We start from the raw sequence: 57671 nt of genomic DNA on the forward strand, positions 1-57671 counted from the left end.
AAAATTTAATTTTTATGTTTTGTAATCAGCAAAGTTCTTCTTTGCAGCCGATTTTCGGACTGCTGCTGCTCCGAAACCCTTTTACATAAAGACTAATGCGGTGCATACGGAAATTCCAATCCTTCGTAATAGCTTAATGTATGATCGGGTTTTTCATATTTCGCGGGAATAGGTTTTCTGGAAAAAGTTTGAAAGTACAACAAACAGGCATTGCGCCACCATACGGCTTCCTGCTCCTGAATGGCCAGCAGTTGTTTTATCTGGCTGAACCGCTCAGCATCGATGTAGTTCTTCATTCCTTCCCAGCGGTGTTGCATCCAGCGTACGGAATCAACGCCACTGTAATATTTATCGCACATGGTTTCCCACAGGGTTTTGCCGGAATGCACCCTATAATCCCAGGGAACGTGATGAAACCATAAGAGAAATGTTTCCGGACAGGTAGCCATATTTTCAAATTGCTGCTGCACAGCCGGCTGGTATTGCGCCAGGGCATTGCTGCCGGCAGCAGTACGATCGAAGCCAATTCCTATAGAGTCGGCTTTATGAAAATAGACCGGGTTCCAGTCGGCACGGGGTGCCTTGTTGTACCAGGGAGCGGGCCCGTAATGATGGCTATAACCCATGATGTGGTGCAGGCCAAGCGGTGTCATATAATTTACCTGAATTTCCCTCGATGCCAGCATGAGCTGTTGTACGGTATCGACAAAAGCCTGTTTATTGGTAAAGGTTTGTCTGATCCATTCATTGGCAATCTGGGCCGAAGTTAACGTATTGTCCCAGGCCAGCCGGCCCAGGGTGTACCAGTTGGCCTGTCCAAAAGGATGTCCCGTCCAGTTGATATCGCTGCCGATATTCGATACGCCAGCCATACCAGTGAGGGTATGGCCATCGGTTGTACCATCTACTATTTGTGCTACGGTGCTGTTGTTTTTGGCATGGGTATCGGCATCCAGCACTTCTTTAAACAGGGGAGCCAGATACACCAGGTGGGTGGCAAAGCCCAGGTATTCCTGCGTGAGCTGGTATTCCATCATCAACGGGGTTTGCGGCATTGCGCCAAACAGCGGGTGAAAGGGCTCACGTGGTTGAAAATCTATGGGGCCATTCTTTACCTGTACCAATACATTTTTTCTGAACTGGCCATCGAGTGGTTTAAAATCATTGTACGCCTGTTTGAACCTGTCTTCAGGTGTTTCATTGCTGTACACAAATGCACGCCACATAACAATACCGCCGTGTGGGGCTACGGCATCGGCGAGCATATTGGCGCCATCGGCATGGGTTCGCTGGTAATTCTGCGGACCCGGTTGTCCTTCGGAATTGGCTTTAACCAAAAAACCGCCAAAGTCAGGGATGTGTTTATAGATCTCGTCGGTTTTATCTTTCCACCATTTTCTTACTTCTTCATTTAAGGGATCGGCTGTTTTTAATTTACCGATCTCAACCGGTGCACTAAAGCGGGCGGTGAGGTATATTTTTATATTGTAGGGCCTGAATGCATTGGCCAGTGCAGCTACCTTTTGCAACCATTCTTCCGTTAACAGGATGGCATTGGCGTTTACATTGGTGATCGCGGCCCCGTTGATTCCGATGGAAGCATTCGCCCGGGCATAATCGATATACCGCTGGTCTATGTAACCCGGCAAACGTTGCCAGTCCCAGATGGAACCACCGGCATAACCACGTTCTACCGTGCGGTTCAGGTTATCCCAATGATTCAGTAAACGGAGTTTTATTTTAGGTACACTGGTTATCGACAACTGTTGTATGGATTGTTGGGTTTGCAGCAATCGTAAAAAATGAAAAGCACCGTATAGAATGCCGGCTTCTTTATTGGCGGTGATAAGCGTCACATTTTTCCCTTCGTGTTTCACCGTACGGATAATAAAGCCTTCCTCACCGAGGCGCGCCAGTGCTGTATCACCTACCAGCTTGCGGATAAAGGGTAAATGTGAGCGTAACCCCAACAGAATGGTGCCATTGGTGACAGTCGTTTGCAGTGATATCTTTTTGCCCAGTAAACCTGACAAACCGGTTTGCAATTCCTGATGGGCTGCTATTAGCCTGGCGTCATCAGACGGGCAACTGATGCTGGTGATCTGTTGCCGGTATTGTTGTAATAAAGCGGGGTTGTCGATGGTGTTGTATCGTAACCACAAGCGATACCCATCCTCTGCGGATACATGGGTACATAAGAGAATTACGAATAAAAATAAAACCAGTTTTTTCATATAGATGCCAGTTCTTAGTTCGTAGTTCCGGGTTCTTTGTTGCGATGGGTGTACGGCTTATAGCTTATGGCTTACAGCTGTATTCTATTCGCTGTCGGACGTTGTTTTTAATGACGATGCTCTGACGATCAGTTCTGACCGTAATAAAATGGTATTGGTAGCATCGATGCTGTTCACGCCATTTAAATGATTGATCAAACTGGCAGCGGCCATTTCCCCCATTTTATAACCGGGGTAATTAATGGTAGTTAAATTAGGTTCCACTACGGTTGATACGGGGTCGTTGTTAAACCCTACAAAAGCAATGTCTTGCGGAATACGGATGCCTGCTTTTTTCAACGCTACCATACAACCAACGGCACAATTATCGTTTGCGGCAAAAACGGCATCGGGCAACGGGTTCATTTGCAGAATAGCAGCTGCCGCCTGGGCGCCTGCTTCCTGACTGAGGTTATTGATCAGTATATATTTTTCATCGAAAGGTATATGGTGATCGGCCAGTGCCTGTTTGTAACCCGCCAGCCTGTCTACATACACATTACGTTTGGGCGGTGCGGTAATATGTACAATGTGTTTACAACCCTGGGCTATCAAATGGCTGGTAGATTCGTAGGCGCCTTTTCGGTTATCGATCAGTACGCTGGTGCCATCGGGATGATCGGCCACACGGTCGAAGAATATAATTGGAACATCCTTTTTAACAAATTGGTCGAAATGAGCGAGGTCATCGGTTTCGTAAGCGAGAGAAACCAGCAGGCCATCCACGCGGTTATTGAACATGGTTTTGGCGCTGTCGACCTCTTTCCCTGCCGATTCAGACGACTGACTTATAAGAAGCGTATACCCTTCGTTATTGACCACACTTTCAATACCGGCGATCACTGTGCTCATGAAATAACTATTGAGCCGCGGTACGATTACCCCTATGGTATAGGTCCGCTGCTCCCGAAGGTTGCGGGCGAAATGGTTATACCGGTAGCCCATTTCTTCGGCGAGGTCGAAGATCTTCTTCTTGGTTTTTTTACTTACGACGGGGTCATCTTTGAGGGCCCTGCTTACCGTAGCTATTGAGACATTTAACTTCCGGGCAAGGTCGTAAATTGTTACTTCTTTGGGTTTTGCCATACAATCGCTTACATATATGATAGTAAAGGTAAAATAAAATTATTTTTAAAAAAACAATGTAATCGGTTACATTGATTCATTTTTCTGGCTAAATTAGTGTCGCGAATTGCTTATCAATTGATTGCCATGTTGATAAAAACCTTAGAATACCGGGCAGAATGCCTGAAAATAATGTCACCGTAAAGATGGAAAGTTCGACAGGATGTTGCAATGGAATGGGTTTGCGCATCCGTCGGGCTTTTCTTTTTGAAAGGGAGTAGGCAGTAGGGGTAGAAGGCAGAGGGCCCTCCTACGCCAGGGCTTCGGCGGGCGAAGCAGAAAAACTCCGACGCGGCGCTCCTGCTCCGTCGGCTGGCGAACAAAGAACTCAATAACCTAAGAACTTAATAACAAAGAACCAAGCGACTATGTACCGATTGCTTTCCTTATGTATGCTGAGTCTGCTAAGTATAGCTGTATTGGCTCAGGTTAAACTTCCGCGTCTTATCAGCGATAATATGGTGTTACAGCGGGATACCAAACTAACTATTTGGGGGTGGGCGGCTGTTGGGGAGAAAGTAACCATTCATTTTATTGATAAAACTTATACTGGTACCACCGGTGCCGATAGCACATGGTCGGTATCCCTGCCTGCGCTTAAAGCTGGCGGACCGTACGAGATGGAGATAACCGGTTCAAACCAACTGGTAATAAAGAATATTTTAGTAGGCGATGTATGGGTTTGCTCGGGCCAGTCGAATATGGAGTTGCCTATGGAGCGGGTAAAAGAAAAGTATCCTGCCGTAATTGCCAATTCCGCCAATCCGGCCATCAGGCAATTCAATGTAGCTACTACCTATGATTTTCAAAAAGCACGAAAAGATTATGAATCGGGCAGTTGGCAACTGGCCAATCCACAGACTGTTTTACAATTCACAGCGGTAGGTTATTTCTTCGCAAAAACTTTATATGAAAAATACCAGGTGCCTATTGGTTTAATAAAAGCCAGTGTAGGCGGCTCACCGGCAGAAGCCTGGCTAACAGAGGGTGCCCTCAAAGCATTTCCGCAACACCTGGAAACAGCACTGCTATACAAGCAACCAGGTTTTATTGACAGTATTCGCAACCGGGATCAGCAGATCCGGAATAACTGGTATCAAACCATCTGGCAACAGGATAAAGGGTTACATGATACCAGTCCCTGGTACGATCCCGGTGTGAATACCGCCAACTGGAAAACCATGCCGGTGCCCGGCTTTTGGGATGAACATGGATTGAAAGGCGTGAACGGCGTGGTATGGTTTAGAAAAGAGATTGAAGTGCCGGCTTCCATGACCGGTAAGCCAGCCAAATTATTGTTGGGTAGGATCGTTGACCAGGATTCCGTTTTTGTTAATGGCCGTTTTGCCGGCACCATTGGTTATCAATACCCTCCCCGCCGGTATGAGTTACCTGCCGGCTTATTGCAACCAGGCAAAAACACCATTGTAGTGCGCGTGATCAACAATGCAGGCCGTGGTGGGTTCATAACCGATAAACCCTATAAATTAACAGTAGGTGAAGAAACCATTGACCTGAAGGGCGACTGGCAATTTGCATTGGGTACCACCGCACCACCGCTGCCTTTGGCTACGTTCTTTCAATATATGCCAACAGGTTTATACAAGGCCATGGTGTCACCTATGTTACCTTATCGTATAAAAGGCGTTATCTGGTACCAGGGTGAATCCAACGCAGGCCGGGCGGTTGAATACCGCACCTTATTTCCGGCAGTAATAAATACCTGGCGGAAACAATGGCAGGAAGGCAATTTCCCCTTCCTGTTTGTGCAACTGGCCAATTATATGGAAACAAAAGACCAACCCGGTGAAAGCGACTGGGCCATGACAAGAGAAGCCCAGCTGAAGACTTTATCTTTGCCTAACACCGGCATGGCTGTGATCACCGATATCGGCGAATGGAATGATATCCATCCGCTGAATAAAGAGGATGTGGGCAAGCGGCTGGCGCTGTGGGCAGAGAAACAGGCCTATGGCGATCAGCAGGTAGTCTATTCAGGTCCGTTATACAAAGGGATGAAAGTACAGGGCAATAAAATTACCTTGCAGTTTACCAGTACTGGTAGTGGACTGATGGCCAAAGGTGATAAGGAACTGAAATACTTTGCCATCGCCGGTGCCGATAAAAAGTTTGTATGGGCCAATGCCACCATAGAAGGGAATAACGTAATAGTTTGGAGCGACCAGGTGCCGCAACCAGTTGCCGTTCGATATGCCTGGGCCGATAATCCGGCGGGCGCGAATTTGTATAATAAAGAAGGGCTGCCGGCGTCACCGTTTAGAACGGACAATTGGTAAGAAATTACTCACTTTAATATTCAATATTTCTATAATGGAGTATACAATGCGTTGGTTCGGGCCAAATGATCCCGTTCCATTACAACATATCAGACAGGCAGGATGTACCGGCGTAGTAACGGCCTTACATCATATTCCCGTGGGCGATGTTTGGACTATAGACGAGATCAACAAAAGGAAGGGCCTGATTGAAGCCGCTGGTATGACCTGGACGGTCATTGAGAGTTTACCGGTTCATGAAGACATCAAAAAGCAAACCGGTAATTACCAGCAATACATCGAGAACTATAAGGAAAGTCTGCGTAATGTAGCCGCCTGTGGCCTGCAGGTGATCACTTATAATTTTATGCCCATACTCGATTGGGTGCGGACCGACATCGATTATGAAATGCCCGATGGCAGCAAAGCCCTGTTCTTTGAACGATTGGCTTTTATTGCCTTTGATGTGTTTATGCTGGAACGGCCCGGGGCAGAAAAAGAATATACAAAGGAAGAACTCAGCGACGCGGGAAAGTACCTCGACACTATAACGCCTCAGAAAAAAGAAACCTTATACCGCAATGCATTACTGGGATTGCCCGGCAGCAATGAACCGTTTACCAAGGAGCAGGTGCTGGCTGCATTAACAACCTATCACCACATAGATGCCCGGCAATTGAAAGCCCATTTGTTTTACTTCCTGCAACAGGTGGTACCGGTGGCAGAAGCAGGTGGGTTGAAAATGGCTATTCATCCGGATGATCCGCCGTACCCGGTATTGGGTTTGCCGCGTATTATGAGCACCGAACAGGATGTAAAAGACTTGTTGCAGGCAGTGCCATCCATCGCAAACGGGTTGTGTTTTTGCACGGGTTCGTTTGGGGTACGGCCAGACAATGACCTTCCGGGTATGGTACAACGCTATGGCGATCATATTCATTTTATACACCTGCGCGCCACAAAAAGAGACGGGGCAGGTAACTTTTTTGAAGCCGATCACCTCACCGGTGATGTAGACATGTATGCAGTAATAAAAGAGCTGGTACTGGTTATGCAAAAAAGAAAAGTAAACTTACCCATGCGGCCAGATCATGGTCACCAGATGCTGGATGACCTGAAGAAAACGACCTATCCTGGTTACAGCGCTATTGGTCGTTTACGGGGACTGGCGGAATTAAGAGGATTGGAGTTAGGAATAGTCCGTAGTTTAAAATAAGTTCTTAGGTTATTAGGTTCGTAGGTTATTAGGTTTTTGAGTCATAGCCGCGAGGTTAAACTCAATAACTCAATAACTTATTCCTTCATACCCCCATTCTTAAACAGGTAATAAGCACTTTGATAAGCTGCAATAGCTTTGTTGCTTAACGCCGGGTCATTTTTTATCGGGCGCTGTTCATCTGTTTTGGCATTCCATTTAGTGGTAGTGATTTGCTGTTGCGGGCTGGCGATCACCAGGCTGTCGCGTTGCAGATAACCCAGCTTTTGATAAGTAGCCACATAGGCCCGGGGCTGAAAGGTTGGCAATAACACATTCTTTCCATACCAGTCAGATTCATATTGCCAGTTCAGCAAGCCAAACAAAGTAGCGAACAGATCGATCTGAGAACATTGTTGATCGATGACTGGCGGTGTATTGCTTTTCAAATTGGAAATGATACAGGGAATATGATATTTTGAAACATTGATCTCATTTTTACCGGCGCTGCTGGCACAATGGTCGGCCACAAAAATGATCACCGTATTGTTGAACCAGGGTTTTGTACGTACTTTTTTCAGGAATTCCCCAATGGCATAATCGGTATACTTAACAGCACCATCCCGGCCTGTACCGGAAGGGATATCGATCTTTTTATCGGGATAGGTAAAAGGACGGTGATTGCTGGTGGTCATCACAAAATCAAAAAAAGGCTGTTGTTTGGCATAACGGGCATCCGCTTCGCTTATAACTGCATCATAGAGATCTTCGTCACAAATACCCCAGGCATTGGCAAAATGAATATTTTTATCATCGATGATATTCCGGGCGCCCGTGAAATGATCACCAGGTGAAAACCTGCCGCCTTTATCGGTTATATCAAATCCATTATTGCCAAAGAAATTGTTCATGTTATCGAAATACCCGTCGCCGCCATAAAAGAATGACCGGGTATAACCGGCTTTTTTGAAGATACTTCCCACGGTAAACAAACCCTGGTTATCGTTCCGGCGAACAATACTATTACCGGGTGTAGGCGGAACACATAACGTCAATGCCTCCATGCCACGAACGGTACGGGTACCCGTTGAATACATATTGGTGAACAGGATGCTGGAATCTGCCAGTGCATCCAATACCGGTGTAAGGTGTTGGGTGTTCCCAAAATGACCCATGAAATCGGCGCTGAAACTTTCAATAGTTACCAGTATTACATTCGGTTTTTGTGCCATCCCGGCATTGTTGATCTGCCGCCGGATGGTAAACCCATTCCCGGTGAATGACGCATCAGCCTCCTGTAAATCGGACCGGACTATAGAAAATGCGGTAGCTTCCGGTTCTTTTGCATAAAAGTCATAATAGTTCAATTCGTTGTTCCTGAAAGCGGAAAAGAAAGAGTAGATACCAGCTTTCGATAATTCATTCTGATACCGGTTATGCTTTCCATCGGCCCAGGAATTAGGTATAAACAAAACGCCCAGCAGTGCCCCTGTCAATATGGTGGCAGTAAATAAAAGCCGCGTTGCAAAAGAGGTGTCGGATTTAAAGCTCTGTTGAAAGGCCCTTCTTTTATAAAAGATAAAAAGAACCAGAGCTGTCAGCAACAGCATGCCACCGATAAGCCAGGGCAGGGGGTACGACTGGTTGATATTATTGATCACCTCAAAGGTGTATACCAGGTAGTCGACTGCGATAAAATTGAACCGGCTTTCAAATTCATCCCAAAATGCGAATTCGGCAAAGAACGAAAACATGATGATCAACACGGTGAGAAAAAAACCGGCATAGGTTATTACCTTATTAGCATAAGAAGTATTCCAGCGTTGGGGCAATACCAGTAAATACACTGCATATACGACGCTAAAACAAAGCGCTACTATGGTATCAAAGAGGAGGCCCTGGGCGTAAATACGCAAACAGGTCAGTAAGCCGGGATCGGCTTTCTGAAAAGACCAGGCTAATAAAACAGTTCTTGTAATAAAAGAGATGATCAGGAAGAACAGTATGAACTGGAATAGGACAGAATATCGGGATTTTGAGACCATAGGAAGTTAAAAAGATGTAAATGAACTGCCTGATTTTGTAGGAATTTTGAAGTCCTGCAAAGTTTTACCTGAATTTCTTCAGTTTTGGTATATTACTTTGCATAAATTACCAATATGAAAGTCCTGATCATTGAGGATGAGCCATCGTTGAACAAAGCCATGGTAGATTACCTGCATCACCAGCAGTATCTCTGCGAGTCTGTCAGTAACTTTCACGATGCCCTGGAAAAGACGGAGGTGTATCAGTATGACTGTATTGTACTGGATATTATGCTGCCCGGTGGTAATGGGCTGGAATTGCTGCGTCAACTAAAAGCCAATCAGAAAAGCGATGGCGTTATCATTATCTCTGCCCGCAATGAGCTGGATGATAAATTAACGGGCTTACAGCTCGGGGCAGATGATTACCTCACCAAACCATTTCACTTACCGGAATTAAGCGCCCGGATAGCTGCCATCATCCGCCGCAAAAATTTACAGGGGAGTACCAGTATCCGATTTGAAGAAATACAGATAGACGTACAGGCGAAAACCGTAAAGGTGCTGGATACGGAGATAAATCTTACACGTAAGGAGTATGAACTGTTGTTATATTTTCTGGTGAACAAGAACCGGGTATTGTCAAAAGACGCCATTGCCAGTCACCTGTGGGGTGATGATGCGGACCTGGCAGAGAACCTTGATTTCATTTACACCCATGTAAAGAACCTGCGCAAAAAGTTATTACAGTATGGAGCCGGTGATTATATACACAGTGTATATGGGATGGGGTATAAATTTTCCATTAAATGAAACTTTTTAGCCGATATAATCGCATCAATATAGCTGCATCCATCATTGTATTTGTTGTAGGCAGTATAGTCTTTTATTTTGTTTTACGCGCTGTATTGCTCAAGCAGCTGGACGAGTCCCTGCATACGGAACAAACGGAAATAATCTCCTATGTGGAAATGCACAATAAACTGCCAGAGGTTGTGAATGCTTATAACCAGCAGATCACCTATGCAATTTCCAATGAATTGCTTATCGGAACGAAGTATCATAGTAAAAAAGCACATGGGGAGAAAAAAGGTGAAATGGAATGGATGCGAAAACTGGTATTTGGCATTACGGTGGCCAATAAAAATTACCGGGTAACGGTAACCAAATCGCAAGTAGAAACGGAAGACCTTTTACAAATGGTGATCCTGGTAGGAGCCGGCATGATTGCCCTGATCCTGCTGGCGGGTTATGTTATCAACCGCATAGTGATAAAGCGCCTGTGGAAACCTTTTTATAAAACTGTAGAGGAAGTAGAGCAATACCAGCTGGCCAAACAACAGGCGCTGCAATTGCCTGTTAGTGGCGTTAGCGAATTTGATCTGCTGAACCAACGACTGACCAACATGACGGAACGGGCGCAACAGGATTATCAGGTAGTGAAAGAGTTCAGCGCCAATGCTGCTCATGAAATGCAAACCCCGTTGGCCGTGATCAGGTCACATACAGAAGCATTGATGCAGGACGAACAGGTATTGCAGCAGCATAATAAATCCATTCAAACCATAGAACAGTCCGTTAACCGGTTAACCCGCCTGAACCAGGACCTGTTATTACTGGCGCGCATCGAAAATGGACAGTTCCCGCTGCAGGAGAAGATCGATCTGGATAAAATAATTCAACAAAAAGCAGATGAACTGGCAGAACTGCTTTCCTCAAAAAAGATCACCCTGCAAACGAAACTAATGCCGGTGCAAATAGATTGTAACCCGCACCTCGCAGAAGTTATCGTGAACAACCTGTTGAACAATGCGCTGCGGTATAATAAAGAAGGGGGGATCATTAATATAGAACTGACACCCCGGCAATTAGTCATTTCCAATACTTCGCTTTTGCCAGCCCTGGAGAAGAACAAAGTCAGTCAGCGCTTTTATCGCCACCCCGATACCAAAGCCGATGGAAATGGGCTTGGCCTTTCTATCGTAAAGCAGGTATGCGCGGTAACGGATTATACGTTACATTATGATTACCAACAGGGTTTACATATCTTTTTGATTTCTTTGTAATGCTTCAAATTGCTGACAGAATCAGGCAATAGGTTGCATCCGGTATTAACTGCTTTGTTTTAAAATTAGCGCATGAAAAACTGGATGTTGATCATTGTATGCCTGGTATGCACATGGACTGCTTCTGCCCAGGAAATTTTTCGGGTAACTGTAAAAGATAAAACCACCGCAGCGGTATTGCCTGGTGTATCGGTTACACCAACCGGTGGCAAAGGGGTTATTACCAATGACAGTGGCCAGGCAGTGATCATCGATCTGGCAGCAGGCAAACACAGCTTTCAGTTTTCTTCAGTAGGGTATGAACCCACATCGCTCACTGTTACTTTACCCGATACCAGCTGGCATGAAGTACTGTTAACAGCTACTCACAAAGAAATGGAAGAAGTAACTGTACTGGCCAGTACCCGTAATAACCAGCGGATGGAAAATTCACCCCTAAAAGTGGAAGTGCTGGGAAAGGAAGAGATGGACGAAGAAAATACCATTAAACCCGGAAACATAGCCAGTATACTGGGGGATGTAAGTGGTATACAAATTCAACAATCATCTGCCGTATCGGGTAATTCGAATGTGCGTATACAGGGGTTGGACGGTCGATATACACAGATCTTACGCGATGGGATGCCGCTTTTTGATGGTTTCAGTGGCGGCTTTGGTATTATGCAGATACCACCACTCGATCTGAAACAGGTGGAACTGATCAAAGGATCTGCTTCCACATTATACGGCGGCGGCGCTATTGGCGGGTTGATCAACCTGATCTCTAAACGGCCCGGCTATGAACAGGAAGGGCTCTTTACGCTTAACCAAAGCACCTTAAGAGAAAGTAATTTCAATACGTATATAGCAAAAAGAAATAAGAAAGTAGGGTATAACTTTTTCGGTGGCATAACCCGTCAGGGAGCAGTTGATGTCAACGATGATAATTTTTCCGACGTGCCTAAAACAGATGCAGTGGTAGTACATCCCCGCTTCTTTTTTTATCCTGATAGCAAAACAACCATTGCGCTGGGTTATACCGGTACTTTTGAAACCCGCAATGGCGGTGATATGCAGGTGATAAAAGAAAAAGGGGATGCCCTGCATCAATTCTTTGAAAAAAACAAAACAGCCCGGCATACGGGTGATCTGCTGGTTGATCGTACAATAGGTAATGGCAACAGGCTGGAGCTAAAAGCCAGTACCACTTCTTTTGACCGGGAGATCATTACCAACGTTCATCATTTTAAAGGGAACCAGTTAAATTATTTTACCGAGGCTTCTATTCTTATTCCCCGGTCTAAGTATAGTTTTGTGGGCGGTATAAATGTTACCGGAGACCGCTTTAAAGTATTACCCTCCGATCCCGTGGCGCTGACGGATTTTAATAATAATACTGTAGGTGCATTTGCACAGGCGACTGTTAATTTACCCGTCAATACCATTCTGGAAGCAGGACTTCGGGCTGATCATCACAACAATTATGGCAACTTTGTTTTACCACGGGTAGCATTGTTTCACCGGTTCAATGAAGAATGGGCTACACGGCTGGGTGTAGGCATGGGTTATAAAACACCCAACCCACTGGCTGTGCAAACAGTTGATTACCCCATTCAGGATATACAACCGTTGCCACCCGGTATACAGGCCGAAAAATCGATAGGCTACAACGCGGAAGTCAATTATAAAAAAGAGTTTGGGGAAGAACGTTCGATATTCATTAACCATGCTTTCTTTTTAACCAGGATCAACAATCCCGTCATTGCAACAGAAGAAGCATTGGGACCGGTATCGTTTAACAATGCCGGCAGCCATATCCTAACGCGCGGGTTTGATACCTATGTACAATTAAAGTTGGCAGCGTGGGAGTTGTATGCGGGATATACTTACACGGTGGCAGAAAGAAAATATTTACAAGACAACCAGTTTATGCCCCTCACGCCGCGTAACCGCATGGCATTTGTAGTGGTATACGAAATAGAGAACGCGTGGCGGTTTGGGCTGGAAGGATCCTATACCGGTACCCAATACCGTGATGGGGATACGAAAACGCCCGATTATTTGTTTATGGCGCTTATGATGGAAAAGAAGTTTGGCAAAACGGTTAGTATAGTACTGAATTGTGAGAACCTGCTCGATTACCGGCAAAGCAAACACGAAGCATTGTATACAGGCCCCATCTCCGATCCAACGTTTAAACCTTTATGGGCGCCCATCGATGGGCGCGTAGCGAATTTATCTGTTCGCTGGAATTGGGGACATAAATAACATACCAGTAGTATACTTCAAAATCGCTTCAGATTTCAGTAGTTAATTCAGTAACAACAGGTATGTTGGATGGCATAATATTTTAATGTATTTCCGGGAAAGGTCAACATACATATTGGATGTGGGTTAGAAAAAAATGTCTTTCAACATGGGAAAGAAGCTACGATATGGTATTTTCTGGCTAATGCTATTACCCTTTACTGCATTGGCCCAGAACGATACATTACCAAAGAAACTGGATAGTTTAAATCAATTGCCACCTGAGGTAAAAAGAGGCAATAAGGACAGTATCAGGCGGGAATTCTACAATCAGAAAACAAAGATCACTTTCCCTGTTTACTTTACTTTATTGGGCGATGACATCAAACAACAGGTTACTGCGCCATTTCATGCAAAACCACGCGACTGGTTTAGAACAGCTGCCGTAGTTGGCTTAACCGCAGGCGTATTGTTGTTAGATAAACCCATTAGCCGAACGGCAGTAAGGTGGCGTGGTGAAAGCCCCACATTGGTGAACACCAGTAAATACGTTACACGATTTGGCGGCCCCTATGAAGTGTATACGCTGGCTGCTCTCGGCACTTATGGCTGGCTGTTTAAAAACGAAAAGATAAAGACGACTACCTTGCTGGCAACGCAAGCTTATATTTCTTCGGCGTTGATCTTTGAAGCACTTAAGTTTTTATCGGGAAGACAACGGCCTTATAATTACAATCCTGAAATAAACTCCAATAAAACATTATGGCATGGCCCGTTTTATCAATTTAAAAAAGACGCGAACGGTAACAAACCGGACAATTATTCCTACACTTCATTTCCATCGGGACATACTACGCTGGCTTTTGCTGCCGCAACCGTATTTGCCATGGAATACAGCGACCGGCCTGCGATTAAAATTCTCTCTTACGGTGCCGCCTCTGTCATTGGCCTGAGCCGTATTACCGAAAACAAACACTGGGCCTCTGATGTACTCATAGGCGGGATCCTCGGTCACCTCATTGGCCGGCAGGTGGTGAATAATTATCACCGGTATGCCAAGCTGAAATCGGAACAGGCTGCGAAAAAGAAGAATACTTTGTCGTTTGCTCCGGGCTATCAATTTGGCCGCGTGTTACCTGGGTTTGTTTATACTTTTAATTAATGTGATCTCTATACTTTTTATATAATGATTGCGCTACCTGCAAAGGCTGACCCATAGGAACTGTGGGAAACTCATTTTGCCTGTTTACCCATTGCCATTCCCAGTTGCGAATATTTTCCTCAAATTGTTTCAGATCGGGTGTTGAACCGGTACGTAAAGATTGTTGCAATAAGGTAAAGAATTGTTGCCAGCGTGGTTTGTAAAAATCATTCAGCAACCCGCTCCATTGACGGTTTGAATATTCATGTAAAGGACTGTTGGCTCCGCCCCAAAGCGTGATCAGATCACGGGCGTTCTGTTCGTATAAGGCTTTTTCAGCAGGGGTGGTACCGTTGCTGCGGGCAGTAGACAACCAGGGCCCCAGCATAAAATCTTTACGGGTAGCCAACAACCCGTCCATATCACTGATCAATTGTAAAAAAGCATTGCTGTATTTGTTGAAAGCTGCACTGTCTTTTTCTTTAAATGCAGTTACCCATTTTTTTTGTAACGGTGCGGCATAGTTGGCGAGTGCCTGTCGGGTAACATCAACCACATCGTACTGGAATCCATCCGTGTTGACGCCTTTGTTGGCAGCCTGTATAAACAGGTCCCAGGCAGGTAACAGGTCGTTGGGAGCGTAGTTGAGTTTAGTGCGTGTCCAAACGGTGGTGGAATCAAATGTGGGCCGGCCGGTGATGATCGATTCGGCGCCATCACGGATAAGCGCACCATTATACACTGTTCGTCTCAATATTTGCCAGGCGTTTACCAGCTCTTTATTGTTGGTACGATAGCGGTTCAATACATATTGTGGTATCCAGTCATCCAGCTCAACCGGGGTTGTTTGCCAGGTATGCTGGGTCATCAGTTCATACATCACGGGATTTTGTTCAATGGCTTCCATGGTTAACCCAATGCCCCACAATTTGCCCGATGCCTTATCGTTGAGAGCCTGGGCCGGGCCGGCTGCTACGCCATCCATGCGGCCAAACAGGTTTACGTTGCCGCCAAAATTGTGCAGCATATTCCAGATCCAGGGTTTTCCATAAAAGGCATCGGTGCGTTTCCAAACCGGTTCAATCTCTGCAGCCAGATCGAGCAGGATCATTTTATTGTCCGGTACTGCTTTCAACAACGCTTCAATCTGTGGTGCTTTCCAGAATTTACGGTCACTATAAAACAACCAGCCCTGCATTACCCAGGTGGCGGCTGTATCGGCTTGTTTCATGCCTTCATATATACGCGCGCTTAATGCTGAAAGAAAGGCCGGGTCATCAGACGGTGGTTCATTTTCATTAAAAGTATCTGCCGAATACAGGTGATCGGTCCCAAACAAAGTGGTTTGTTTTTGCAGAAAGCGTTTCCCGATTTCTGCAAACAAAGGGTCCTGCGAATCGAGTATGTAGGTGTCGGCAAAACCATTTGTCCAGTTGGTGGCTTTTAATTTGGCGTTTGGGTATTTCTTTTTGAACGCAGGCGGAACGTGTCCGGTAAAGGCAGGCAGTACGGGTTTCATCCCCAGTTCTCTTTCGCGTTGCAGTATTTTTTCCTGCAGGGCTTTATGGCTTTTCATCCAGTTCAGTGGAAGGGGACCGCCCCAGGCATCGAGATTCCCCATCCAGAACCAGCCAAAATAAGCCGGCCCGCAAAAGAAGTCTTTCAACTCCTCATCGGTAAAGCCCATTTCTTTATACACTTCATACCAGGTGTATTCTTCGCCCGTAATGGCCAGCGGCATATTGATGCCATGCAGGGCCATCCAGTCAATTTCTTTTTGCCAGCGCTCCCAGTCCCACCAGCTCATGCTGTAATTGAAGGTGCAATAGTTAAGGTAATAGCGATAGGTATAGGGAGTAGCCTTGTGTACTTTTTTTGTAACTACTGGCAGGGTGGCCGGGAGCTGCAAATTGGTGCCATTCCAGGTGATCTGGCAATGACAATACTCCGTAAGATAATGGTACAGGGCGCAGGCAATGGATGTGCCGTTATTGCCACGCAGCACAATGTTTTTACCACGGCTTTCCACTTCAAATACATCTTTGTCGTTTTCAGCGGGAATGTCTTCTACGATAAACAGGGAGGCATAACGCGGAACCACCCGTTTAATTAAGCCGGCGGAAGCCTTTGTGTTTAACTGGGCAGCAATGGTTAATGGCAGTAAAGTGGCCAGGAACAGTATAAGGCGGGCTGTTCGAACTATTCGTATTTTTTTTACCATAAGTTAGTAACTGGTTGGTATACCAATGGGTTACGCAAACAAGATAAAACCAATTTTTTATTTTCAGGCAATATGTCCCTCATATAGTCACGAAACCCTTTTCGTAAAAAAGGCATAACAGGAAAAACCGTGTTTATACCCTTCTTAATAAGACCGGGATTTTATAAATTAGGTATAACAAAACTCATTATTGGGAATTGTGAACGGACACAAAAGAAGTAGGAGGTAAGAAATAGGAAGTAGGAGGTAAGAGATAAGAGGTATGAAATCCCCCTATTTTTCATTTCTCCTACTTCTTACTTCATACGTCCTGCTTCCTGCTTCTGCCAGTTCATTCGTCATTCTCACCAATTTATCGCACTCCCTCTTTTTTAAACTTTTTGGTAGATATACGTTTGCTGTAATTAATGCTACTTATATGTTGTATAAATTACCGTTACTGGTTTGTTTGATGAGTATTGCCTATACCGCAAAATGCCAATCTGCTTTTGATATTTTTAAATATGTTGATCAATTGCCTCCGGTGACCGGCAATGTCAATGAAGCCTGGCAGCAATGTTATCCAAAAGGAAAGCACACGCCTTACCAGCAATATGAAGCCGTGCTGGATGCGCAGATCAATGCCCTTGCCGATAGATCGAATCACCAGAGTCTGTTGCTGTCCATGTTATCTGGCCGGTACGAAATGGAGGGAAGAAGGGTTGATTTCACCAAAATAGTTATAGCCGAAGACCCGGAGTTGAAGAAAAAACAGACAGAGCAGAGCCGGGTATTTTTTAATATAGTTGATGATTACGGCAGGTTGACGTCAGGGATCGACTCTATTCGCAAACTGGAGGAAGACTATGGCGTACAGGCGGAAAAAATGCTGAGGATATATCAACAGGCGGTGCCGGTGTTTGTGAAGAAACTCAGGTTGTTTATAAAAGAAATGAATGACCTGATGAATAAGAAAGGGTATAATACTGTTTTAGATAACCAGGTTCAAACACATAAATATTACGTCCAGTTACTGGAAGTAAGAGGCTTGCTGTTAGACAGGATCAGACATGCGAACAGGCTAATTGGTAGTTCTGTTGGGTATGTAGCTTTGATGCAGGCGGAAAGTATGAAGTAAGATAAGACCTGTCAGGATCACTTTGGCCTCCTGAATGTTCGGACGCTTGAGGTGAACCTTACAGGTCTTACTTCAACAATATTAATGTTGCAAATGATAACGCATTCTGCTTTCCAGCTTATCTAAATTTTTATCTTTCATTACAGTAAAAGAAAATTTCTTACCTGTTTTTGAAGCGGCCCGTACCACTGCATCGATTACTTCGTTGATCGATGATTTATCCTTGCTTTTAAATTCCACGTTACCACCTTCCGCCTTAGGCCCGGCTGCTACAAGTGATTCCTGCTGCATTTCCATATATAAATTGTTGTAATCGATCGGACTCGCACTATGTAATTCAACGCGGGCAGTGAATGTGTTCATATATAGACTATTTAATGGTTTGAAATAAATGAATTGTCTGATTCCCTTTTGTTAATGGGTGATTATGATATTATTAATAATCACCATGATAAGCTAACCCAATTTATTTAAACTGCATGGTTTTGTTTAATGGCCTCTACTATTAAAAAAGCGTGCCAATGTATTGCAATGGGGATATAATAACATTGTACTTACAATTGTTAATGACTGAGAACATTAGGTGCAATGTCTTCAACAACTTCATCGCCCACTTCTGGTCCATTAGCTGCCAGCTCACTTCCTTCTTTCTTCGATTTGAAAATAGGCCATAAGAATTGTGCATACCATTCTTCCTGTTTATAATGTTTCAACCCATACGATTGCGGATATTGCCGGGTAATGATGCCGGTTTTAAAGATCACGTCCCACAAAAAGAACATATTGCCAAAATTTCCTTTGTAATGACCGATGCCATCATCATTGCTGTCGGCATGGTGCGCATGATGGGTAGCAGGCGTGGATATTAACCGCTCCAGTACCCAGCCGATTGGTTTTAACCATCTGTAGGTATAAAAAGGTTTGTCCCACGGAATGCTGGAATGTGCCCCGGTAGTGATCAATGATTTTATACCTGTGACAAACAGGGCTGCATACCCAAGACCTAAATAAGTGAGTGAAGTAGTTAAATAGATCTGCGAAAAGAAAATAGTATAGATCACGTTTTGCCGGCTGGCCATGGCCATACCCATGTAAGGCGCCGAGTGATGGGTACGATGAAAACGCCAAAGGAAAGGCAACTGATGATGCAGCCGGTGGTACCAGTATTGGGTGAGGTCGTCTGCAATGGCAATGATGAAAAAGCCCCAGCCAAAAGGGATCCATGCAAAAGCATCTTTACCGCCGGGTAAAAGAATGGGTAATACTTTCAACCCAAAGTAAGCAATGAGCGGACGAATGATAAACTTAGGCGCAATAAAGCAAATGATGTCCAGTACGCGTTCGTTCTTTGTCCATTTGTTTTCATATAAGCCTACTGCAAATTCTATAACACCAAGCACCACCATAATTACCGGCAGTCCCCAGGTACTGAGGTTTTTAAAGATCGCTTCCAGGAAATGCGGCGCTTTAAAAGGCAATGCAGCCGGGCCGTGTTGTTCCCAGGGCCGGGAACCGGTTGCATAAAAAGTAAGGAACATCAATACAACAGGCAGCGCATAGATAAATAAGCTGACCACCGCATCGCGGGTTATTTTTTGTGGTAAAGCAGGAGCTGATTTCATGGTATAATAGTTTTATTATCGGTTAATGATAAGAAGATTAGCCAGCCAGAGACCACCGGCAATAATAGCCAGCGGTATTAAAAAGACCAGGATACCAACGGCGATCTTTTTTGATAAAATAATTAAATCGGTTATTGTCATAGCGATTAGTTTATGGTTTTGAAAGATGTTCTACGATAACTTTATTCAGCTGACCGGTAAATACAAACGGTGATTTGTAAACCGGTGCTACCGGTGAACCATTGTCTTTGCCAACATCAAGCCCTTCATCGTAGGGCATAATGGTGGCATCGGACTTGGTAATGGAACGTTCGGCTACTTTCACCTCATTGATGTATAAAGCTTCGGTACCGGCTGCATCAGTAAGGTTTTTAGCGGGTGAGTAAGAAAGATCGTAGCGTAAAATGGCTTTGCCGGTGGGTAGTGGCCGGGTCGATTCCAGGTACACCAGTTTGCCATTGTTGTTATGGGCTACTTTTAATTTCCCTTCCTGTACAAAAAAGCTAAAACCGGTGAAGCGGCCGCCAACTGCGAGCAACACGCCTTCATTGTTAGTGGTAAGGTCTACATCAGCTTTAATACTGAATGAATGCTGATACAAGGCAGGGGCTGATCGGGCCGGCAGCTGCGCAACACCAGGGTACAGCGTGGCTTGCCGCCTTACATCAAACGGGCCTTTGGTAAGTTTTTCAATGCTGCGTACGGTAGTGTCGCCGAGCAGCGGATAAATATTGTATTTCTGTGCTTCTGATTCAAACAGCGCTTGTAACTCTTTTAGTTTGCCCGGGTTGGTAACGGCCAGGTCTTTCTGTTCATTAAAATCATCGGTGAGGTTATACAACTCCCATTTGTCATTGGCGAAGGAGGTGCCGTTGCGATGATACACTTCTGCTTTCCAGCCATCGTTGTAAATGGCCCGGCTGCCGCTGATTTCAAAATACTGTACATGATGTTGACCAGCGGCTTGTGAATTAGGGATCGTGTAAGCCAGGCTAACTCCTTCCAACGGTTCCTGTTTGTAACCATTGATCACAGCAGGTACCGTAAGATGGGCAATATCAATAGCAGTGGGCGTAACGCTGTTGATGTGTGAGTACTGGGTACGGATGCCTCTTTCCTTAATGCCGTTGGGATAGAAAAGGATCAGCGGATTACGCGTACCGCCTTCACTATTGGCATCCTGTTTTAAATAACGGAAAGGTGTATTGGCTGCCTGCGCCCAGCCATTAGGATAATTAGGACCACTTTTGGCGCTGCCTATTTCATCGTACAGTTTTTCGATCTCCTGAATACGGTCCTCATATTTCTGTGTAAACAGGCTGCCGTCGATGTACTCGTTAATACCAATTGCATGACCCGTTAACCCGCCTTCCTTACTGGCGCCATTGTCGCCAATGATCAAGACTACCAGGGTATTATTAAGCTGGTTAATGGTCTTGAGGTAATTGATGAGGCGGCCGATTTCATAATCGGTATGGGTTAGAAAACCGGCATAGGCTTCCATAAAACGGGCAAACACTTTCTTTTCAATGGCTGAAAGCGAGTCCCATGGTTTTATGCCGGTATTGCGAACAGGTAATGTAGTACTGGCTGGAACAATGCCCAGTTTTTTTTGACGCGCCAGTACTTCTTCCCGATACTTATCCCAACCGGCATCAAAACGGCCTTTGTATTTGTCGATCCATTGTTTGTCTACCTGGTGCGGACCATGCGTAGCGCCGGGTGTGAGGTAGAGAAAGAAAGGTTTATCAGGTGCTGCCGATTTCTGTCCTGCAATGTAGTCAATGGCTTTATCAACCAGAACCGTAGTGAGGTGTTTACCTTGCAGATCGGGTTCTATTTTAGAAGTATTCTCCCATAACATGGGGGTGTATTGATCGGTTTCGCCAGCCATAAAACCAAAGAAACGATCGAAGCCGCGACCGGTTGGCCAGCGGTTAAAAGGGCCGGCGCCGGTAAGGTCGGGGGTAGGGGTTACATGCCATTTACCAATGGCAAAGGTATTGTAACCGTTTTCTCTGGCTATTTCGGCAATAGTGGCTTTCTCAAAAGGCATATAGCCATTATGACCGGGTGCATCTACCGCCAGGTCGATGACCGTGTTTACATTTACCGAATGGTGATTGCGGCCTGTTAACAAGGATGCGCGGGTGGGCGAGCATATGGCAGTGGTGTGAAAATTCGTATACCTGAGCCCGTTGTTGGCCAGGCTATCGAACGTAGGTGTTTCTATTAACCCGCCAAAAGCGCTGCTGGCGCCAAAGCCTACATCATCTAAAAGAATGTATACAATATTAGGCGCATTCTTAGCTGCCACCGGATTAAATGGCTTGTTACCGGGTGTGGTCTCAGCGAGTGTTTTACCCGCGTTGCCTGTGTATGTTTGAATGGGACTGTATTGGGCTTGTATACCTGTAATTATTGTTGCCTGAGTGATTGCTATTAATATTTGTGATTTAATATGCATAGTTGGTGTGTGTTTTTAGTTTTATGTTTTTTGGCCTCCCCCCATCCCCCTCCGATAGACGGGGCACCTATTAACTTCTTACCTCTTACCTCTTGCCTCTTACTTCATTCCCTTTATCAACTCCGTCAGGCTTGTCAACGTGTTAACTTGTCAACTTTCCCCCTACCTATCCCACCACAGCCTCGGTGATTGATAAGTACTACCAGCCGGTGTGTTCTTGTTCAGTGACGTTTCATTTTGCGGGTAGGGAATGCGGCGGGGAATCTGTCCGTTGGGATTGGCACTGTGTGTGGCATTTTGCGCCAGCGGAATTGCCGGGTAGCCTGTACGGCGATAGTCGTTCCATACTTCGGGTTGCAGAAACAAGGCAATGTATTTCTGGGTGATGATGGTTTCCAGGTCGTGGGTAAAGTTGCCGTTTAGGGTAGCTTTTGCCGTGATGTAATCGGTTTGCTTTTGTGGTGTAGAATAAGGATCGCTGCTGTTGGAGATCACTTTAGCAAAAGAAGCCCGTACGGCTGTCTCCAATGCAGTTTGTGCTTTGGGATCCGCGGCATCCAGCATGATCCTTGCTTCTGCTTCCAGGAACTTTGCTTCGGAGTAACTAATCAGTATCACGGGAGAAGTGGCCTGTCCGTAAAAAGCGCCGATGCGGGAAAAAGCGCCCGGTACCCCGGCTATACTACCCTGGTAGGTGGTGGCGCCGGTAGGGTAGCTGGTGGCAAAGTAGGCACGACGGGGATCAACATATAAACCTTCGGGAGTGGTGTTAAGATCAGTTACCTTATTGCCGTTTAACAGGTTTACAAAGGAGGCGCCTAAGCCTACCCAACCCGGGCGATTGGTGTTTTGCTGGTAAATGGGATTGGCATTGGTTGTACTGGCGCCAAACACCACCTGAGCATCTGTACTGTTGTTTTGAATGCCCCGCCAGGTAGCTCCGTTGTAGAGATACGACAATACCTTTTGGGCTGCATCTGTTGCATTGAATTTGCTCAGGTGAATGGCGTACCGGGCTTTTAAGGTATAGGCAGTCGCAATCCAGTTGGCAACAGTTCCTTTAAAGAGTACATCATCTGCTGACGGAACGGCGCCCAGATTAGCCGATACAGGTTGCGATAAATCGACAATGGCCGAATCGAGTTGAGATTGTATGGCATCATAAATAAGCTGTTGTTTATCATAAGCGGGGTTGGTGATGCCATTCCCATACAACGATTCGGTAAAAGGAACATCGCCGAAGATATCGGTTAAATTACCATAAGAGAGAGCTGTCAATACCCGGGCAATTCCACTGTAATAAGGTAATTGTTGTTTTGTTGCAGTTTGTTGAATGATCTTCAGATTGGTCAACACATTGGTATAATATCCTAACCAGGTTCCGTTAAAATAACCGGGCGAGGTGGTGTAATTATCAAAAGGCGCGGCATCGCCATTGGCGCCCGATGCCTGCTGCGTGTAAATATTCGTCAGCAAACCGGCATTGATACCGGTGTTGAAGGCAAGTGTTGTTTCAGCACCTGTTAACACCGCGCTGAGTGAAACTTCAGAGGAAGCATTGGGGTTCACATTGGTCTTTGACAGATCGCAGGAAGTGAGTATGGTTAACCAACTGCCCATAACTCCCATTTGAATGATATGTTTTAACTGTATAGTGCGCATGGTGGTATTTTTCCTTTTTAGAAAGTAATGTTTAAGGCCACTCCCACGCTGTGGGTATTGGGAGTTGTCCAGAAGTCGATACCTGAGAAATTGGCAAGCCCATTACGCGTTCCCAGGTCGGGATCGCTGCCGGTGTAATTGGTGCTCAGCAAAAAGTTACGGGCTGTAAGGGTGATGCTGGCTGCGGAGATCTTTGCAGGCTTTAAGATCTTATTGGGTAATTCGTAGGTAAGGTTAACATCCTTCAACTTTATCCAGTACAGGTCGTGTTCAATATATAGTCCCTGTATGCTGAATGTTTTGCGGTACCAGGCTTGCGACAAAACCGCCGGTATGGCATTGGGTTCTCCTTTGCCAGCCGTTACGCCATCAAATACCGTAGTAGAGCCTCTGTCGACGGTGCTGGCATCTACACCATTAAACACCATTTGCAACCGGGGCGCGTTGAAAATATCAAAACCCCATCGGCTGTCTAACAAAAAGGAGAGGGTAAAGGGGCCTGATTTAAACTCATTTCTTAAGCCGAGATTGAAATTGGGATTGGGGTCGCCGATTTTGGTAAAGCTGGTATTCACTACCGGGTAACCATAGTTACTACTGCTCACATCATCATCGATCACTACTTTACCGGCTTCGTTTCTTTGTACGTCAATACCGTAAAATACGCCATAAGGATCACCGGCCTGGCCGCGGGCTTCCATCCAAATGCCGCCCAGACTAACATTGGAGATGTTATCGGTGATGTAGTTTACCTTGCTGATGTTCTTGCTGAAGATGGCGGTGGCACTCCAGGTGAGTTTTTTCTTTTTAGTAAAGTATTGTTGCAAAGTGGCCTCTATACCCCGGTTGGTAATACTACCTGCATTGGTCAGTGTATATTGTGCGCCTGTTGAACCTGGCAGCGATACGGGGATGATCTGGTCTTTACTGGTATTGTTGTAATACACCGCGTCTAAAATGGTACGGCTGTTCAGGAAGTGCAGCTCTGTGCCCAGTTCCCAGGTGCTGATGCGTTCCGGTTTCAGGTTGGCATTACCGATAGTGGTGCTGTAGCTAAGCCCGGTTTGTCCATTAAAGGGGAAACTGATGCTGCTTTGGATCCAGCCATTGGCGGAGGTGATGCCATAATACGTATTCAGTGAATAGGGGTCTGCATCATTTCCCACCTGGGCATACGTAGCACGGATCTTACCAAAGTTCAGCGTACTGCCATTCAGGTGCAGGGCATCGGTGAAAATAAAACTGGTGCTAATGGAAGGGTAGAAGAAGGAGTTTTTTCCTTTGGCCAGTGTACTGGTCCACTCGTTGCGGCCGGTCAATTCAAGATAGAGCCATTTCTGGTAATCGAGTTTGAGATCGGCATAACCAGCTACAAGTTTCTTCTCGATGGTTTGATTGATCGTTTGCGTGGAGGAGGCATTGCTGATATTGAAATTACCCGGAATGGTTAATCCGTCGCCGCGGGTGTTCACCTGGTTTTTGTAGGAACTGTAATAATTGTAGCCGGCCACTACACTCAGATCAAGGTCATTGCTAAGGCGGTGTTGCGATAACAACAATACGTCGAGGTTGTTATCGCGGCGATAGAAATTTACATCATTGATGGTGCCGGTAGCAATGCCCGATGTGCCCCGGCTCCAGGCGCCTTTTCTTACATCGGTATAATTATCTAATCCGTAACGGGCCGTTGCTTTCAACCAACTGTTGATCTCATAATTCGCTTCGGCAAAAGAAATAAAGCGGTTCAGCTGGTCATGCTGCGGGTTCATGTTCAGCGACCAGTAGGGGTTATCCCAGCCGATGCCATTGGCGTAGGAACGGCTATCGCCCCAGGGTTTGGCTGCAGTAGCGGGCAGTTTATATGCTTCCGGGTGTTTCCAGGCATCGCTATACCCATTGGTAATATCAAAGTTGGTAGCTGAATTCATAAGGGCGCGCACTACGTTGGTGTTGAACCCGCCCATCAGGGCCCGGTTGTGAGCGCCATCCTGGATGTAATTCAAACCACCTGATAACTTTAATTTATCATTCACCGTATAATCGCCATTGAAGCGAAAGGTGTATCTATAGAAATCTGTGGTGGGAATAATACCGGTTTGTTTCAGGTTACCATACGAGAAATAATAACCGGCATTACCGGTATTGCCATACAGGCTGATGTTGTTGTCGGTGGTATACCCATTCACATAAAAGTTGTCGATATTGTTATACCGGTTTACGGGTATGCTATTCGACAGTGGACTGCTTTTACCAACGATCACCCCGTTCTTATCGAAATTACTGGGTTGGTCGCTATAGGTAAGCGTATCCAGCAGGGCACCCCAGTTTTCGTCGGAACCGGTAACACCGGGTAAAATATAACTGCCGCCTAAGCCATTGGAAAATTGGTTTTGCCGGGGCTGCATGCGGCGGTTGATGTGGTCAACGGTGAAGGAACCGCTATAGGCAACCGATAATTTTTTATTGGTAAGCGAACTGCCACGTTTGGTGTTGATGACCACGGCGCCATTGGAGGCACGAATACCATACAGCGCAGCCGCCGCTGGTCCTTTCAGTACGGTAATGCTGGCGATATCGGCACTGTTGATGTCTATGGCACGATTGGAAGGCGTAGCCAGTGAAACATTGTTGCTGATGGGGAGAATGTCCTGTATGGAATTGTCGACCGGAATGCCATCGAGAATAAACAAGGGCGCGTTGTTGCCAAGCAGGGAGCTGTTGCCGCGTATTTTCACGGAAGAGGAACCTCCGGGCGAACCACCTGAATTATTGATCTGCACACCGGCAATTTTACCACTAAGGGCTGCTACTACATTCGCTTCGCGTGCCTGCACCAGTTCTTTCCCTTTTACTTCCGATACGCTGTAACCAAGCGCCTTGGCCGACCGTTTAATACCTACAGCGGTGACCACCACTTCATCGAGGTTTTTATTTTTTTCAAAGAGAGTGATCTCAGTATTGTTGTTTGAAATGGTAACTACGCGGGAAACATATCCTACATAACTTATTTCAAGGGTTACCGGTAAACGCTGGCCGGTTAAGAAATCAAATTCGCCTTTATTGCCCGTCAGTACCTGGTGGGTAGTACCCAGAATGTGTACCGTAGCACCTGTTAAAGGTGCCTTTTTTTCGTCCAGTATTTTTCCACTGAAAGAGATGTTATGAACCGGTCCTTTTGGCGCAGCTGCAGGAATGGAGTCCTGCGCGGTTTGTGCTGACACCGTATTAAAAATAGCAGTTTGAAGAACGAAGATTGGTAGGTAGTACGCCTTCTTCATTATCTTTGTTTTGGTGAATGAAAAAAGATTGCCATCACCTGGCTGGTTCAGCTGGTGTGGTGTGATCCTAAGCATTTTGTTTACCAGGCCGGAAACTGTTCCCGCAGTTCCGGCCATTTTTTTCCCGTCTTGTCATGCCCCTTGCGGTGCACGTTCGATAACTGGTATCGTTACGATGTATCCTGAAACATTATTTTAATTATTTGAAATGAGAATGGTGATATCTGTCAGAATGGGTCGAATAGCAATTCAGTGCAATGCAATCGTGGAGATCAGCAACAGCAGTGTTGACAACAACAGGTATATAAAGTATGCCTTGCCATACTACAAGTTTACTATCTTTTTATAAGTCCACCAAAATAGTGGGGTTGTATTTTTAGTGGTGCTGTTTTCGTGGTGTGTAGCAGGTTGTTGTGGGTAATGGGAGGGAAGGGCAGAAGGCAGAGGGCAGAAGGCAGAAAGAAATACACCTCATCGCGGCAACAAATATCGCCAATCAGGAAGTTGAGATTACTGGCGAGGTTGTTTTTCTCCCCCTCCACCGGAGGGGGCCGGGGGGAGGCCTGAACTTTCAACTTTCAACTTTCAACTTTCAACTTTCAACTTTCAACTTTCAACTTTCAACTTTCAACTTTCAACTTTCAACTTTCAACTTTCAACTTTCAACTTTCAACTTTCAACTTTCAACTATTCAAGTATTAAAGCAAGTATAGCAAACAGATCTATAATTAATAACGCAATACTGATATCTTCCTTCTTCCCAATGATCCATTTAATAGCAGTCCAGGTAAGGAAGCCCCAGATGATGCCTTGCGTTATACTATATGAAAATGGAATTATAACCATTGCTAAAAAGGCGGGAATGGCTTCATCGAGTTGTGTCCAGTTGATCTTTGTAACGGGCTGTACCATAAATACACCTACCAGCACCAATGCTGGGGCGGTGGCAATGGACGGCACTACTGATAACAAAGGAGCTAAAAATAAAAAGGGCAGGAATAACAAGGCGCCGGTAATAGCGGTAAGACCGGTTCTACCCCCTTCTTTAATTCCAACTGCGGATTCAATATAAGCGGTGCCCGGACTGCTTCCTACCAACCCGGCAATAGTGGTGGCTACGGCATCGGTTACCAATGCCCGTTTTATATTGCGGGGTTCACCTTTTTCATCCAGCAGATTGGCGGCTTCTGATAAACCTACGAGGGTGGAAAGACTGTCGAACATATCTGTAAATACAAAGGCAAAGATCACCGGTACTACCGACCATTGTAAGGAATGTACCAGATCGAGTTTCAACACCAGGCTAAAATCCGGCGCGGCAAAAACGCCTTTCCAGGAAATAAGGGGCGGCGTATCCAGTGCCCACCAACGGCCTATGGGTGAGGCTGCCAGTGTGGTAAACACAATCCCGATCAGGATGGCGCCCTTAACCTGCCTGGTTACCAGCACCGCCGTAAATAGTAAACCGGCGAGAAAAGTAAGCAGGGTGGGTTTCAATTTTCCAAGGCCTACAATCGTGGCCGGATTGTGTACGATGAAACCTGCATTTACAAAACCAATAAGCGTAATAAATAAACCAATACCTGCGGCAATGGCATAACGCAATGGCCGCGGTATGGCGCGCACAATATACGTGCGGATATTAAAGGCGGAGAGTAATAAAAATAATACGCCACTCCAGAACACCGCACCCAATGCTACGGGCCAGGGAACCTTCATGCCTATTACGGCAGAGAAAGTGAAAAAGGCATTGAGTCCCATCCCGGGTGCTACCAGTACGGGGTTCTTCGCATACCAACCCATCATGAAACTGCTGAAAAACGACACAAGCACCGTAGCCGTAAGCACGCCGCTGAAGGGCATGCCAGCCTGGCTGAGCACGGAAGGGTTCACAACAATAATATAGGAGGTAGCCAAAAAAGAAGAGATCCCGGCAATGATCTCTGTGCCGCGATTGCTGTTATTACGAGTAAGGCGGGTGGCAGTCATGAAATGAAGGTAATGAGTTTTTGATGGGTGTAGTTAATTTCCGTTATACTTCCCTTTAAATGCCATTATTTCTCCATCGATCTTCCATTAAGTAATGGAAGATGAATGGAGGATCAATGGAGGATGAATGGAGGATGAATGGAGAAAGGATGAATCCATAGAGATTGATGTCTAAACATAAAAGGGGGCAAATAAAAAAATCCGTCCCGGCTAAACCGGGACGGATTTCTATACCTGGCGGTTCCTTTTATTTTACTACAAACAGTTTTCTTATAAGTGAAGCGGATTGTACTTGTATACCATACGTTCCTGGCCTTAATCCGTTGAACCGGATCCGGCCGTTGGTCAGCCTGCCTTTTTGTATTATACTGCCCTGCATATCTGTAAGCTGATAGGGTTCGTTGTTTCCATTTTCGAGTATCACGTGAATGCTGCTGCCGGCTGCATACCAGCTCAATTGGGTGGTAGCGGCAAAATCAATGATTCGGATGGCGGAATAATTCGATTGGCCATCCCGGTCAACCTGATTCAACCGGTAATAATTTTTTCCGGCACCTGGTGTTTCATCGGTAAAGGAATAGGAGCGTACCAACGATGAGTTGCCGGCGGCTGCCACCCGGCCAATGCCGGTAAATTCTTTGCCATCGGTGCTGCGTTCAATAATAAACGATACGCTGTTTTGTTCCTGTTGGGTTTGCCATTGTAAGAACGCATTGGTGCCATTTTTGGTGGCAATGAACCCGGTATAGGTTACGGGCAAGGCCACCAGTGGACTGGCCACATAATTCGAGGCGGTTGCTGTGAGTGCAAAATTAGCCAGCGAACCATTATTATTGGTGGGGCTGTAATCCCGGGCAACGGTTAAACCGGTATTGTCTCCGCCAGCAACGCCCTGGTCGAAATTGAAAAGTGCCACAAGCCCTGTTTCTGTACCGGTAAGGGATACGTTTTTATTGGTGCTTATCTGTGCCTGGGTACGTGCGGTGTTCCAAATGCGCACCTCATCGATGGTTCCGTTGAAAAAGTCAAATTCAGTGCCCATCCTTACCCGGCCTATGGTTATCCAGTTTCCTGTACCTATTCCTGAGCCTATAGGGAAAGTACCAAGCGGATTGCCATTTACATATGCTGTAGTGGTACCGTTTGAACCATTAATAACAAAGGCAAGATGATACCAGGTTCCGGGTGTAAAGGTGGCAGGTAATGACTGGGAAATACCGTTGTACATGATAAGGCTTGTAGGCGTCATGTGAAAACTCCAACGGGTTGTGAGGAGGCCGCGATTGCCCAGCATACACGGAGTAGCCACCAACGGATTAAAGGCTGTGGGTTTAACCAGAAATTCCACCGTGCCGGTGGTAAAATCGTAGGCGTTGTTGGCTGGTATGGTAACATAATCGCTCACCCCGCTAATTTGAATGGCATTGGAGCCGCGCTGCACGGGAGAGGTGGTCCAGCCGGGCGAGTTGGTGAGGGTGCCGTCCAGATTGGCGTTGGCGGTACTATTGGTTAATTTACTTCCGGCGCCCTGATCTGCTTTATAATAGGCCACCAGCCCCGTGGCATTGGGGGCTACAGAATACATGTTTTGTTTAATTTGGGCAGCTGTACGGGTAACGTTCCAGATGCGCACTTCATCAACTGTTCCGAACAACTCCCTGTTCTCCCCGGCATCGGACCATTGGCCGATTTTGAAGCTGCCGGCTGCGTTGGAAACACCCGTTGCCGTTACATTACCCACATGAAATAAAGTACCAACCGAAATGCCGTTCACGTATAATTTAATATTCTCTTTTACATTATCCCAACTGGTGGCAATATGGTACCATCGCCCTGCCACAATGTTGTTGAGGATGGGATAAGTAATGTAACTGGCGGCCCCTGAACCATTCATATAATAGGCAGCCAGGTTACCACCGAACAGCAGTAATTCAATACCATAATTGCTGATAGATTTACTTAAAATTTCCTGGGAACCCGTTACGCTGGAAAATTTTACCCAACACTCCATAGTACGGATGGTGTTGGCATGAAGCAGCGTGTTATTGGTGCAATCAACATAATCGTTAGGGCCATCAAAAACGACCGCATGGTTTTGGGCCCTGGCAGTAGTGATTAACGCGGAAATAAATACCAGATAGAAAATAAGTCCATTTTTTTTCATATCGTATGTTTTGATTTGACTGGTGCACATACGCTACGAATCGGGCAATAAATTATACTGGTGTGTCCTTTGTTGTTGAAACAGATAGAGGTGGGTGTTACTGGTAGTGAGTGCGAATTTATACCTTTAATTATACAAAACGTAACCGGATGAAAAATATATTGATCTAAATTAATCGTTTAAACATTCTTTAGTATAAAGTAAAAGGTCCACCGAAAATCGGCGGACCTTTTACTTTATGCGTATCGATCATTTTTTAGTAACCTTCATTCTGGGCCAGGTTAATGTTCAGCTTCCTTTCTGAGTTGGGAATAGGGAAGATCTCTCTGCGTTTATCTGTATTCATTTTAGGAGAGTCATAGCCCGGGGTGGCCACATCACCGGGGATAGGATATTCCGTTTCATAGGCTTCAAAACGGATCAAATCATTACGACGCCAGTTTTCCCAGTACAATTCGCGGGCACGCTCATCGAGCAGATCCGCTTTGGTAACAGCCGTAACTGTTGGCGCTTTGGCACGGGCGCGTACTTTATTTACCAATACCACCTCATCCTGTAATTCCCCATTTACGGTGGTTGCTGTAGCGCCGCGCACGATGGCTTCCGCTTTCATTAAATAAATATCGGCCAGGCGGAAGATCGGCATATCGTTACCGCTCATACGGGTAAGTGCGGTAGTGGCCCTGTCGGGATAATACTTGATAGAACGAACACCCATACAACGGGCTTTGTAATCATTGCCCACATCAAATGGCTTTTTGCCAGTCATTACAAGGGTTTTGGTGATTTCCAACTGCCAGGTTGTATCGCCTGCAGGACCAGTATAACTGGCATCCAGGTCTTTTTTGGTGATCTTTAAAGTAAAAGGCGTGCCGTCTTTATAGGTTTGTTTACCTATCATCCAGGTGTTGTTGCGTTCGTCGCCAGCCAGGTTGAACCGGTCGTAAAATTCAGGCGTGGTGCTCATGGAAATACTCAGGTTGTTGGGTACACCATAAACAGGGTACATATACGCCATAAATCCATGGCGGGTAAACTGGTTGCCATCCAGCAGCAGGGGATCGTAAGGGATGGCGAAAATTGTCTCAGTAATAGCAGGGCCATTGTCTGGCGCAAACACCGCTGCATAGCTGGCATCGAGTGAATATTTTTTAGAGGCGATAACACTGTCGCACATGGCCACTGTTTCTGTATATTTTGTATTCCCTTTGCCGAGGTACACTTCAGCGTTCAGGTACATTTTTGCCAGCAAAGCGTACACCATGCTTTTGGTTGGGTGGGCATAGGTTGGAATAGGATTGTTAGGGTCTTTTACCGGTAATTTACCTACCACCGCTTTCAGTTCCTTTTCAATAAAAGCAAATACTTCGGCTCTTTTTTTAGTGGCTGGTAAATCGTTAACCGGGAACGTATCCACGATAGGTACGTTTCCATAAAGGTCCATCATAAAGAAATAGAACAACGCACGCATGGTTTTTACTTCTGCAGTAGAAGCAATGCGGGCAGGGTCTGTTTCAGCCATTGTTGAATTGGCAATGCTGTTTAATACGCGGTTGCAGGTATTGATGGCGCCAAATCCCCAGCCCCATACATCTTTCACGTTGGCATGATCGGGGGTGTACTGGTGGTGGTGGTTCTGTCGGTACTGGCCACCGTCATCATAGTTACCATCGCGGCCGGGAATGATAGCCTCATCGGTGGTAAGCTCCTGCATTCTGAAATAGTCAACAGCATATCTGCTGGCCAGCTGTGTATAAATAGGGCTTATTAATGCCGAATAATCGCCTGGCGTTTTGGGAAAGTTGCCCAGGGTGTATTGTGATTCCGGTGTAACATCCAGTTTAGAACACGCACTTGCTACAAAAACGATAGCTAGTAATGCGATCAATGTTTTTTTCATACTGGTAATTGTTTATTATAGTGTGAACGCTTATTTTTTATTGGATTAGAATACGATGTTGGCGCCTATGATGATCGATCTTGTTTTGGGATAGAAGTTTTTAGAATCTATACCAGGCGTTAAACCACCGATGTTGATCTCAGGATCAATACCGCGGTAACCGGTGATCGTAAACAGGTTGTTGCCAGAAACAAATACGCGTAATTTGTTGAAGGCCTTAACCTTTGTTTTGATAGAATAACCCAGGGTAGCATTATCCATACGGAGGTAAGCGCCATCTTCCAGGTAACGGTCTGAAGTGAGGTACGCAAAAGCGTCAGTGAATGCTTCACCCAGGGTGAACACAGGCACGTTGTTGTTTTTTGAATCAGCAGGGCTGTTCAACTGGGCCAGGGTATTGTTCAGGATCTTGTTGCCGGTCACTCCTCTGATAAAGAAGTTCAGATCAAAATTCTTGTAAGTAAAGGTGTTGTTCCAGCCAAACAGTAATTTCGGCTGGGCGTTACCTGCAACAAAAAGCGCATCAGTAAGCGGCTGGCTGGCGATCACTTTACCATCCTTATCCAGGAAGGTGCTGGTGCCGGCATCGTTCTTGCCCACATAATGCCACAGGGCGAAAGTGCCTAAGGGCTGGCCTTCTTTAAGGATCTGGCTCCAGTTACCTGACTGGCCTTTTCCGCCCAGGTATGCAAGGGGATAATAATCAGGCGCAGTAAATCTGCCATTTGATAAAGAAACCACTTCGTTCTTATTGTGTGAGGCATTCAAAGAGGTGGTCCAGTTGAAAGCCCTGGTTTGAACAGGGGTAGCAGTTATACTTACTTCAATACCGGTATTTTTTACTTTACCAACGTTGGCTGTCATGGTGCTTGTGAAATACACAGTGTTTGGCACCTGGTAAGCGTAGATGAGGTCAGAAGTGTTTTTGATATAATAATCAATAGAACCACTGATGCGGTTTTTAAGCACAGAGAAGTCAAGACCGATGTTGGTCATGGCTGTGCTTTCCCATTTCAGATCGGGGTTCTCGTTGGTTACGGGTAACAGCCCATTCAGGTACAGGCCATTGTTATAAGATTTTCCGCTTACATCGTAACGGGTAATGGCGGTGAATGCATCAAAGCCCAGGGAATTACCCGATACGCCATAACCGGCTCTCAGTTTCAGGTCGTCGAATATTTTTTGATTGGCCATAAAAGATTCCTGCGTAATGCGCCAGCCGGCTGACACGGTTGGGAAGTAACCCCAGCGGTTGTTGGCACCAAATGCAGAAGAACCGTCTTTACGTAATGAAGCCTGGAATAAATACCGGTCCCTGAACTGATAGTTAACGCGGGTATAATACGAGATCAGGCGCAGGGTGGAAATGATGGCATTGTCGAATTTGATATTGTTTACCACCAGACCATTACTTACACCCAGGTTGTTGTAATTGAGTGCATCGTTGGGGAAGTTTTGGGTCATTACACCAAAGCCATCGCCGGTACGGTCTTGTTGCCAGGAGTAACCCGCCAGTAATTTGAAGTTATGATCGCCAAACGTTTTGTCGTAATTGAAATAAGATTCAATAACCTGTTTAGTGTTCTCATAAGCACCACGGTGTGCGCGGCCATTGGCGCCTACTGCCTGTCCTGAATATACGTTGTTGTAAAAGCTTGAGTCGAGGCGTGTACGCTGGTTTGAAAGGCTCAGGGTGTAGGTGAGGCCTTTCAGGATCTTTACTTCAGCCAAACCGTTCACTAATACATTCTGTTCTTTATAATCAAACAGGTTGTTGGCAATGATCCCAACCGGGTTCAAATAACCGCCACGGCTAAAATCTTCAGTAAAGGAACCATCGGGACGGCGCACTTTTACGGTAGGCATATAGGTAAGCATGTTGCTGAACAGGGCGCCCTGGTCAACATCGCGGTGTTTGGCATTGCTGATGGTAGCTGACAAACCCAGTCTCAGGCGTTCTTCAAAGAATTTGCTCTCAATATTCCCTCTGAGTATGGTGCGTTTCAGGTTGGTGGTTTTTACAATACCCTGGTTGTCGAAATAGTTGCCGCTTACAGCATATACGGTATTGTTTGTGGCGCCATTGAAAGCCAGGTTATGGTTGTGTGAAATACCAGTGCGCATCACTTCATCCTGCCAGTTGGTATTGGCGCCGCTGTCGTTGTATTGCGAAACCAGGCTTTGTCCGTTTTTGCCCAGGTAATCCCTTAACTGATCACCGCTCAGCATATCAATTTTATTTGAAACGGTCTCTATAGCTACATATGGGTTATAAGCCAGGGTGGTTTGTCCCTGCTTTGCCCGGCGGGTAGTGATGATGATCACCCCGTTGGAGGCACGGGCACCATAAATGGCGGTTGAAGAGGCATCTTTCAGTACGTCGATAGATACGATATCGGTAGGCGCTACCAGTTCCAGGTTGGCACCGGGTACGCCATCTATAACATAGAAGGGATCGTTGGCTCCATCACGCAGGGTGGAAGGCCCACGCAAAATGACAGAAGGCGTTTTGTTGGGGTCACCGCTGCGGGCAATGTTCAACCCCGATACTTTACCCTGCAATAACTGGGTGGGTGAACCGGTAACTACCTGGTTAAAGTTTTCGTTGCTGATACTGGTTATAGAACCGGTGATATTTCTTTTGCTCGATTTTCCATAACCTACCACCACCACATCACTTAATTGTTTCGATTGCAAAGTAAGCGTTGTATTGATGGTTGTCTGGTTCCCAACAGCCACTTCCCTGGCCACATAGCTGACCGCAGAAAACTGCAAAACGGCTTTGCCGGCTGGTACAGCGATCTCAAAGTTGCCACTCTCATCGGTTGTTACCGACTTGTTGGTGCCACGCAGCGTTACGCTCACACTGGGCAGCGGAGCTTTGTTGTCATCTGTTACTTTTCCTTTAATTATACGGTCCTGTTGCTGAAAGGCTAAAACGGGTAAGGCAAATAACAGCAGCAGCGCTGTTATCATTGGCAAGGTTGTTTTTTTGACAAGCGGGAAACAAAAAAAACGCATGATTTTTTTTCTCATAGTAAATGTTTGGTGTTACGAGATTTGATCAGTGAACCTTCAATAAATTTAAATTTAAAATGCAGGCAAAGCTCCGTTAGCGATAGTAAAGGATAAGTAGTCGATTTTTGGGGAAAGCGCAAAGGGAAACTTTCGGTATTACTAAAATGTAAACCGTATATTAAGTTATTGGTGAACAGTGGCTAATATTTTATAGCAGGATAGAGATGCCCAGTGGATAGGTGAGTAGTGAGTAGGGAGTAGTGAGTTGTGAGTAGTGAGTGACTCGCTTTTGTTTAGCGGTTTGAATATTCGCGAACCCATTGCCCATTGCAGATTGCCGCGAAGAAGTGTATTGCTAATGGCTTATAGCTTGCGGCTTAAAGCTGTTTTACCTTGTGCCAGGCGGAATCCCCGGGATCTACCTGGGGTTCCGCTGGACTTGTAATGTTTGCGTAGCTACAAACTTAGGCGTAAAATCCAAAAAGGAGTTACGATTCACGGAAAACAAATTATTAAATCCGAAATAGTATTTCCACTGTTGTGTACCAGCTATTATAAATCATACCTTTGGATTACCGGTTATGGTCCTGTTGACTTGTGCATTCCCGCCTGTTGCACCATCCCGTTTATAATTTATATTGAAATGAAAACGCTGAAAGACCATATTAAACGTACCATTTCCGTTACGGAAAATGAGTTGGAGTATATGGTACAGTCATTTCAGCCAATGACCCTGGAAAAGGAAACCCACCTGATAAAGGCCGGACAGTACTGTGATAACTATTATTTTGTTGAAAGCGGTTCGCTCCGGATTTATACCATGGTCGATAACCTAATAGTGACCAACTGGTTTGCTTTTGAAGGTAATTTCTTTACCGATCTCGAAAGTTATACTTTTCAGTGCCAGGCAAAGTTTAATATCCAGGCTATTGAGAATTGCTCCTTATTATATATATCCAGAAATAATATGAATGTGTTGCTGCAGCAATACCCTGCCTGGGGTGAGCTGGTACGCAAAACCTGGGAGCAGGCCTTCCTGCGGTTATCGCAAATTGTTTTATCGGTTCAAACCATTTCGGCCAAGGGACGGTATGAGCAATTGTTCAATCACCAGGAACTGATACAAAAGACCCCGCCCAAAGAACTGGTTTCCCTGCTGAGTATCACTGATTCCCCCTTAAGTAAGAAATAATTGGAAATGAGGTTGATGGTCCGATGCCCACACGACTGGGCACCGGCCATTCGTTATCATTGGTTTTTCAAATAAGTCAAAATGATAAGCTCATAAACGTACATTTCATGAGTGTGAAATCCCTGAATGTATGTAGAATAATTCATTGGGAAGGAATGAAGCTACAAGGGGCGCTCTTAAAGGGGGATAAGTAATAAACTGAATGTTTTCAGGAGCTGGGGATGATCAACCTAAGTTACGTAAAATTTGGATATAGCCAAAAAGCCAGGTTGAAAAGTTGTCGGGTTGACAAGTTAACCCGACAACTAAGAGTATATATTGAGGTCGCTGTCGTTTTTGTTGCGTTTGTTGTTGAGGAAAAAAGATAATATTATGCCAATCATTACTATGCCGGTGATAATAGGGAAAGCTATTGGATTCATAATTCCGTCTGTTTTATGAATGATTAGACGGTTAATGCCGGCTGATATTGTTAACCGTTTGTAAGTTTTTAGTTAACAAGGACTCCTTCGCAAAAAAAAACGGAGCGGGTGGCATGTTTCCCGCTCCGGGATAACTTTGCAGATCTGCAACTTGCTGCTGCTGAGATGAGGAATGGTATAAAATAAAAAACCTGTCAGGTAAAAACCTTGTATTATGCATAGGCATTCTATGCACACTACGGTTTAACCTGACAGGGAATATTAGCTAATTAACAGGACACAAAAACTACTACTTGATGAACTGACGGGTGATCTTTTTCTCCCCTTTAGTAAACATCAAAGTATATACACCTGGAGTCAAAGAAGATACATTGATCTTGTTTGAAGCTGCACGTGCAGACATTACCACTTTACCCATGATATCGAAAATTCTGATGATACCACCGTCCAACGACTCACTGCTTTGGATATTCAGTTGTTGTTGTACCGGATTAGGATAAATGTTGAATGCTTTAACGCCCTGGATAGAAGCATCAACCAGACCGTTTATTGCTTCCATGCGGGTAGTTTGTTTTGTAGTAGTTGTTACCGGCGTGATACGAACCCAGTTCAGGTTCCAGCCACTTGCCTGTGCGTACACACCAAAGTTGTATGTACCGGCATTAACGGTAACGTTTTGAGAAATGGTTGTCCAGTTCTGCCATCCGCCTGTGCTCGGCACATCGATCTGACCCAGTTGAATAGAACCGGCGTTCAGGTCGCAAGATACCCGGCCACCACCATTTAAGCTGGCAACACGGTATTCAACTTTGTAAGTACCGGTAACAGGGAAGTTGATGTTGTAGAAAGCCATCCAATCGCCCTGATCGATCCAACCTACGTCCTGGCCACCATCTGTATCAGTAGTTGCTTCTGTTTGAACACCAGACATAGTGCTATAGCTTTCAGCCTGGATCAGCACACCACTGGTTGGAGGAGGAGTAGTGGTTGTATCTTTACCATATACTTCAAATTCATACAAAGAATAACCCCATTCAGTACCACGGGCAGTACCAGTCAAACGAACATATCTGCCGGTATTGGTTAAACCTGTATAGTCATTGGTAAGTGAAGTATTACCAGTAACGGTTTTAACATTGCTCCAGGTTGCATTGTCTGAAGAAACTTCCAATACGAAGTTTTTAGCATAAGCAGCTTCCCACAGCAATCTGATCTCGGAGATGTTATATGGTTTGCCCAGGTCGATGGTGATCACTTGTGGATCAACAGCCAATACAGATGACCAGCGGGTAGCTGTATTGCCATCAACTGCAAAATTACCTGCATACTGGCTTTCTTCAACAGAAGATACCGTTACAGTTTTGTTGAGGGCGATGTTGGTGCCGGTTGGAGGAGGATTTGTACCGCCGCCACCTCTTGTCAGTACTACGTCGTGAATAGCTGACAGTAATGAATTTGCACCGGTAGCATCGTTGCTCAGTTCCCAGATCATGATACCGTTACCATTGTCGAACGCCAGGTTGGTTTTGTTTTTGATGGTAGTGATACCATTGTAGCCAATGCCATTATAGGTGTCGTTGTATGGGTTGGCACCACGAGCCAGCAGATCAACATAAGCTATTGAACCGGGACGACCGTAGAAGGGAACACCCAGGATACATTTTTCTTTGGGTAAACCACGGCCTCTCCAATAGTTCATTGATTGTTGACCATACGCAAAAGTTGAGTGTTGGTAGTCGTTGTAGTCATAAGCCATCAGGTTCAAAAAGTCAACTACATTGAACACCCCGTTCAGGATGCTTGAACCACCATCACCTACTACAGCAGCAGTCAGCAATTTGCCACGGCTGTGCATTTCGTTGCTCAGGGTAGTCATCAATGTAAGGTAGTTGTTAGCTGACTGACCAGCTCTTGGGTATTCCCAGTCGATGTCAATACCATCGAGGTTGTACTGGTTAACGAAATTGATCATAGCCTGTACAAACGTGTTACGGTTTGTGCTGTTACCGGCCATTGCTTCAAAATTATCAGTATTACCATCGTTCCAGCCACCTACAGAGATCATCACTTTTACGCCATTGGCATGTCCCTTTGATACCAGGCTTGATAGTTTTCCAGGATTGTCTAATCCTTGCAAAGTGCCGTTGCCGTTACAGTTCAGGAAGGCGTAGTTGATGTGTGTTACCTTACTGTATTGTATGGCATTCACATCACCAGCCCATGAGGGCATGTAGCCAACTACTTTGAACTGGGCAGATGCGCGTTCTACGCCTGCCAGCATGAGAAGAGCAAGGAAGATCTTTCCCGGTAGATTTTTCTTCATGATTTTAGATTTTTGATTTTACAGGTTCGGAAAATGGTTTATTTCACAAACTCTTTGGTGATCCTTGTTTTGTTTTTTGTAAATACCAGGGTGTATATGCCTGGTGCCAGTGCAGATACATCAACGTGGTTAGAAGCGGGTCTTGCCGTCATAACCTGTTTGCCGCTGAGATCAAAGATGCGAACGAGACCGCCCGACAATGATTCGCCGCTGCTGATGTTCAATTGTTGTTTTACCGGGTTGGGGTAGATAGTGAACGCTTTTCCTGATTGTACAGGATTTTCAACCAGGTTGTTTACCTGTGCTGTTTGTCTTGCGCCACTCAGCGGAGTGATGCGGATCCAGTTCAGGTTCCAGCCGCCGGCAACAGCGTAAATGCCTGGTGTATACGTACCGGCATTTACAAATACGGTATGAGAAATAGTGGTCCAGTTTTGCCAGCCACCAGTATTGGGTACATCCAGTTGGCCGAGAACAATTGAACCGGCGTTCAGGTCTGCCGATAAACGGCCGCCACCATTCTGGCTCGCTACGCGGTATTCTATTTGATAGTTCCCGGTTGTTGGGAATACAAGGGGAGAATAAGCCATCCAGTCGTCGGCATCTATCCAGCCTACGTCTTGCCCGCCACCTGCATCGGTAGTTGCTTCCAGTTGCACGCCCGACATGCTGCCATAGCTTTCAGCCTGGATCGTAGTGCTGGTGCCCGGGTTAGTAGGAGGGGTGCCACCGGCATCCTGGTACACTTTCACATAATCAACATACATTTTAGCAGGGAAACCATTCAGGTCAACATTGAAGCCGGGCCAGTTACCACCAACAGCCATATTTAATAAAATGAACTGTTTGTTCTGGAACTCGCTGGTGCCGTTGATGCCGCCACCAATATAAATTTCATGGAATTTATTACCATCCACAAACCAACGGATGTAGTTGGCATCCCATTCAATACTATAGTCATGATAATCTGTAACGGTTACAGCAATGTTATTGCCGTAAGAAGCGTGTTGGTTATTGTTATCAGACCAGTGTACAGTACCATAGTTTCTTTGTTCGGCATTGATGTGTTCCATGATGTCGATCTCACCACAGGCCGGCCAGCCGGCACCGGTAGAGATGTTGTCGCCTAACATCCAAAAGGCAGGCCAGATGCCTGAGAACGCCGGCATTTTGATACGGGCTACTATCTTGCCGTATTTCCATGATTTTTTGTTCTGCGTGGTCATACGGGCAGAGGTATAGTTAAAACCGCCAAATGACTCGCGTTTGGCGGTGATCACTAACTGTCCGTTCTCCACAGTGGCATTCTCGCGACGGTAATACTCCAGTTCGTTGTTACCCCAGCCGCCACTGCCGTTGCCAGTTTCAAAATTCCAATCGGCGCTGATGCCGTTGGTGAACTCATCCTGCCACACAAGCTGCCAGTTCTGTGCCTGTGAGCTTTTTTGTAATGTTAATGCGCCCAATAATAAACAAGCGGGTAAAAACTTTTTCATAGACAATAGCTTTGAGGGTGTTTAATGTTTTTAATAATAAGCAATCGTGAATACGGCTTATAGCAATAAGCCAGCCCGGCAACGGGTAACGGGTAACACATAACGATAACAAGCTGCCGGCAGGTAATAGACATACCTTCGGCATAACCCGAAACCAGTTACATGCAACCTGCAACCTGAAACAAGTCAAGCTTATTACACAATCGCACGCCAGGTGCAACTGGTAACAAATATGAAAGGGGAAAAAAATATGGCTATGCTATACAGTACAAGGGAAGCGGGTCAACTACCCACTTAAGTGCTAAGGGATGCTCTACAACTTTATTACTACTTACAGCAAGTGATTTCTACAAAGAAGGTATTAGGCAAAAACCACTCCAATTAATTCAAAACGCTAAAACGTTTATAATTTTTCAAGGCTAAAAATGAAACAGGTGATGAAAAAGAGTAAAATTACTCGCTGCGTTCAGCACCAGATCCGGACAAGGTTTAGGATAAGGTTAGGTTAGCAATGGACCCTACTATAACAATATAGCAGACTTAAACCTTAAGAATTGTCAATAATAAAATTGCCTGTATGGATGTATATATATTCTGCTGTGATAATCAGTCTATCTATAACGGAGATCTATAATGTGGAAAAAAATAAACCAGCTTTCATAATCAAAGTTTATTAAACAGTTTTTACTTTGCAACTGCTTCTACAATTATATTACTGCAATTACTAATTACCTTCTTCGATTGTTGCGGATAACGCTTAATGCCAAACATGGAATGCCAGATGCATAGTGTATAAGCATTACATGCCCGCATCCACATTAATCCTTTGTTATTTCCCCTTATTGCTTACAGCTGTTCCTGTTTCTTTTCGCAAGCGGCAAACACCTCATTTTGTCTGAAGTGTTTTGTCTGTTGCGCTGAGTAGCCGGCTTAATCATGGGCTTCAAACGTTGGTGGTCAACGTTAGGCCACTGCTATGCCCGTACAGGAATTGATGACCCAATTTATTGTTTCTAATTATAGTATGTATTGTTAATTTAAAAAATGCCTACAGTATGAAAGTGTTGTCTACCCTGCGCAAATGGCGCCACTGGCGAAGTTTGCAGTATGTTCAACTGGCTATTTTACTTTGTTTTTTCTCTACTGCGCACGCGCAGGTGAGTCCTTCGGTGCCGGCTACTACAGCCCAGCACAACAAACAGGTGATTGGTTATATTACACAATGGGATGCCTGGAAAGATGTGGCAAACCTGGTTCCCAAAGGTGGTTATAACCATTTGAACGTGGATTATTCCCAGTACACCATTTTGAACTTCTCATTCTTTGGCGTGGCCCAGGATGGTTCATTGCACAGTGGTGATTTTCGCAACAAGAATATTTACCAGGTAGGCGCTGTTCAGGCCCCTGCTCCCTTGCTGAATGAAGACATTTACAGCAGCTGGGACCTGTACCTGCTGTATGGTGAACTGGAAACCCTGTATTACATTTCTGATGGCAGTTATGCCTACAACCAGGGCTATCGCAATGAAGGCGCCGGTTGGAAGAATGTAAATACCGGCAAAACCGGTGCTTTTCCTTTGGCCATTCATAAACAAGGTGGTCAACCGGGTTTATTGGACCTGGCTCATTCAAAAGGCGTAAAAGTAATGGCCTCTGTTGGTGGCTGGAGCATGTGTAAGCACTATCCGGAAGTAGCTGCCGATGCTGCCAAACGCGCCAAATTCGTGGCCAACTGTAAAGACCTGATCGCAATGGGTTTTGATGGCATCGATTTCGACTGGGAATATCCTAACGATCCCGGTATGAACATTGAGCACTACAGTGCCAATGATTATAACAACTTTGCCACACTGGCTGAAGAAGTACGGGCTGCCATCGGCAGCAGCAAACTGATCACTGCCTGTTTCTCGGCCGTGCCTTCCAAGCTGAGCGGTTTTAACTGGACCCGCCTGAACAACGTACTCAACTACATAGACATGATGACGTATGACTATAACGGTGGTTGGAGCAACAAGGCTGGTCACAATGCGCCATTATATGATTATCCCGGCATGGAATACCAGGGTTTTTCATTGGATGGAACCGTAAAAGGATTGAAGAACCTGGGTGTTAACATGAGCAAGGTTACTTTGGGTGCTCCTTTTTATGGAAGAGGTGTTGTTTGCAGCAGCACCGGTGCACTGAATGGTGCTACCACCAAACGTGCTGAAACTGTTCAACCCGATGGTCCTGTTCAAACCTGCGCCGACTATACCAACTGGCAAAAAGACCTGTGGGATGGTACGCCTCCTTACAGCTATATTTTGCAGACTACCGGCAGCGGTTCTGGCTGGACAGACTATTGGGACGATAACGCCAAGGTTCCTTACAAAGTAAAAGGAAACTATTTCCTGAGCTATGATAACGAACGTTCAATTGAAGCGAAAGCGCAATATATAAAAGACCAGGGACTGGCCGGGGTAATTGTATGGCAGGTATACGGTGATATGACCGACATGACCACCAGCACCTCTGGCACCAAACTGATCTTCTGTGCCAATACCAAATCAAAACTGGTAAACAAGATCAACCAGGTGTTTGCCAATGGCAGCACCGGCAACCAGTTGCCAACTGTGTCTATTGCTTCACCTGCCAACAACGCTGCGTTCAATGCACCAGCTAACATTACGCTTACTGCTAATGCAGCCGATGCGGATGGCAGCATTTCAAAGGTGGAGTTCTACAATGGCGGTACCAGCATTGGTTCCGTTACTGCTTCTCCTTATACTGTTAACTGGAACAATGTAGCAGCCGGTACATATACCGTTACTGCTATTGCTACCGATAACACCGGTGCTACTACTACCTCAGCAGCCATTACCGTAAAAGTAAATGGTTCTACAGGTAACCAGGCGCCAACGGTGTCGATCACTGCGCCTACAAGCGGTTCAACCTTTACTGCACCAGCCAGTATTACACTCACGGCCAGTGCAGCTGACGCTGACGGAACCGTGTCAAAAGTAGAGTACTTCAATGGTGCTACCAGCCTTGGTGCAGCCACTACTGCTCCGTATACAATTAACTGGAGCAGTGTAGATGCCGGCAATTATTCAATCACGGCAAAAGCTACCGATAACAGCGGTGCTACTACCACTTCAGCTCCCGTAACATTTACGGTGAACACCAATACAGGTGGCGGCAACACCAGCAAAGTGCTGGTAGGCTACTGGCACAACTGGGGTACTACCTCCGGTACACCGCCGTACATCCGGTTACGCGATGTGAATCCTAAATACAATGTAATTCAGATTGCCTTCGGCGTTACCTCAGGCGATCAGGCTACTGTAGTCTTCACACCAGAAGGTACTTCAGTGGCTGATTTCAAAGCCGATATTGCCACGCTGCAATCACAGGGCAGAAAAGTACTGTTGTCACTGGGGGGTGAGAACGGTATACTGCAATTGAATACAACCGCAGCAAAAACTTCATTTGTGAATTCAATGAAGTCGCTGATGGACCAATATAACTTCGATGGTTTTGATCTTGACCTTGAAGGCGGTTCAAACCTGGTACTGAACAATGGCGATAATAACTTCATGAGCCCAACTACCCCTAAAGTAGTGAACCTGATCGCCGGCGTGAAAGAGATCATCAGTTACCGCAAAGGCCTGGGTAAAGATTGCTGGCTGACCATGGCGCCCGAAACTTATTATGTTCAGGCTGCCTACGCGTCAACCTATTCCCCATTGGTAGGTGCTTACCTGCCCTTGATCTATGGCCTGCGTAATGAATTACAGTTCATCCATCCGCAATTGTACAATACCGGTCCAATGACAGGTATGGACAACAAGAACTATACTTCCAGCACGTCAGATTTCATCGTAGCGATGACCGAGATGCTGCTGAGTGGTTTCCCTGTAGCTGGTACCAGCCAGACTTTTCCTGCCTTGCGTGAAGACCAGGTAGCTTTTGGTTTACCTGCTTCTACTTCAGCTGCGGGATCAGGTTACACTGCACCAGCCAATGTGAAGAAAGCGCTGGATTACCTCATCAAAGGACAATCATATGGTGGCGGTTATGTAATGAAGAAAGGAAGCGGTTATCCTAATCTGAGAGGTATCATGACCTGGTCTGTAAACTGGGATAAAGCCAATGGGGATGAATTTGCCAATAATTACTATCCGTACTTCTCTGGCAACACAGGCGGCGGTGGTAACAATGCCCCTGTAGTAAGCATCACTTCACCTGCATCTGGTGCAACCTTCACGGCGCCGGCTACTATCACTATCACGGCATCAGCCAGCGATAACGATGGTACTGTAAGCAAAGTGGAATTCTTTAATGGCGGTACCAAACTGGGTGAAGCTACTTCGGCTCCTTACAGCTATACCTGGACCAATGTAGCTAACGGTACCTATTCACTGACTGCCAGTGCAACTGATAACAAAGGTGCCGTAACCACAACTGGTGCGGTGTCTGTTACTGTAGGTACAGGCGGTGGCGGTACCGGTTGTAATGGCATTGAAGCCTGGAGCGCTACCAAAGTATATAATGGTGGTAACCAGGTGGTGTACAATAACAAAGTGTATGAAGCAAAATGGTGGTCACAAAACGAACAACCTGATCTGAACCTGGGCGATGGTAAAGTGTGGAAATACATCAGTGATTGTAACGGCGGTGGCGGAAACAACAACGCCCCTGTGGTAACGCTGACTTCACCTGCTTCAGGCGCTACTTATACAGCTCCAGCAACCGTGGTTATTTCAGCTACTGCCAGCGACAACGATGGTACGGTAAGCAAAGTGGAGTTCTTCAATGGCGCTGCCAAACTGGGTGAAGCTACTGCAGCTCCATACAGCTATACCTGGACCAACGTAGCCAATGGTACGTACACAATTTCTGCAAAAGCAACTGACAACAGTGGCAATGCAACTACTTCTGCTACAGTAGCCATTACTGTTGGCAGTGGTGGTGGTAATACCGGCAATTGCGCCGGTGTGGCCGAATACCAGCCTTATCCAAAGATCTACAGCAATGGCGACAAAGTAACCTACAATGGCAACCTGTATCAAAGTCTGTCCGATGCCCTGTACAACGTTACACCGGGTACAGCTGACTGGTGGTGGAAACCATTAGGTGCCTGTTCTGTAACAACCAGAACAACGGCAGCAACCAATATGGCAACAACTGTAGGTGGCGCGTCTGTAGTGCCCAACCCGCTTTCCGGTTCAACAGCCCAGGTGTTGAAATATGCTGAAGCCGGCGACCAGCTGGTAATTGAAGTGCAGAACGTGAGCAGTGGTACTTCGGTAAGCAGTCAGTCATATACGGTGTCGGTAACTGGTGTAAGCAGCATCACTATCCCAACAGCGAAACTGACACAAGGCATCTGGATCGTGAAGATCACTAATAAGAAAACCGGTAATGTAAGTACAACCCGGTTAGTGAAACTATAGCATAACAGCAGGATATTGGAAAAACCAAACAAGGAACCGGAAGGGAGGGGCAACCCGAACTTCCATGTTCCTTGTTCTTTTTATTATGGTTCCCGGTTACCAGATTCCAGGTACCGGGTCTTGAGTTTTCAGACCTCTGACTATTAATGGAACACGCCGCATGGAAGGCCTGGTAACCGGAAACCGGCACCAGCTACTTAAACAAGGACAAGCACCAATGTAAACGGAAACTACTTAACAGGCAAATTATTCTTCTTTCATCTGACTCACCAGCCAGGTGATCAAAATGCCCAGCAGCGCAATAATGGCTATTGACCAGCGCAGGTTAAATGCTTCTGCAATGAAACCAACCATGGGCGGCACAATTAAAAAGCCAAAGTAACCAATGGTTGAAACGCCTGCAATAGCCGGTCCTCCACTCATGTGTTTTACTTTACCCGCCATGCTGAACACCATCGGTACTACACACGACAAGCCAAAGCCTGCCATCATAAAACCCAGTCCCGTAGTAACGATATAAGGGAAAATAGCAGCCAGCAATAATCCGGTTAAAATAAACAGCCCGCTGTATTTCAAAACGGCTTTTACGCCAAAGCTGTTGGCGAGTTTATCGCCCAGAAACCGGCCCAGCGTTACTGCCACCATATAAAATGCATAACCCGCAGTAGCTATTTCTTTCGAAGCATGCACGGCTTTTTTCAGGTAAATAGCGCTCCAGTCGTACATGGTACCTTCGCAGGCCATGGCGGCAAAACACATAAAGCCCAGTTTAAGCAGGGCCTTATCAGGCATCCTGAATTTTGTTTTTTGCAAACGCTCATGCGGCTGCGGTTGCTGGTGTACGCTATCCTTGAAGAAGATGATACAAGTCGTGGTCAGTAAAATACAAACCGACAGGAAATGCCAGGAGGGGGGAACGCTGAAAGAAACGAGCAGCGAACCGAGGGCTGCGGCAATAAAACCGGCTACACTCCAAATGGCATGAAACGTGGCAATGATAGAACGGTCGTATAGTTTTTGCACCCCAATAGATTGGGCATTGGCCGAAATATTGAACAGGTTACGGGATGACCCAAAAAAGAACAACACCACCACCAGTTGCCAGGTCTGTTGGGTAAACCCAACCAGGCACAACATAATATTGAACAGAACGGCACCGGCGAACATGATGTAACGGCTGCTGAAACGGCGCAATAGATAACCGGTAACAGGCAGGGTGCACATCAAACCAGCTGGTAAAGCAAAGAGAACCGCACCAAGCTGTCCTTCACTCAAATGCAAATTCTGTTGAATGGTAGGGATGCGGGAGGCCCAGGACGAAAATCCAAAACCTGAAACAAAAAAGAAAACAGCGGTTGCAATACGGGATTTCCGGGGCGAGTCGCTGATTGGAGCACTAGTCATACTAAGAATACAACGAGATTAATGGGTCAATCAATTTATTTATAGGGACGTTTACGGTTCGAGGTTCAGGAAACCTTAAACCTTAAACTTTCAACTCTGAACTTTGAACTTTCAACTTTAAACTGGGAACGCTGAACTAAGCTGTAGCCGCTACTACCAATTTCTTATCAACCATTACCTGTTTTCGATAACCGGTTGGGCTAACGCCTTTGTATTTTTTAAAGATGCGGTTCAAATGGCTTTCGTCAGTGAAATGTAATTCAAAGGCAATCTCGTTAATACGCATATCGCTGTGGATCAGTCTTGCTTCTACCAGCCTGAGTTTGTAGTTGGTGATGTAGGTTTGTAAGGTTTCGCCGGTATGCTTTTTAAAATATTCGCTGAGGTAATTGACGGAGATCTGAAAGGCGTTGGCAATCTGCTCTGCCTTTAATAATTCGGGTTTATAAATATTGGACTGCACATAATGGATGATCTTTAGTGTAGTATCATCATTATTGGCATCGGGTTTCATGCGCTTGGGTACCTTTATATATATGTTGCGGGCCACAATTGAGATCACCGTGTTCACTATCTGATGAATGATCTCCTGGTGATAGGGTTCTTTATTGATGTGTTCTTTTATCAATCCGTCTATCAATGCCTTTACCAGTACGCGATCGCTCATCCCTTTCAAGATGCAGCCGGGTGAATGGGTGGTGTTATGGAAAATGTATTCCAGCTTATTGATCCATTCTTTTTGCAGGCTGTTGGCCTGTTCGTTTTGCGACTTGAAATAGATGTCATTGAAACGGATCAGGAAAAATTTTGTAGTTGTTTTAACAGTTACTTTATGCACGTCCTGGGGGGTAAGCAGAAACAAATGACCGTTGCAATACTCGAATTTATTTTTATTAATGCAGTGAGTGCCAGTGCCGTCGATGATATAAACCAGTTCAAAGAAGTTGTGCTTGTGGGCAGGTTTCAGCACTTCATCGGTCTCCTTGTAAACGATCTCGAAGGGATGGTGGAGGTGTTCTACGTTCATACCTGTAAATGTACAGAATAAACCCAAAATTGTACAAGTGAATATCCGGCAGGTATTTGCAATTTTACAGTCCTATAGCAAACATGTATATCCTGAACATTTGTCCAATCATTGATAACCTGCCTGATGAACAGGGACAAACATAACGACCCTGCTACGATGCAGCCATTAAAATCAGATTAAAAAAGCGAAGTATATCTTCTTCTGTATAGAAGAGACGTTCCTTCGTTAACGCTCAATTAACAACCAAACATGTTCTTACGCGAAAGAAGTTATGGGTTAAGATCTCTAAATACATCAACAACCCAAAAAAGTACTATGCGGATTAATGCATTCCCGGCTCTTGCTATAATAGGTTTGCTATTGCTGGGCACTCAGGAAAACGCAACAGCGCAATCAACACAACCGTTGACTTTGTCTGACGCCATTAATACCGGATTAAAAAATTACCAAAGCATACAGGCAAAACGTAGTTACCTGAATGCGTCGACTGCATTGGTGCAAAACACCCGCAATGAGTATTTGCCCAACGTGATCGCCTCCGTACAACAGGATTTTGGTAATATCAACGGTCAATACGGTCCACTGGCGGCAGTAGGTGGTATAGCCGGTGTGTCATCAAGCGGTCCGGTAAGCCCTAACCAAAACTGGAACTCCTCTTTTGGCGGGTTATACTTTTTAAATACCAACTGGGAAGTATATTCATTTGGCCGGTTGAAATCAAAGATCAACCTGGCTACCGCACAGGTGCAACGTGATTCAGCCGATCTGATGCAGGAACAGTTTATCCAAAGCGTAAAAATTGCCGGTGCTTATTTAAACCTGCTTACCGCTCAACGTTTGTTGAAGACAGCAGAATCAAATCTTGACCGGGCTTTATATGTAAAAGAAGTGGTTACGGCGCGTACCCGTACCGGTTTAAATGCCGGCGTTGATTCCTCCATCGCTAATTCGGAAGTATCACGGGCGCGGCTGGCCATCATCGATGCCCGGAACAGCGAACTGCAATATCGTAACCTGCTGGCGCAGTTGCTAAACGTACCCCCTACAGCGTTTAGCCTCGATACTACCTATATAAATAAGGCGCCGGTTGAGCTCAACACCAATGTGGCTATTTCTCAAAACCCACAGGTGAAGTTCTTCCAGGCACGCATCAATCAAAGCGACTATACCGCTGCGTACCTCAAGAGAAGTATTTTACCGGGTTTGAACTTGTTTGGTATTATTCAAACCAAGGGTTCCGGATTCGATTATACGTATACACCTACCAATCCCAAATATTCACACGATTATTTTGAAGGCATAAAACCTACCCGTACCAACTATGTGGCCGGGGTGTCTATTGCCTGGAATATTACCAGCCTGGCAAAAATAAAGAACCAGGTAAAAGCACAGCAGTTCCTTACTGAAGCTTATAAAAATGAATACGAACTGGTGACCACCCAACTGCAGGACCAACTGGTACTGGCCGATCAGCGCATTCAGAACAGTTTGCAAAGTGTGCAGGAAGTACCGGTACAATTCAAAGCGGCTTCCGATGCCTATTTGCAAAAAAGCGTTTTATATAAAAATGGATTGACCAACATCGTTGACGTACAACAGGCGCAATATGCATTGAACCGGGCCGAAGCAGATCTGAATGTGGCCTATATTAATGTATGGCAGTCGTTGTTACTGAAAGCAGCCTCTGCCGGCGATTTCGACCTTTTTGTAAAACAAGTTAAGTAAGAGACAAGGCAATAAGACCAGGCAACAAGGCGTGCCACGGTTCAAAACCATGACATGCCTGGAAAGTTAGACAATAGACAAAAGTTAGTATTCCCTAAATAGAGTTTATGAATCTGATTAGATTAGCATTACGGAAACCCATAACGATACTGGTGTTGGTAGCGGGGTTGTGCTTTTTTGGTGTTAGCGCCGTGCGGAGCATCAAAATAGACATCTTCCCTTCTCTCGATCTGCCCGTTATTTATATTTCCCACCCATTTGGTGGTTATACCCCTACCCAAATGGAAGCCTTCTTCGGTAAGAACTATGTGAACCTGTTGTTGTATGTATCTGGTGTAAAAAGCATCGAGACAAAAAATATTCAGGGTCTAACGTTGATGAAGCTGTCCTTCTATCCCGGAACCAATATGGCCCAGGCTGCAGCGGAGGTCAGCGCTTACTCCAACCGTGCGCAGGCGATCTTCCCCAATGGATCGCAGCCACCGTTTATCCTGCGGTTCGATGCTTCCACGCTGCCGGTGGGGCAGCTGGTGTTAAGCAGTCCTACCCGTAGCAATAACGAACTGATGGACCTGGCCAACGTATATGTGCGTTCTGCCTTTACCTCTATTCCAGGTCTGGTTTCACCGGCGCCTTTTGGTGGTAACGTTCGTACCATCGTAATTAAAGCCGACCCCGAGTTGCTGCGCGCGCACAATATGACGCCCGATCAGCTGGTGGCCGCCATTCGTATCAACAACCAAACGACGCCTTCCGGTAACGTACGTATCGGTGATAAGAACTATATTACCCCTACCAATACCCTCATCAAAACCGTAAAAGATTTTGAGAACATTCCTTTATTTAAAGGCAGTGTTCAGAACGTGTATCTGCGGGATGTGGCCACAGTAGAAGATGGTGCAGATATTACTTCCGGTTTCGCCCTGGTAAATGGAAAACGCTCGGTATACCTGCCCATTACCAAATCGGCCGATGCCAGTACCTGGGAAGTGGTGCAGAACCTGAAAAAGGCGATGCCTAAATTCCAGGCCCAGCTACCAGATGATGTAAAACTGTCGTATGAATTCGACCAGTCGGTATATGTAATTAACTCGGTAAAGAGTTTGATCTCTGAAGGTGCCATTGGCGCCATTCTTACCGGTTTAATGGTGTTGTTGTTCCTGGGTGATGCCCGGGGTGCGTTGATCGTGATCCTGACCATTCCTACTTCTATTATCTCAGGCGTGTTGTTCCTGTCGCTGTTCCATCAAACCATCAATATCATGACGCTGAGTGGTCTGTCGCTCGCCATTGGTATCCTGGTCGATGAATCGACGGTGACGATAGAAAATATACACCAGCACTTTGCCATGGGCAAGTCGAAGGCGACGGCCATCTGGGATGCGTGTAAGGAAATAGCCTTTCCCAAATTGCTGATCCTGTTGTGTATTCTGGCGGTTTTTGCGCCGGCGTTCACGATGGGCGGTATCCCGGGTTCTTTGTTCCTGCCGCTGGCCCTGGCCATTGCATTCTCCATGATCACTTCTTATTTCCTGGCGCAAACATTCGTGCCTATTCTGGCCAACTGGATCATGAAAGCACACCCTGCCAATCATGATTCCCAGGAGAAAATGCATGCCGCCATTGCCGGTGACCATGATACCTGGGACCAAAAGAAAATGCTGCTGGAAAAAGAAGAGAAGGATCTGAGCCGTTTTGAAAAACTGCGGAACCGCTTCCTGCGTTTCCTGGGCCGTTTGTATGTGGTGCGGAAACCAGTGGTGATTGCCTATGTGGTACTGGTAAGTGGTGCAGCGGTACTATTGCTGAATAGCATCGGCCGCGACGTACTGCCCCAAACCAACAGCGGACAGTTCCAGCTTCGGTTACGCGCACCAGAGGGCACCCGTATTGAACGTACGGAAGGATACATGCTGAAAGCCCTGGCCAACCTGGATGAGCTGGTAGGCAAAAAGAATATTTCGGTTACCTCGGCTTATATTGGGCAACACCCCGGTTTGTTCAGTACCAGCCCTATTTACCTGTTTATGCCCGGGCCCAATGAAGCGGTGGTGCAGGTACAGTTGAGCGAAGAATATGAGGAAAACCTGGATAAGCTGAAAGAAAGGATCAGGGAGAAACTGGCCACTACCATGCCCGATGTGAAATTATCGTTTGAACCTATTCAGTTAACCGATAAGATCCTGAGCCAGGGTTCACCCACTCCTATAGAAGTACGTATTGCGGGTAGAAATAAAAAGCAAAACGAGGCATATGCCAATAAGGTAATTGCCAAATTAAAAGAGATCTCTTATCTGCGTGATGTGCAGCTGGGTCAAAGCACCAAGTACCCCGCGCTCAATATCAATATTGACCGGAACAAGGCCGCGCAATTGGGCGTAGATGTGAGCGACATCTCGCGTTCGCTGATCACTTCCACCTCATCATCCCGGTATACCGAAAAGAACGTGTGGGTAGATGAAAAATCGAACCTGTCATATGGGGTAATGGTATACGTACCGGAGAATAAAATGACCAGCCTTAACAGCATTGGTGAGGTCCCTGTGCTGACCAATCAACCACGCCCTGTATTAAGTGATGTGGCTACCATAACTCCCGATACAACATACGGCGAAAACGATAACCTGGGTGCTATGCCTGTGTTAAGCGTTACCGCCAATATAAATCATAAAGACCTTGGTTCTGCAGCGCGTGATGTACAGAAAGCCCTGGCATCGATGGGTGAATTGCCACGCGGTTTAACCATTGAACCAATAGGTTTAACGAACGTATTGACCGATACGCTGGATAGCTTACAGAGCGGTTTGTTAGTAGCTATCGTAGTGATCTTCCTGATGCTGGCAGCGAACTTCCAGTCGTTCAAAGTATCACTGGTGATCCTGGCCACCATTCCGGCGGTAATTCTTGGGTCACTGATCATGCTGACAATGACCGGTTCTACCCTTAACCTGCAATCGTATATGGGTATCATCATGTCGGTGGGGGTATCCATTGCCAACTCGGTACTGTTAATTACCAATGCAGAACACCTGCGGTTACACAATGGCAATGCCTGGGAATCGGCCCGGGAAGCAGCCGCACTGCGGTTACGCCCTATCCTGATGACCACCATTGCGATGGTGGCTGGTATGATCCCGATGGCTTCAGGTTTGGGTGAAGGCGGTGATCAGGCTTCGCCGCTGGGACGTGCCGTTATCGGCGGTTTGATCGCTTCTACTTTCGCGGCCCTGTTTATTCTGCCCATGGTTTTTGCCTGGATGCAGGGTAAAACAACCACCAAATCGGTGTCACTGGACCCAACCGATCAGGAAAGTAAATTTTATGAGGCAGACGCCGTATAGGATTGTAAAACGTTTTTAGTAAATAGTAATTTTGTAAGAATACCATAGAAAACAGCGCATATGCAACTGAGAAATTTAATACATAAAGCAAAGGGTCTGACGTCATTAGTCAATACTCCTTTGGCCCTGATCGCAGGCGTTGGCCTGATGGCTTTATTACCCGCCTGTAAAGAGACCAACGGAGAAGAACCCGCCAAAAATAAAGTGGAAGCCCCCGCTGCTGTACCCGCCCTGGAAACAGTGCCTTTACAAAAAGGCATGCTGTCTACTAATTTGTCGATCCCCGGTGAGCTGATCGCTTTTCAACAGGTTGACCTGTATGCAAAAGAAAACAGCTTTGTAAAAAAGTTGTATGCAGATGTAGGCTCTGAAGTAAAGGCCGGCCAATTGCTGGCTACCATGGAAGCGCCTGAACTGACCTCACTGGAATCAGCTGCCCAGTCAAGATTGAAATCGCAGGAAGCCATTTATATAGCCAGTAAAGCCAATTACGACCGCTTACTGGAAACCAGCAAAACACCGGGTACCGTTTCTCAAAACGACCTGGACCAGGCCCTGGCTAAAAAGAACTCTGATTTTGCACAATGGGATGCGGCAAAAGCGCAGTCCCGCGAAGTTGCCGACAGAAAGGGATACCTGGAGATCAGGGCGCCTTTCAATGGCGTGATCACCACCCGTAACGCCAACCCCGGCGCCTATGTAGGCCCTTCCGGTAAAGGTTCTGAGTTCCCGCTGTTCACCCTGCAGGAGCAAAAGAAATTGCGTTTGGTGATCTATGTTCCGGAAGCGTATAGCGGTTACCTCGATCAACAGGATAAAGTGAACTTTACCGTAAATGCTTTCCCCAACGAAAAATTCACCGCCCAGGTAAAAAGACTGGCTGGCGCACTCGATCTGAAACTGCGTTCTCAACGCATAGAGATGGATGTGGCCAATGAGAAAAAGAGATTATTACCCGGCATGGTATCGAGTGTGAGCATTCCTTTGTCGACTAAGGACAGTTCATTCATTCTGCCTAAATCGGCTGTTGTAAGCTCGCAGGAAAGAGTGTTTGTGATCAGGGTAGTAAATGGAAAAGCGGAATGGGTAGATGTAAAGAAAGGCCGTGAGAATGATGGTAAAGTGGAAGTGTTTGGTGAGTTGACCGGCGGAGATACTATTGTGAAAACAGGTAGTGAGGAAGTGAGAGATGGAAGTGCGGTTAATGTGAAGAAGTAGTTGATAGGGTTGACACGTTTACAAGTTAACACGTCTCAGTTATCAATAAACATAGGAAAAAGCAAAAAGCCTCCCGGTGCATCGGGAGGCTTTTGATTTATCAGGTTTTTCATTTTACTTGCTGTCTGTTAACCTTTCAACCTGTTAACTATTCGCTCATGTAACTGCTTTACAAACTCAGTATTATCGTCGTCATTATACGTGCCATATCCGTCTACTAAAATGCCCAATGCACCTGAGGGGGCTTCAATGGCAAATACAACTGCTTCATCGGCTGGGTCGCTGGGGCCTTCAAACCGGTATACTTCCTTTATCTCAAAATCATCGTGGTCATATTGCTTACCGAGTTGGTCGCAAACAAGCCGGTTATTACTGATATTAAAATCGTGCGAATACCCGCGTTTTTTCAGATCGGCCACTGCTTCGGTGATGGTGTCGTATGCGTACATAGTGAATGTGTTTGGTTCAAAGTTAGGATTCTTTGAAGATTAATTCACTCGCCTGATTGATCTCATCCTGATTGATGGTATGCCCCATATTCTTATAGATCTTTTGAGTAACCTGGGCATGCATGTCTGTCAGAATTTGGGTAGAAGCCAGTACCCGGTCAACCGGAACATGCGGGTCGGGATCGCTGGTACCTATGAAAACAGGCGTTCCTGCAAAATCACCCGAATAATTCTCTTTATAGATCCTGTCGCCGATTAAACCGCCGGTAAAAGCCACGGCACCGCCATATTTGGCAGCATTGCGCGTTACGTATTCCAGCGTTAAACAGGCGCCCTGCGAAAAACCCAGGAAATAGATGTTCTCTGGTTTAATACCGCTTGCCTCGATATCTGCCACTAATTCCTTTACCACTGCCAGCGCGCCCGATAACCAGGGTTCATTGTCTTTTGGCGCAGCCAGAAATGAATAGGGATACCACGTATTGTTGGTAGCCTGGGGCGCAAACAGCGCGAAGTCATTTACCGGCAAATACTGCGCTAAACCCAGAATATCTTCCGCACTGCCGCCACGTCCGTGTAGCATCACCAATGCTTTGGTGGCTTCGCCTGTTTGGTTCCCTGCTTTTATAACTTGTTTTGTGTGCATATTACTGTACCAGTTTGGGTAATACTTTTTCTATCGTTTCCCGATCGCTTTCATATTGCGCGGGCAGTTTCAAATGGGTACCCAATTCATTCACCGGTTCATCTATTGCAAAACCAGGATTATCGGTAGCCAGCTCAAACAACACGCCACCTGGTTCGCGGAAATACAAAGAGTAAAAGTAATTTCGGTCTATTTTCGGTGTTATATTATAACCTTTGCTGGCGATCTTTTCGCGGTATTGCATCAGCAACTGATCGTTCTTTACGCGAAAAGCAACGTGGTGATTGGTACCACCGGCTACCAGTCCATGTGTAACTTCAGGTTCTTCCACCAGATCAACAATGGCGGCGTTTTCGATGGCATCGGTTACAAAGCGATACCGGTTACCTTCCTGCTTCAGTAATTTATAACCGAAGATATCGGTCAGAATGCTGGCGGTAGGTTTTATATTTCGAAGGGTTAACACAATACTGTGAAATCCTTTAATGGCGGTGTCTTTTTTAATGTCGCTGGTTTCCCAGGGAGTGCGGTTGTCGGCACCGGCTTCCACCAGCTGGATGCGCAAACCGTCCGGATCTTCAAAACGAAGGATCTGTTCGCCGAACTGTTCGTCAACCTGTCCGAACCGTACCTGGTGCTTTTCAAACTGATTGCTCCAGAAACCAAGGCTGCCTGCAGGCACCGCATAACCGATATCGGTAGCCATACCGGTACCTAAACGGCCGGGGTGTACGTGCGTCCAGGGAAAGAAGGTAAGAATGGTACCTGGGGTGCCATTTTCATTACCATAATAAAAGTGATACGTGTGCGGGTCATCAAAATTCACGGTTTTCTTTACTAATCTTAAACCAAGCACTTTTGTATAAAAATCGAAATTGCGTTGGGCTTCGCCGGCTATCGCCGTAATGTGATGTATGCCCAGTATTTTATCTTCCATAATTGTTAGTTCAAAATGTGAAAGGCTAAGGTTTGTTTGGCTGTATCCGGGTGAAACGCCTGCCTTTCAACAGGGGAGGCGTTTCACCCAGGCCATGAACATTAAGCTTGTTTTACCAGCTGGATCTCCGCATTGAAACGGATATCGTCACCTACTACAACATTACCGGCTTCGGTAACTGCGCTCCAGGTTAAACCAAATTCTTTTCTGCTTATTTTACCGGTTACAGTAAAACCAGCTTTTGTTTGTCCGTAGGGGTCAACTACTACGCCACCGCTTTCTACATTCA

At 45.9% G+C, this 57671-nt stretch carries 34 protein-coding genes (1 of these 34 running past the window's edge); 12 read left to right on the forward strand and 22 right to left on the reverse strand.

The features are described from left to right. Positions 1-92: 92 nt before the first annotated feature. Together BMX95_RS08520 and BMX95_RS08525 are read right to left on the reverse strand one after the other, a co-directional pair. The gene (locus BMX95_RS08520; protein WP_081197313.1) at positions 93-2234 is read right to left on the reverse strand and encodes an alpha-glucuronidase family glycosyl hydrolase; all 2142 of its coding nucleotides are present in this window, start codon (positions 2232-2234) and stop codon (positions 93-95) included. 84 nt (positions 2235-2318) lie between these two features. Beyond that, entirely contained in the window at positions 2319-3359 is a 1041-nt protein-coding gene (locus tag BMX95_RS08525) for a LacI family DNA-binding transcriptional regulator (protein ID WP_081197314.1), read from the reverse strand. Positions 3360-3766: 407 nt separating this feature from the next. On the opposite strand from BMX95_RS08525, the gene BMX95_RS08530 reads away from it, so the two are divergent. Both BMX95_RS08530 and uxuA read left to right on the forward strand, forming a co-directional pair. Next, on the forward strand, positions 3767-5695 hold the full coding sequence (locus BMX95_RS08530; protein ID WP_081197315.1) for a sialate O-acetylesterase: 1929 nt from the start codon (positions 3767-3769) through the stop codon (positions 5693-5695). Between the two features lie 34 nt (positions 5696-5729). Next, positions 5730-6890, forward strand: coding sequence for a mannonate dehydratase (uxuA, locus tag BMX95_RS08535; protein WP_090519355.1), 1161 nt, complete (start codon positions 5730-5732; stop codon positions 6888-6890). Positions 6891-6967: 77 nt separating this feature from the next. Here the strand turns inward: uxuA and BMX95_RS08540 are convergent, their stop codons facing one another. Beyond that, the gene (locus tag BMX95_RS08540; RefSeq protein ID WP_081197316.1) at positions 6968-8914 is read right to left on the reverse strand and encodes an LTA synthase family protein; all 1947 of its coding nucleotides are present in this window, start codon (positions 8912-8914) and stop codon (positions 6968-6970) included. A 114-nt stretch (positions 8915-9028) separates the two neighbouring features. Here BMX95_RS08540 and BMX95_RS08545 point away from each other — a divergent pair, with 114 nt between their 5' ends. The 4 genes from BMX95_RS08545 to BMX95_RS08560 all read left to right on the forward strand — a co-directional run bounded on the left by BMX95_RS08545 (position 9029) and on the right by BMX95_RS08560 (position 14347). Then, complete coding sequence (locus tag BMX95_RS08545) at positions 9029-9706, forward strand: response regulator transcription factor (protein ID WP_081197317.1); 678 nt, start codon at positions 9029-9031, stop codon at positions 9704-9706. Beyond that, positions 9703-10959, forward strand: coding sequence for a sensor histidine kinase (locus BMX95_RS08550; RefSeq protein WP_081197318.1), 1257 nt, complete (start codon positions 9703-9705; stop codon positions 10957-10959). The genes BMX95_RS08545 and BMX95_RS08550 overlap by 4 nt, the downstream gene beginning before the upstream one ends. 72 nt (positions 10960-11031) lie before the next feature. Continuing rightward, a complete protein-coding gene (locus BMX95_RS08555) occupies positions 11032-13206 on the forward strand; it encodes a TonB-dependent receptor (protein WP_081197319.1) in 2175 nt (724 codons plus the stop codon). A gap of 148 nt (positions 13207-13354) precedes the next feature. Beyond that, positions 13355-14347, forward strand: coding sequence for a phosphatase PAP2 family protein (locus tag BMX95_RS08560; protein ID WP_165758795.1), 993 nt, complete (start codon positions 13355-13357; stop codon positions 14345-14347). Here the strand turns inward: BMX95_RS08560 and BMX95_RS08565 are convergent. Next, a complete protein-coding gene (locus BMX95_RS08565) occupies positions 14340-16547 on the reverse strand; it encodes an alpha-N-acetylglucosaminidase (RefSeq protein WP_081197321.1) in 2208 nt (735 codons plus the stop codon). The genes BMX95_RS08560 and BMX95_RS08565 overlap by 8 nt on opposite strands. Positions 16548-16965: 418 nt before the next feature. Between BMX95_RS08565 and BMX95_RS08570 the strand changes: the two genes are divergently transcribed. After that, on the forward strand, positions 16966-17664 hold the full coding sequence (locus tag BMX95_RS08570) for a hypothetical protein (protein ID WP_133053826.1): 699 nt from the start codon (positions 16966-16968) through the stop codon (positions 17662-17664). Between the two features lie 81 nt (positions 17665-17745). Here the strand turns inward: BMX95_RS08570 and BMX95_RS08575 are convergent, their stop codons facing one another. The 10 genes from BMX95_RS08575 to BMX95_RS08620 form a co-directional block, all read right to left on the reverse strand. After that, on the reverse strand, positions 17746-18027 hold the full coding sequence (locus BMX95_RS08575) for a hypothetical protein (protein ID WP_081197323.1): 282 nt from the start codon (positions 18025-18027) through the stop codon (positions 17746-17748). A 200-nt stretch (positions 18028-18227) separates the two neighbouring features. Next, positions 18228-19286, reverse strand: a complete 1059-nt coding sequence (locus BMX95_RS08580) for a sterol desaturase family protein (RefSeq protein WP_081197324.1) — start codon at positions 19284-19286, stop codon at positions 18228-18230. Between the two features lie 15 nt (positions 19287-19301). After that, on the reverse strand, positions 19302-19427 hold the full coding sequence (locus BMX95_RS35665) for a hypothetical protein (RefSeq protein ID WP_262493524.1): 126 nt from the start codon (positions 19425-19427) through the stop codon (positions 19302-19304). A 10-nt stretch (positions 19428-19437) separates the two neighbouring features. Further along, positions 19438-21753: an arylsulfatase gene (locus tag BMX95_RS08585; protein ID WP_081197325.1), complete on the reverse strand. Its 2316-nt coding sequence runs from the start codon at positions 21751-21753 to the stop codon at positions 19438-19440. Positions 21754-21915: 162 nt separating this feature from the next. Then, the gene (locus tag BMX95_RS08590) at positions 21916-23415 is read right to left on the reverse strand and encodes a SusD/RagB family nutrient-binding outer membrane lipoprotein (protein ID WP_081197326.1); all 1500 of its coding nucleotides are present in this window, start codon (positions 23413-23415) and stop codon (positions 21916-21918) included. 17 nt (positions 23416-23432) lie between these two features. Beyond that, the gene (locus BMX95_RS08595; protein WP_081197327.1) at positions 23433-26810 is read right to left on the reverse strand and encodes a SusC/RagA family TonB-linked outer membrane protein; all 3378 of its coding nucleotides are present in this window, start codon (positions 26808-26810) and stop codon (positions 23433-23435) included. 570 nt (positions 26811-27380) lie between these two features. Beyond that, positions 27381-28682: an NCS2 family permease gene (locus BMX95_RS08605; protein WP_090519359.1), complete on the reverse strand. Its 1302-nt coding sequence runs from the start codon at positions 28680-28682 to the stop codon at positions 27381-27383. A 247-nt stretch (positions 28683-28929) separates the two neighbouring features. Then, entirely contained in the window at positions 28930-30846 is a 1917-nt protein-coding gene (locus BMX95_RS08610; protein WP_165758796.1) for a LamG domain-containing protein, read from the reverse strand. 256 nt (positions 30847-31102) lie between these two features. Beyond that, complete coding sequence (locus tag BMX95_RS08615; protein ID WP_081197330.1) at positions 31103-32746, reverse strand: RagB/SusD family nutrient uptake outer membrane protein; 1644 nt, start codon at positions 32744-32746, stop codon at positions 31103-31105. Positions 32747-32791: 45 nt separating this feature from the next. Then, on the reverse strand, positions 32792-35722 hold the full coding sequence (locus tag BMX95_RS08620) for a SusC/RagA family TonB-linked outer membrane protein (RefSeq protein WP_242672975.1): 2931 nt from the start codon (positions 35720-35722) through the stop codon (positions 32792-32794). Positions 35723-36407: 685 nt separating this feature from the next. On the opposite strand from BMX95_RS08620, the gene BMX95_RS08625 reads away from it, so the two are divergent. Further along, positions 36408-36956, forward strand: coding sequence for a Crp/Fnr family transcriptional regulator (locus tag BMX95_RS08625; protein WP_133053827.1), 549 nt, complete (start codon positions 36408-36410; stop codon positions 36954-36956). A gap of 711 nt (positions 36957-37667) precedes the next feature. Here the strand turns inward: BMX95_RS08625 and BMX95_RS08635 are convergent. Together BMX95_RS08635 and BMX95_RS08640 are read right to left on the reverse strand one after the other, a co-directional pair. Continuing rightward, the gene (locus tag BMX95_RS08635) at positions 37668-39701 is read right to left on the reverse strand and encodes a glycosyl hydrolase family 18 protein (protein ID WP_081197332.1); all 2034 of its coding nucleotides are present in this window, start codon (positions 39699-39701) and stop codon (positions 37668-37670) included. A gap of 38 nt (positions 39702-39739) precedes the next feature. Beyond that, positions 39740-41197, reverse strand: a complete 1458-nt coding sequence (locus tag BMX95_RS08640) for a carbohydrate-binding protein (RefSeq protein ID WP_081197333.1) — start codon at positions 41195-41197, stop codon at positions 39740-39742. Positions 41198-42252: 1055 nt separating this feature from the next. Between BMX95_RS08640 and BMX95_RS08645 the strand changes: the two genes are divergently transcribed. Beyond that, positions 42253-46632: an Ig-like domain-containing protein gene (locus BMX95_RS08645; RefSeq protein ID WP_081197334.1), complete on the forward strand. Its 4380-nt coding sequence runs from the start codon at positions 42253-42255 to the stop codon at positions 46630-46632. Positions 46633-46878: 246 nt separating this feature from the next. Here BMX95_RS08645 and BMX95_RS08650 read toward each other — a convergent pair whose 3' ends face one another. Together BMX95_RS08650 and BMX95_RS08655 are read right to left on the reverse strand one after the other, a co-directional pair. After that, positions 46879-48036, reverse strand: a complete 1158-nt coding sequence (locus tag BMX95_RS08650; RefSeq protein WP_081197335.1) for an MFS transporter — start codon at positions 48034-48036, stop codon at positions 46879-46881. A 136-nt stretch (positions 48037-48172) separates the two neighbouring features. Next, positions 48173-49063 (reverse strand): AraC family transcriptional regulator, encoded by an 891-nt coding sequence (locus BMX95_RS08655; protein ID WP_081197336.1) that lies wholly within the window; start codon positions 49061-49063, stop codon positions 48173-48175. 318 nt (positions 49064-49381) lie between these two features. Here BMX95_RS08655 and BMX95_RS08660 point away from each other — a divergent pair, with 318 nt between their 5' ends. From BMX95_RS08660 to BMX95_RS08670, 3 genes are all read left to right on the forward strand, one after another. Then, entirely contained in the window at positions 49382-50791 is a 1410-nt protein-coding gene (locus BMX95_RS08660; protein WP_165758797.1) for a TolC family protein, read from the forward strand. A 107-nt stretch (positions 50792-50898) separates the two neighbouring features. Then, complete coding sequence (locus tag BMX95_RS08665; protein WP_081197338.1) at positions 50899-54132, forward strand: efflux RND transporter permease subunit; 3234 nt, start codon at positions 50899-50901, stop codon at positions 54130-54132. A 60-nt stretch (positions 54133-54192) separates the two neighbouring features. Next, a complete protein-coding gene (locus BMX95_RS08670; protein WP_081197339.1) occupies positions 54193-55350 on the forward strand; it encodes an efflux RND transporter periplasmic adaptor subunit in 1158 nt (385 codons plus the stop codon). A gap of 128 nt (positions 55351-55478) precedes the next feature. On the opposite strand, the gene BMX95_RS08675 is transcribed toward BMX95_RS08670, so the two are convergent. From BMX95_RS08675 to BMX95_RS08690, 4 genes are all read right to left on the reverse strand, one after another. Beyond that, complete coding sequence (locus BMX95_RS08675; RefSeq protein WP_081197340.1) at positions 55479-55799, reverse strand: hypothetical protein; 321 nt, start codon at positions 55797-55799, stop codon at positions 55479-55481. Positions 55800-55821: 22 nt separating this feature from the next. Then, positions 55822-56445 carry an alpha/beta hydrolase gene (locus BMX95_RS08680; protein WP_081197341.1) on the reverse strand — a complete coding sequence of 208 codons (624 nt, stop codon included), beginning with the start codon at positions 56443-56445 and terminating at the stop codon, positions 55822-55824. A gap of 1 nt (position 56446) precedes the next feature. Continuing rightward, positions 56447-57382: a ring-cleaving dioxygenase gene (locus BMX95_RS08685; RefSeq protein WP_081197342.1), complete on the reverse strand. Its 936-nt coding sequence runs from the start codon at positions 57380-57382 to the stop codon at positions 56447-56449. Positions 57383-57483: 101 nt separating this feature from the next. Beyond that, on the reverse strand, positions 57484-57671 hold the final stretch of the coding sequence (locus tag BMX95_RS08690; protein WP_081197514.1) for a YceI family protein. 346 nt of this gene lie beyond the right edge of the window; only the last 188 of its 534 coding nucleotides appear in the window; the start codon falls outside the window, past its right edge; the stop codon is at positions 57484-57486.

Source organism: Niastella yeongjuensis (assembly GCF_900110245.1).
Lineage (GTDB): Bacteria > Bacteroidota > Bacteroidia > Chitinophagales > Chitinophagaceae > Niastella > Niastella yeongjuensis.

Bases quoted from the DNA above. Each gene is read 5' to 3' on its own strand.
- BMX95_RS08520 (WP_081197313.1), bottom strand. From the start codon at position 2,234: ATGAAAAAACTGGTTTTATTTTTATTCGTAATTCTCTTATGTACCCAT.
- BMX95_RS08525 (WP_081197314.1), bottom strand. From the start codon at position 3,359: ATGGCAAAACCCAAAGAAGTAACAATTTACGACCTTGCCCGGAAGTTA.
- BMX95_RS08530 (WP_081197315.1), top strand. From the start codon at position 3,767: ATGTACCGATTGCTTTCCTTATGTATGCTGAGTCTGCTAAGTATAGCT.
- uxuA (WP_090519355.1), top strand. From the start codon at position 5,730: ATGGAGTATACAATGCGTTGGTTCGGGCCAAATGATCCCGTTCCATTA.
- BMX95_RS08540 (WP_081197316.1), bottom strand. From the start codon at position 8,914: ATGGTCTCAAAATCCCGATATTCTGTCCTATTCCAGTTCATACTGTTC.
- BMX95_RS08545 (WP_081197317.1), top strand. From the start codon at position 9,029: ATGAAAGTCCTGATCATTGAGGATGAGCCATCGTTGAACAAAGCCATG.
- BMX95_RS08550 (WP_081197318.1), top strand. From the start codon at position 9,703: ATGAAACTTTTTAGCCGATATAATCGCATCAATATAGCTGCATCCATC.
- BMX95_RS08555 (WP_081197319.1), top strand. From the start codon at position 11,032: ATGAAAAACTGGATGTTGATCATTGTATGCCTGGTATGCACATGGACT.
- BMX95_RS08560 (WP_165758795.1), top strand. From the start codon at position 13,355: ATGGGAAAGAAGCTACGATATGGTATTTTCTGGCTAATGCTATTACCC.
- BMX95_RS08565 (WP_081197321.1), bottom strand. From the start codon at position 16,547: ATGGTAAAAAAAATACGAATAGTTCGAACAGCCCGCCTTATACTGTTC.
- BMX95_RS08570 (WP_133053826.1), top strand. From the start codon at position 16,966: ATGTTGTATAAATTACCGTTACTGGTTTGTTTGATGAGTATTGCCTAT.
- BMX95_RS08575 (WP_081197323.1), bottom strand. From the start codon at position 18,027: ATGAACACATTCACTGCCCGCGTTGAATTACATAGTGCGAGTCCGATC.
- BMX95_RS08580 (WP_081197324.1), bottom strand. From the start codon at position 19,286: ATGAAATCAGCTCCTGCTTTACCACAAAAAATAACCCGCGATGCGGTG.
- BMX95_RS35665 (WP_262493524.1), bottom strand. From the start codon at position 19,427: ATGACAATAACCGATTTAATTATTTTATCAAAAAAGATCGCCGTTGGT.
- BMX95_RS08585 (WP_081197325.1), bottom strand. From the start codon at position 21,753: ATGCATATTAAATCACAAATATTAATAGCAATCACTCAGGCAACAATA.
- BMX95_RS08590 (WP_081197326.1), bottom strand. From the start codon at position 23,415: ATGCGCACTATACAGTTAAAACATATCATTCAAATGGGAGTTATGGGC.
- BMX95_RS08595 (WP_081197327.1), bottom strand. From the start codon at position 26,810: ATGGCCGGAACTGCGGGAACAGTTTCCGGCCTGGTAAACAAAATGCTT.
- BMX95_RS08605 (WP_090519359.1), bottom strand. From the start codon at position 28,682: ATGACTGCCACCCGCCTTACTCGTAATAACAGCAATCGCGGCACAGAG.
- BMX95_RS08610 (WP_165758796.1), bottom strand. From the start codon at position 30,846: ATGAAAAAAAATGGACTTATTTTCTATCTGGTATTTATTTCCGCGTTA.
- BMX95_RS08615 (WP_081197330.1), bottom strand. From the start codon at position 32,746: ATGAAAAAAACATTGATCGCATTACTAGCTATCGTTTTTGTAGCAAGT.
- BMX95_RS08620 (WP_242672975.1), bottom strand. From the start codon at position 35,722: ATGATAACAGCGCTGCTGCTGTTATTTGCCTTACCCGTTTTAGCCTTT.
- BMX95_RS08625 (WP_133053827.1), top strand. From the start codon at position 36,408: ATGAAAACGCTGAAAGACCATATTAAACGTACCATTTCCGTTACGGAA.
- BMX95_RS08635 (WP_081197332.1), bottom strand. From the start codon at position 39,701: ATGAAGAAAAATCTACCGGGAAAGATCTTCCTTGCTCTTCTCATGCTG.
- BMX95_RS08640 (WP_081197333.1), bottom strand. From the start codon at position 41,197: ATGAAAAAGTTTTTACCCGCTTGTTTATTATTGGGCGCATTAACATTA.
- BMX95_RS08645 (WP_081197334.1), top strand. From the start codon at position 42,253: ATGAAAGTGTTGTCTACCCTGCGCAAATGGCGCCACTGGCGAAGTTTG.
- BMX95_RS08650 (WP_081197335.1), bottom strand. From the start codon at position 48,036: ATGACTAGTGCTCCAATCAGCGACTCGCCCCGGAAATCCCGTATTGCA.
- BMX95_RS08655 (WP_081197336.1), bottom strand. From the start codon at position 49,063: ATGAACGTAGAACACCTCCACCATCCCTTCGAGATCGTTTACAAGGAG.
- BMX95_RS08660 (WP_165758797.1), top strand. From the start codon at position 49,382: ATGCGGATTAATGCATTCCCGGCTCTTGCTATAATAGGTTTGCTATTG.
- BMX95_RS08665 (WP_081197338.1), top strand. From the start codon at position 50,899: ATGAATCTGATTAGATTAGCATTACGGAAACCCATAACGATACTGGTG.
- BMX95_RS08670 (WP_081197339.1), top strand. From the start codon at position 54,193: ATGCAACTGAGAAATTTAATACATAAAGCAAAGGGTCTGACGTCATTA.
- BMX95_RS08675 (WP_081197340.1), bottom strand. From the start codon at position 55,799: ATGTACGCATACGACACCATCACCGAAGCAGTGGCCGATCTGAAAAAA.
- BMX95_RS08680 (WP_081197341.1), bottom strand. From the start codon at position 56,445: ATGCACACAAAACAAGTTATAAAAGCAGGGAACCAAACAGGCGAAGCC.
- BMX95_RS08685 (WP_081197342.1), bottom strand. From the start codon at position 57,382: ATGGAAGATAAAATACTGGGCATACATCACATTACGGCGATAGCCGGC.